The sequence below is a fragment of the Mesorhizobium sp. WSM4989 genome (genome assembly GCF_029625795.1).
Taxonomy (GTDB): Bacteria; Pseudomonadota; Alphaproteobacteria; order Rhizobiales; family Rhizobiaceae; genus Mesorhizobium.
In genome coordinates this window covers 1,706,096-1,762,906 of record NZ_JARTVN010000002.1, presented here as the reverse complement: position 1 = coordinate 1,762,906, position 56,811 = coordinate 1,706,096, and the positions used below count along the sequence as shown (strand labels likewise).

The window sequence follows — 56,811 nt, the reverse complement described above, 5'->3', positions numbered from 1 at the left end:
TCTGGTACGAGCACCGCCTGATCGACGACATGGTCGCCTCCAGCCTGAAATGGTCGGGCGGCTATGTCTGGGCCTGCAAGAATTATGACGGCGACGTGCAATCCGACACCGTGGCGCAGGGCTTCGGCTCGCTCGGCCTGATGACCTCGGTGCTGATGACGCCGGACGGCAAGACCGTGGAAGCGGAAGCCGCCCACGGCACCGTCACCCGCCACTACCGCCAGCATCAGAAGGGCGAGGAAACCTCGACCAACTCGATCGCCTCGATCTTCGCCTGGACGCGTGGCTTGGCCCACCGCGCCAAGCTCGACGGCAATGCCGAGCTCAAGCGCTTTGCCGAGACGCTGGAAAAGGTCTGCATCCAGACCGTCGAGGGCGGCTTCATGACCAAGGACCTGTCGCTGCTGATCGGCCCCGACCAGCCCTGGCTGTCGACCACCGGCTTTCTCGACAAGATCGACGAGAACCTGCAGAAGGCGATGGGGTAAGAAGTGCCGAGCCTTGTTGCCAGCGAAAGGGTCCGCCTTTGCGCTGGCAACAATGCCGACCTCTGCCAGGCTATTTTCAAGGTGCACGGGCTAAGCGGCCGGAGGAGCCGCTCCGTCTGGTCCAGCGATGAGCAAGCACCTCCTTACTACCCCAATGCCGCCACTTTGGATGCCGATGCCATACCGATCCAACTTGCAGAAATAGCCAGACTGACATCTGTTCTTGCCACCAGCTTTTCGGTCAAGGATTGCTTCTGCCGTCTGGATCTCCGACCGCTCGGGTTCAGCCAACTCTTCGAAGCAAGCTGGATCTGGATGGACCTAAGGCGTCCAACGACGACCCCCTCCGGTTGGGAACGTGTTGGGGACGCAGCCAGCTTGGAGATGTGGGAACTTGCCTGGACGGATGGCGCAGGTTCCTCCAGCGGCCGTGTCTTTCCGACCGCAGTTCTGGCCGACCCTGCCATCGCCATCCTTGGCCGACGGACGGCCGACGGCTTCACCGCCGGCTGCATAGCCAATAGATCCGAGCTCGTGATCGGGTTGTCAAATGTCTTTGCCACGGATGGCAATTCGACCTATCGAGATGCTGTGCAAGCCGCAGCCAATACGTTTGCTGAAAGTCGCGCGCTGGTCGGGTATGAACGCGGCGGCGGGCTGGATGACGCACTGGACTGCGGCTTTCAGACCACCGGCACGCTGCGCGTCTGGATACGGGACAGCCAAGCCAAAGAGGAATGAAGTGGCAAAGCCTCTTCTCTACGGCGCCCACTACAGCGTCTATGTCCGCATCGCGCGAATGGCGCTCAATCAAAAGGGCGTCGACTACGAGCTCGTCCCTCTCGACATCTTCACGGCCGAAAGGGCGTCAATTATCGGCTATTTCCTCAAGGTCGCCGAAGGGCGAAAGCTGCTTGCCCGCTTTCCAGACTTGCAGGACCGGTGGGATCGCATCGTCAGGCGGGCAAGCTTCTCCAATGCATGAGCTTTCCGGTCGCGAAGCGCTGACCACAGCCAGGATAGTCCGGGTCAACCACGCAGGCGAGTTTGGAGCGATCAGGATCTATTCAGCGCAAATCTTTGTCGCCCGGCACTTTTGGCGCGATTGCGTGCCGTCTTTGTCGGAGATGCTTGGACACGAGCGCCAGCATTGCGCCTTCTTCCGTGCCGCCATGCCAATGCGAAACTCGCGTCCATGTCGCGTCATGCAGTTCTGGAGCTGGGGCGGCTGGCTGTTGGGCTTTCTCACCGCCCTGCTCGGCCCACAAGGCATCTGGGCATGCACCGCCGCTGTCGAAGCGACCGTGCACCGCCATCTTGACGACCAGCTCTACTATCTAGCCGGGCGCGATCCCGGACTGCACGCCATCATCCTGTCGATCCGCGAGGAAGAGCTGGCCCATCTGCGTCACGCCGAGGAGCATCTGCTGGCACCAGGCCCGCTGCTTCTCCTCCTGCGCGGGGCGATCGCCGTCGCCACGGATTGCCTCATCTGGCTGTCCACCTGGGGCGACTCTGTCAGAATGGCGCGCGCCCTGAAAGCGGCAAAGCCTTCCTGACACAGGGACACTAAGCGGCTTCGAGCGCCGCCTTTACCGCCGCGATGGCGTCGTCCGCCTTGGAGGCGTCGGGGCCGCCGGCTTGCGCCATATCGGGACGCCCGCCGCCGCCCTGCCCGCCAAGCGCGGCGGACGCAACACGGACGAGATCGACAGCGCTGAAGCGGCCGGTCAAGTCGTCGGTGACGCCGACCACCACGCTCGCCTTGTTGTCCTCGCCGGCGCCGATAAAGACGACCACGCCGGAGCCCAGCGTCTTCTTGCCGGCATCCGCAAGCGGCTTCAGGTCCTTCGGCGCGACACCGCTGACCGCTTTGCCGAGGAAGCCGACACCCGCAACCGTCTCGTTGGTGGCCGGAGCATCGGCAACGGCCGCGCCGCCGCCAAGGGCCAGTTTCTTGCGCGCCTCGGTGAGCTCTTTCTCGAGTTTCTTGCGCTCCTCGAGCAAAGTCTCGACACGCGCCGGAACGTCGGCCGGCGAGATCCTCAAGGTCGCCGCGGCTGCCTTCAGGCGCTTGTCCTGCTCGTCGAGATGCTTGCGCGCCGCCTCGCCGGTCAGCGCCTCGATGCGGCGCACGCCGGCGGCGACCGCGCTGTCCGACAGGATGCGCACAAGGCCGATATCGCCGGTCGACCTGACATGCGTGCCGCCGCAGAGCTCGACCGAATAGGGACGGTTGGCCTTGGCGCCGTGCAGGCCGGTGCCCATCGAAACGACGCGCACCTCGTCGCCGTATTTCTCGCCGAACAGCGCCATCGCGCCCTCGGCAATAGCATCGTCCACCGACATCAGCCGCGTCGTCACCGGACTGTTCTGCACAACGATCTCGTTGGCCATGCGCTCGACATCCTCGATCTCCTCGGCCGAGATCGGCTTGTTGTGCGAGATGTCGAAGCGGAGGCGATCAGGCGCGACCAGCGAACCCTTCTGCGCGACATGGGTGCCCAGCACCTCACGCAGCGCCTCGTGGATGAGATGCGTCGCGGAGTGATTGGCGCGCAGCTTCGAACGGCGCGCGTGATCGACCTTTAGCTCCACGGCAGCGCCGGTCTTGATCGTACCGCCCGTCACCTTGCCCAAATGCACGAAGAGCCCGTCGGCCTTCTTTTGCGTGTCGGTGACCTCGATCGAGAAGCCGTCGCCGGACATCATGCCGGTATCGCCCATCTGGCCACCGGATTCGCCATAGAACGGCGTCTGGTTGACGACGACGGCAACCGCGTCGCCCTGCCCGGCGCTGTCGACGATCTTGCCATCCTTGACCAAGGCCTGGATCAGGCCTTCCGCCTCTTCCGTCTCGTAACCGAGGAAATCGGTGGCGCCGGTCTGCTCGCGCACCGGGAACCAGACCGTCTCGGTCGCCGCTTCGCCCGACCCCGCCCAGTGCGCGCGCGCTTCCGCCTTCTGCCGCTCCATCGCAGCGGTGAAGCCGGCAAGATCGACCGAGATGTCGCGTTGGCGCAGCGCATCCTGCGTCAGGTCGAGCGGGAAGCCATAGGTGTCGTAGAGTTTGAAGGCCGTCTCGCCATCCAGCATGTCGCCGGCGTGCAGCTGTTCCGTCGCCTCCGAAAGCAGGCCGAGACCGCGGACCAGCGTCTTGCGGAAGCGCGTCTCCTCGAGCTTCAGCGTCTCTGTGATCAGCGCTTCGCCACGCACCAGTTCCGGATAGGCCTGGCCCATCTCGCGCACCAGCGCGGGCACCAGCTTCCACATCAGCGGCTCCTTGGCGCCGAGCAGCTGCGCGTGGCGCATGGCGCGACGCATGATGCGACGCAGCACATAGCCGCGGCCTTCATTGGAGGGCAGCACGCCGTCGGCCACCAGGAAGGATGACGAGCGCAAATGATCCGCGATCACGCGGAAGGATGCTGCGTTCTCCTGGTTGTGACCGTGCCCTAGCGCCGAGCATGCCGCCTCGATCAAATGCCGGAACAGGTCGGTCTCAAAGACGCTCTCCACTCCCTGAAGGATCGAAGCCATGCGCTCCAGGCCCATGCCGGTGTCGATCGACGGGCGCGGCAGGTCGATGCGCTCGTCTTTCGTCACCTGCTCATATTGCATGAACACCAGGTTCCAGAATTCGAGGAACCGGTCGCCGTCCTCCTCCGGGCTGCCGGGCGGACCGCCCCAGATATGCTCGCCGCGATCGATGAATATCTCCGAGCACGGACCGCAGGGACCGGTGTCGCCCATCGCCCAGAAATTGTCAGAGGTCGGAATGCGGATGATGTGATCGTCTGAGAAGCCGGCGATCTTCTTCCAGTAGCCGGCCGCCTCGTCATCGGTGTGATAGACGGTGACCAGAAGCTTGTCCTTCGGCAGGCCGAATTCCTTGGTGATCAGGTTCCAGGCAAGCTCGATCGCGCGCTCCTTGAAATAATCGCCGAACGAGAAATTGCCGAGCATCTCGAAAAAGGTGAGATGGCGCGCGGTGTAGCCGACATTGTCGAGATCGTTGTGCTTGCCGCCGGCGCGCACGCTCTTCTGCGCGGTCGCGGCGCGCGAATAGGACCGCTTCTCCAGGCCGGTGAACACGTTCTTGAATTGCACCATGCCGGCGTTGGTGAACATCAGCGTCGGATCGTTGCGCGGCACCAGCGGGCTGGAGGCAACGATCTCATGACCCTCCTTGCGGAAGTAGTCGAGGAATGTCGACCGGATCTCGTTCACGCCACTCATGGATACTGCCTTTTCGCGAAAACCGCCGGCCAGGCCGGCGGCAAATGGGCTTTCGTGTGTCAGAAGATAGATTGGCCTTTTAGCCGTAGCTCTTGACCCTGTCCAGAAACACGGAACCAAGGCCAATCCTCCGGCTGGGCGGCCTGTGCCCTCGCCCCCAAACGTAAACCGCCGGCACGAAGGCCGGCGGTTCGAACGCAGCACTAGGGAACTCGATTACATCAGCTTTAGATAATGGATCCGGAATATGGCCGAACTCCGGCAGTGCCTACATCGCGCCAGCCTCGTCCTCGAAGCTGTCGTCACCACCGCCTTCGGAGCCGCCGTTCTCGAGGAATTTTTCGGCGATCAGCCCGGCATTCTGCCTCAGCGCCAGCTCGATCTCGCGCGCCGTGTCCGGATTGTCGCGCAGGAAAAGCTTGGCGTTCTCACGGCCCTGACCGAGACGCTGCGAATTGTAGGAGAACCAGGCGCCCGACTTCTCGACCACGCCGGCCTTGACCCCGAGATCGACGAGCTCGCCGGTCTTCGACACGCCCTCGCCATACATGATGTCGAACTCGACCACCTTGAAGGGCGGAGCCAGCTTGTTCTTCACCACCTTGACGCGGGTCTGGTTGCCGACCACTTCGTCGCGATCCTTGACCGAGCCGATGCGGCGGATGTCGAGGCGCACCGAGGCGTAGAATTTCAGCGCGTTGCCGCCGGTCGTGGTTTCCGGCGAGCCGAACATGACGCCGATCTTCATACGGATCTGGTTGATGAAGATGACCATGGTGTTGGAGCGCGAGATTGACGCGGTCAGCTTGCGCAGCGCCTGGCTCATCAAGCGGGCCTGCAGGCCGGGCAGCGCGTCGCCCATCTCGCCCTCGATTTCGGCGCGCGGCGTCAGCGCCGCCACCGAATCGACCACCAGAACGTCGATTGCGCCGGAGCGCACCAGCGTGTCGCAGATCTCCAGCGCCTGCTCACCCGTGTCGGGCTGCGAGATCAGGAGGTTTTCGAGGTCCACGCCGAGCTTGCGCGCATAGACCGGATCGAGCGCGTGCTCGGCATCGACGAAGGCGCAGATACCGCCCTTCTTCTGGGCTTCCGCAACCGTGTGCAGCGCCAGCGTCGTCTTGCCCGAGCTTTCCGGCCCGTAGATTTCGATGATGCGGCCGCGCGGCAGCCCGCCAACGCCGAGCGCGATGTCCAGCCCGAGCGATCCCGTCGGCACGGTTTCGATCTCGACCACCTGCTCATTGGCGCCGAGCCGCATGATCGAGCCCTTGCCGAAAGCACGCTCGATTTGCGACAGCGCCGCATCCAGAGCCTTTGATTTGTCCACTGCCTTATCCTCTACAAGCCGCAAACTATTCTGAGCCATGATACATCACCCCTTGGTCGTCAATGAAGGCCGGACAATCCGTGATCCCTGCCAGTTTGTACCTTTTTTGTTCTCATCTGGCAAGAGGCAGCAAATGACTGGAAAACAAACAATATCTGGATTTGTTCTATTTTTGTCTCACTAGAGATGGCGTGAACCAGTGCTGCTGATCCAAGCGAGATCTCGTTATCCGGGCGGCCCGAATCGCGACCCGATTGCGGGGCGATGCGCGGAAACCTAGTGTGCGCACGCAAACAATCAACGAGGTCACCTCCGCGGCATGCCGACATCCCCAAACATCCTGGCGCTGGGCGGCGCCCATATCGACCGGCGCGGCCAGGTCTCGGGCCCTTACGTGCCCGCCGCATCCAATCCCGGCATCATGCGCGAGGATGTCGGCGGCGGCGTCTTCAACGCGCTGCGCAGCATTGTGAAGCGCGGCGTCTCGGCCTCGCTGCTTTCGGTGCGCGGCGGCGATGCGGCGGGTGAGACCGTCGCATCGGCGATCGACGAGGCCGGCATCGCCGACCTTTCGGCGGTGTTCCTCGACCGCACGACGCCGAGCTACACTGCGCTGATCGACAGCGAGGGGGAGTTGATCGTCGGCTTTGCCGATATGGGCCTTTACGACCTCGCCTTCCCCAAGCAGATCCGCCGCGCCAAGGCGCGCGAGGCGATCGCCGAGGCAGACGCGATCCTCTGCGACGCGAACCTGCCAACGGCGGCCCTCGAGCGTCTGGTTGCGCAAGCCGGCGACAGGCCGATTTTCGCCATCGCCATCTCGCCGGCCAAGGTGGTGCGGCTGGCGCCGCTGCTCGGCAATCTTTCGCTGCTGTTCATGAACCGCCGAGAGGCGGCGGCGCTGGCTGGTGCGGATATTTCCGGCCGCGATCTTGTCGGGGAACTCAGGCGGCTGAGCTTGACGGCAGGCGTGATCACGGCCGGCAGTGCTCCGGTGCTCGGCTTCGACCAATCGGGCGTCTTCGCCATCGACCCGCCCTCCCCGCGACGAGTTGCCGACGTAACCGGCGCCGGCGACGCCCTGACCGGAGCAACGGTTGCCGCGCTGCTGCGCGGGCTGCCTTTGCGGAGGGCACTGCGCGAAGGTGTTGCCGCGGCGATGCTCGCCATCGAGAGCGCTGAGGCGGTACCGTCTTTCACCGCCGGCAGTTTTGGCCAGGCGCTTGCCCTTGTGCCCGAGGCACGGGTGGTGGCATAGGGCCACAAACTATCTTGCCGGAGTGTTTTCTCCGGAGTGGAGAACGGACATGACGCCCGAAACCGCCCGCTCCTTCATCGACATTCATCCGCCAGTGGCGGAGGCGCTTGCCGCCGGGCGGCCTGTGGTGGCGCTGGAAAGCACCATCATTACCCACGGTATGCCATACCCCGACAATGGCGCGATGGCCGCCAAGGTCGAGCAGATCATCGCCGAGAGCGGCGCCGTGCCGGCGACGATCGCCGTGGTCGATGGACGCATCAAGATTGGCCTTTCCGATGGCGAGCGCGAATCGCTTGCCATGACCGGCGACGCCATGAAGCTGTCGCGTGCCGATATCGGCTTTGCCGTCGCCCAAAAGCGCACCGGCGGCACCACCGTGGCCGCCACCATGATCGCCGCGCACATGGCCGGCATAAAGGTCTTCGCCACCGGCGGCATCGGCGGCGTCCACAAGGGCGCCGAAAAGAGTTTTGACATCTCGGCCGACCTCGACGAGCTGGCGCGCACGCCGGTCGTCGTCGTCTCGGCCGGCGCCAAGGCGATCCTCGACATCGAAAAGACGCTGGAAGTGCTGGAGACGCGCGGCGTGCCAGTCATCGGCCATGGCTGCGAGACCATGCCAGCCTTCTGGTCCAGGCAATCGCCCTTCCGCGCGCCGCTGACGTTGCATGCGCCTGAAGATATCGCGCATTTCTATCATATCCGGCAGGCGCTCGGCCTCGGCGGCGGCATACTGGTCGCCAATCCGGTGCCGCAGAACGACGAGATCCCGGCAGCCGAGATGGACGGCTACATCCAGGCCGCGCAAAAGGCGGCCGAAGCGCAGAACATCACCGGCAAAGCCGTGACGCCGTTCCTCCTGTCGAAGATTTTTGAGCTCACCGGCGGCCGCAGCCTTAAGACCAACATCGCGCTGGTCGAAAACAATGCGCGGCTGGCGGCGGAGATCGCGAAGGCGCTGTAAGCCTTATCTGCCCGCGCGCCGCCCCGCTTCATAAGCGCGCCGCGCCCAGACCGCCATTTCGTCGGGATCGTCGAAGGCGCTGTCGGGAACGCTCCAATAGGGCATCGCCACCTCCTTGCCGTGCCGCGAGCCGGTATAGGTCCATTGGCTACAGCCGGCGGCCTCGAATTCGGGGATCGTCTCCTCGTCGGCCTTCAGCATCAGTTCGCCGCGCACGACCACCGCGACGATGACGCCGTCGCAATAGATGCCCTTGCCGCCGAACAGTTTTCGGATGCTGATCGGCCCCAGGCTCTCGAACAATTCTTCGAGGCGGTCATTGTCCATGCCGCAATCATCTCATCCAGCATGGGCCTTGTCATCGCAGCAACCAACAGCATGCTGACGGGTTGAGACATGAAATGGAGTTTCGCGCCATGCCTGTCCTGCTCAAAGGCTCCTGCCGCTGCGGCGCCGTCCGCTTCGAGGTGGAAAGTCACACGCCCATGCCGTTCATGCTCTGCTACTGCTCGATCTGCCGCAAGCAGCAGGGCGGCGGTGGTTTTGCCATCAATCTCGGCGCCGACAACGGAACGCTCAAGGTCACCGGCAAGCCCAATCTCGGCGTCTACCGCGCTGAGATCGAGGACGACGAGCATCCGCACTGCGAGGTCTCGACCGGCGAGCGCAATTTCTGCAAGAATTGCGGCGCCGCGCTCTGGCTCTACGACCCGACTTGGCCGGACCTCGTCCACCCCTTCGCCTCGGCGATCGACAGCGACCTGCCGAAGCCGCCGGAAAAGGTGCATCTGATGCTGAAATACAAGGCGAGCTGGGTCCAGCCGGCGATCGGCAGGAATGACAAGGTGTTCGAGCTCTATCCCGAAGAATCGATCGCCGACTGGCACAAGCGCACCGGCTTGTGGGTGGACTAAGCCTGCATCTAAGAGCGATGGGTTAGCGCAACCCAGCGCTCGATCTGCCTCACACCCACCCCTTCGCGCTGCGCGGCGACCAAGGGGTGGTCTGCATCATGCAGAAAGACCCTGGGACGGAGATTGCCGGGCTGAAACACAACATTGGCATGCAGGTGCATCGAGCTCGGATATTCAGGAATGTCGTGCATCAAATACCCGAAGCAGAGCTCGTCCTCATATTGGCCGCTATCATACCCGGCTCGATAGACATTCCAGCTTCTTTCCGAGACCGACATCCAAACACCGAAACAGAACTCTTCGGACAACTGAGGTACGGGCAAGGGCAGCAGGCAACGAATGAAGCGGTCTGTTTGCCCCGTGGCGTAGCTCACCACGCAAAAATCGTCGTTCTTGCGGAAGGTCGACCGAGCTACCTCGTCAAGCGCGTCTGGATTCACCGGTGCGCCAAAGGCTATATCGGTGGGAAGTCCGGTGAACTCCTGGTCACAGCAGGCACATCGCCAGCGATATGCCTCGGCGCTCACCTAAGCAGCGCTTGAAGCGCGCGCCTCCGCCAGCGCCTTGAGATCGGCCGGCTTCAGCTCGACGGATTCGCCGCAGCCGCAGGCCGAGCTCTGGTTCGGGTTCCTGAAGGTGAAGCCGGTTCGCAGCGTCGTCTGCTCGAAATCCATCTCGGTTCCGAGCAGGAAAAGCGCCGCTTCCGGCGCGACATAGACGTGCGCGCCGTCGCGCTCGATATGATCGTCCTTGGGGTTCGGCTCGGTGACCAGATCGACCGTGTATTCCATCCCGGCGCAGCCGCCCTTCTTGATGCCAAGACGGATCCCATGCGCGTTGTCGCGCGTAGCGACGATCTCACGCACGCGGTCCGCGGCCTTGTCGGTCATCGTGATGACGGCGAAGCGTCCCATGTCATTCTCCACGTTCGCGCGGGTTCAAGGCCCGCGGAATGAGTCTGCCTTTAAGATGGTGAAGTTTCACCTTTGCTGCAAGCCAGCCAACCTTAGTGGGGACGCTGGCTAGTACCACCCCACCGCGACCTGCGCCTCTTCCGACATCCGGTCGGGTGTCCATGGCGGGTCGAACACCATATTGACCTCGACGCCCGAAACACCCTCCACGGCGCCGACGGCGTTCTCGACCCAGCCCGGCATTTCGCCGGCCACCGGGCAGCCCGGCGCGGTCAGCGTCATGTCGATCTTGACCGTCCGGTCGTCCTCGATGTCGATCCTGTAGACGAGGCCGAGCTCGTAGATGTCGGCCGGGATTTCCGGATCGTAGACCGTCTTCAGCGCCGAGACGATATCGTCGGTCAGCCTCGCCAGCTCATCGGCGGGGATCGCCGAGGCCGAGACGAGGCCGTTACCGGCCGTTTCCGGCGCGGTCTCTGCGGTGGTGGTCACATCGTCCATCATCGTCATCCGAAGAACTTTCGCGCCTTTTCCAGCGCATCGGCCAAAGCGTCGACTTCGGCCTTGGTGTTATACATGCCGAACGATGCCCTGCATGTGGAGGTCACGCCGAAGCGTTTCAACAGCGGCTGGGCGCAATGCGTGCCGGCGCGGACCGCGACGCCTTGCCTGTCGATAAGCATCGACACGTCATGAGCGTGGATGCCCTGCAATTCGAACGAGATGATGGCGCCCTTGCCGGGCGCGTCGCCGAAGATGCGCAGCGAATTGATGGCGCGCAGCCGCTCGTGGGCGTAATTCTTGAGGTCCGCCTCATGCGCCGCGATGCGCTCGCGGCCGACCTTTTCCATATATTCGAGCGCGGCGCCCAGCCCGATCGCCTGCACGATCGGCGGCGTGCCGGCCTCGAAACGGTGCGGCGGCTCGTTGTAGGTGACGATGTCTTCCGTCACCTCCTCGATCATTTCGCCGCCGCCCATGAAGGGCCGCATCTCTTCCAGCATGTGCTTCTTGCCGTAGAGCACGCCGATGCCGGACGGACCGTAGACCTTGTGGCCGGTGAAGACGAAGAAGTCGCAATCCAGCTCCTGCACGTCGATCGGCATATGCACGGCGCTCTGGCTGCCGTCGACGAGCACGGGAATTCCACGCGAATGCGCGATGCGCACGATCTCCTTGATCGGCGTCACCGTGCCCAGCGCGTTCGACATATGGGTGATGGCGACGAGTTTTGTGCTGTTCGTCAGCCGCTTCTCGAATTCCTCGATATGGAAGGCGCCGAGATCGTCGACCGGCACCCAGACCAGCTTCGCACCCTGCCGCTCGCGGATGAAATGCCACGGCACGATGTTGGAGTGGTGTTCCATGATCGAGAGCACGATCTCGTCGCCCTCGCCGATCCTCGGCATGCCGTAGCCATAGGCGACCGTGTTGATCGCCGAGGTGGTGTTGGAGGTGAAGACGATGTTGTCGGTGCTCGGCGCATTGAGGAAGCGGCGTACCGTCTCGCGTGCTTTCTCATAAGCATCGGTCGCGGCATTCGACAGAAAATGCAGGCCGCGATGGACATTGGCGTAGTCCTGGGAATAGGCGTGCTGGATCGTGTCGAGCACCACCTGCGGCTTCTGCGCCGAGGCGCCGTTGTCGAGATAGACCAGCGGCTTGCCGTAGACCTGCCGCGACAGGATCGGGAAGTCGCGGCGGATCGCCTCGACGTCGTAGGGAGCGGTTTCGATCTTCTGGTCCATCACAAGGTCTTTCGAGGCTTCGCCTCACTCCGTCCAGCACCCCTCATCCGTCATGGCGCTCCGCGCCAATCCACCTTCTCCCAAGTAGGAGAAGGGGAAAGCGCTATCCGTGCGTCGAAAACCAGGCGTCGAGCCGCGCTTCGAGCGCATCGACGAGCGCCTCGTCGTCCAGTTCCTCGATCACTTCCGCGGCGAAAGCCTTCACCAGCAGCCCTCGAGCCGCCTTTTCCTCGATGCCGCGCGCCATCAGATAGAACAGATGGTTGTGGTCGATCTCCGTGACCGTCGCGCCGTGACCGCAGACGACGTCGTCGGCGAAGATTTCCAGCTCCGGCTTGGTCGAGAACTCACCCTCGTCCGACAGCAGCAGCGTGTTGCACGCCATCTTGGCGTTGGTCTTCTGCGCGTATTGGTGGACGTTGATGCGACCCTGGAAGACACCCCGCGCCTTGCCGGTCACAACATTGCGGATCACTTCGGTCGAAGCGGTGTGCGGCACGGCATGGTCGAGCACCATGGTGGTGTCGGTATGCGTGTCGCCGGCCAGAAGGTTGATGCCGCGCAGCTTGAAATCGGCGCCCTCGCCAGTCGTCCTGACCACGACTTCCTGGCGCACCAGCTTGCCGCCGGCGTTCATCACGAACAGCGTCAGCTTCGCGTCCTTCCCAATATGCGCCTTGAGCTGAGCAAGGTGCGTCGCCGTGTCCGGCTGCTCCTGCACGATCAGCCAGGTCACCTCGGCACCGTCGCCGACCACAAGCTGGCTGACCGAACTGACGAGCGCGGCTTCGCCGCCCTCGCCCGTCTGGCGCTCGACGATGATTGCCTTGGCGCCGGCACCGACACGTGCCAGGAGCCGCACATGCGTCTGGCCGCCGGCCTGGAGGTTCTGCAGCTCGATCGGCTTTTCCAGCTCGGTGCCGTCGGCGATGTCGACGAAATAGCCGTCGGCGACGAAGGCCGTGTTCAGCGCGCCGATTGCGTCATCGGCGCCATAGCGATCGAGCCCCGGCGCGATACTGCCGTCGGTGAGCTTCTCCGACAGGCGCTGCACCGTGACGCCTTCGATCTCGGGAGCCTTGGCGCTCGAAACGCCGTTCAGCACCGGCAGAACGGCCGAACCGTCGAGGACCGGATCGAGCGCCTTTGCGATGTCCCCGGCCTCGAAGACCGGCACCGAGGTCAGCAGCCGGCGCAGGTCCGTATAGTGCCAGGATTCGACGCGGCGCGTCGGCAGGCCGTGCTTGATCGCCTCGATCGCGTCGTCGCGCTTGACCATCACTGCGCCGTCGCCGGGCAGCAGCGATAGCCGCTCGCCGAAGGCGTCGATCAGCGCCGTTTCGGCCAATGTCCGCTGGGGCTGTGCGTGCATGTTCATTGCTCTTGCCTCACTTGGCCCCATCTCACGCGGCTTGCCCGATCACGCCGGCATAGCCGTTGGTTTCAAGATCGAGCGCCAGCGACTTGTCGCCAGACTTGATGACCTGGCCCTTGTAGAGCACGTGCACGCTGTCCGGCACGATGTGCTCGAGCAGGCGCTGGTAGTGGGTGATGACGACGATCGCGCGCTCCGGCGAGCGCAGCGCGTTGACGCCATCGGCGACGATCTTGAGGGCGTCGATGTCGAGGCCTGAATCGGTCTCGTCGAGCACGCAGAGCTTCGGCTCAAGCAGCTTCATCTGCAGGATCTCGGCGCGCTTCTTTTCGCCGCCGGAGAAGCCGACATTGAGCGGCCGCTTCAGCATGTTCATGTCCATGTTGAGCGAAGCGGCGGCGTCCTTCACGCGCTTCAGGAATTCCGGAACCTTCAGGGGCTCCTCGCCGCGCGCCTTGCGCTGCTCGTTCATCGCGACTTTCAGGAATTCCATGGTTGCGACGCCCGGTATCTCCATCGGATACTGGAAGGCGAGGAAGATGCCGGCGGTGGCACGTTCGGCCGGATCCATTTCGAGGATCGACTGGCCGTTGTAGAGGATGTCGCCTTCGGTGACCTCGTAGTCCTCGCGGCCGGCGAGGATGTAGGACAGCGTCGACTTGCCCGAACCGTTCGGGCCCATGATGGCGGCGACCTCGCCGGCTTTGACCGTCAGGTTCAGGCCACGGATGATCTCCGTGCCGTCCTCGACGATGCGGGCATGCAAATTCTTGATCTCAAGCATATTTTTTTCCTGAATATCTTCTGCGGTCAGCCGACCGAACCCTCGAGGCTGATGCCGATCAGCTTCTGCGCCTCTACAGCGAACTCCATCGGCAGCTGTTGGATGACGTCCTTGACAAAGCCGTTGACGATCAGCGCGATCGCCTCTTCCTCGGGAATCCCGCGCTGCATCACGTAGAACTTCTGGTCCTCGGATATCTTCGACGTCGTCGCCTCGTGCTCGAACTTCGCCGTCGCGTTCTTGGCTTCCATGTAGGGCACGGTGTGCGCGCCGCACTGGTCGCCGATCAGCAGCGAATCGCAGTTGGTGAAGTTGCGGGCGTTGGTCGCCTTGCGGTGCGCCGAGACTTGGCCGCGATAGGTGTTCTGCGAGAAGCCGGCGGCAATACCCTTGGAGATGATGCGGCTCGACGTGTTCTTGCCGAGATGGATCATCTTGGTGCCGCTGTCGACCTGCTGATAGCCGTTCGAAACCGCGATCGAATAGAACTCGCCGCTGGAATCGTCGCCGCGAAGGATGCAGCTCGGATATTTCCAGGTGATCGCCGAGCCGGTCTCGACCTGCGTCCACGAGATCTTCGAACGGTGGCCGCGGCAGTCGCCGCGCTTGGTGACGAAATTATAGATGCCGCCCTTGCCCTCGGCGTCGCCCGGATACCAGTTCTGCACCGTCGAATATTTGATCTCGGCATCGTCGAGCGCAATCAGCTCGACCACCGCGGCATGCAGCTGGTTCTCGTCGCGCTGCGGCGCCGTGCAGCCTTCGAGATAGGACACATAGGCCCCCTCCTCGGCGATGATCAGCGTGCGCTCGAACTGGCCGGTATTCTTCTCGTTGATGCGGAAATAGGTCGACAGCTCCATCGGGCAGCGCACGCCCTTCGGCACGAAGACGAAGGAGCCGTCGGTGAACACGGCCGAGTTCAGCGTGGCGTAGAAATTGTCGGAAGTGGGCACGACCGAGCCCAGATATTTCTGCACCAGTTCAGGGTGCTCGCGGATCGCTTCCGAAATCGAGCAGAAGATGACGCCGGCCTGAGCCAGCTCCTTCTTGAAGGTGGTGACGACCGAGACGGAATCGAACACGGCGTCGACCGCGACGCGGCCGGACTTGTAGACGTTGTCGTTGGCCTCCTCCAGCTCCGAAGCGTCGGTCTTCTGCACGCCGGCGAGGATCTCCTGCTCCTTCAAAGGAATGCCAAGCTTCTCGTAGACCTTGAGCAATTCGGGATCGACCTCGTCCAGCGACTTCGGTCCCGGCGTGCTCTTCGGCGCCGCGTAATAGTGGATGTCCTGGAAGTCGATCTTCGGATAGTGGACGCGCGCCCAGGTCGGCTCTTCCAGCGTCAGCCAGCGCCTATAGGCGCCCAGACGCCATTCCAGCATCCAGTCCGGCTCGCCCTTTTTCTCGGAGATCAAGCGAATGATGTCTTCGCTCAGGCCCTTGGGGGCCTTGTCCATCTCGATCTCTGTCTGGAATCCGTATTTATACTGGTCGACGTCGATCTTTCGGACTCGATCGATCGTCTCCTGCACAGCAGGCATAAGCGTTCTCCATCCACGCCGGGGTCAAGGCCCGGCAGTTTTCAAACTATGGCACCGCACAAACGCGCCCCGGGAGGGACTCGGCTGCGGAGTAAGCTCCATATAGTGCGTTCCGGCCGGAAATTCACCCGTCCAAACGAAACGCACGGCTCTACCAGGCCGGATGGCCTGAATTCGTTTTTCGAGCACCGGATTTCAAGAGCCGCCGGGGATCTCTTGTCCGATGCCTTGCCGCCGTCAGGCAGCCTTTTCTTTTCCAGCCCGACGCGCGGCTATGCCCGCCAGAGCCGCCCGGAACGCCTCGATTTCCTCGGCGCCGGTAGCGCGGCCAATCGAGACGCGCAATGCGCCAAGGCTCTCGCCGTGGCCCATCGCCTTCAGCACATAGCTTGGCCCGACTTTCCCCGACGAGCAGGCGGAACCGGCCGACAGCGCAACACCGGCGAGATCGAAGGCGATCTGCGCCGTCTCGGCCTTGACGCCGGGAATAGCGAAGAATGTCGTATTGGCAAGCCTTGGCGCTGCCGCTCCAAAGATTTCCGTATCAGGGACGAGCTCCCGGACGATGGCTTCGACCTTGTCGCGACGGCGCGCGACCGCTTCCATGTCTTCCAGGCCGGCGAGTGCTGCCCGCGCCGCGGCACCAAAACCGGCAATGCCGGGAAGATTCTCCGTGCCGGCGCGATGGCCCTTTTCCTGGCCGCCGCCATTGATCAGCGGCTTCGGCATCATCAGATCGGCCCGGGCGACGATGGCGCCGACGCCCTTCGGGCCACCGATCTTGTGCGAGGAAAGGATCAGATAATCGGCATAACCGGCTGACATGTCGATCCGAATCCGCCCTGCCGCCTGCACGGCATCGACGACCAGCACGCCGCCCGCTTCCTTGACGATCTCGGCGATGCGTCCGATCGGCTGGATCACCCCCGTCTCGTTGTTGGCGGCATGGATCGCCACCAGCGGCAGGCCGGCAGCCTTGTCATGCGCGGAGAGCGCCGTAGTCAGCGCCTCGAGATCGGCAATGCCGTCTCGATCGACGCCGATCCTCGTCACCTGCGCCGCCGAGAACCGCCCGCCATTCAGAATGCAGGGATGGTCGGCAGCCGAGACATAGAGGTGGCTGATGCGGACAGAGCCGCGCCCCATCTGCCAGCCGGCAGTAAGCATCGTCGATGCGGCCTCCGTCGCGCCGGAGGTGAACACGACGTGCTCGGGCCTGGCATTGACCAGTCTTGCCACGTCACGCCTGGCATCCTCGATCAGCCGCCGCGCCGCGCGGCCCTCGCTGTGAACCGACGACGGATTGGCGGCATCGAGCGCCGCGACCATCGCCGACCGCGCCTCTGCAATGAGAGGTGCGCTGGCGTTGTAGTCGAGATAGGCGCGAGTTGCGGCCATTTTCCTTCAGTCGATCCTGTCAGCAGCCATTCCGCGAGGACAGCGCGTTATTTCCTTGATATTGCAAGGCGAGCCGTCCTATTTACCCGGCTTGCGGCGCGGGCGGCCGAGAAAATGCGTTTTCGGCACCCAGTTTTGAACAATTCTAAACTAGCTTCTAGGAAGACGCTTGCCCGGCGTCAAGGCCACAGAATGGGCCAAAGGAAGAGTCCGGGCCCGCGCCTTCGTATGCCACGTGGAGTATTTTATGCCTGAGGTCATTTTCGCCGGTCCGGCTGGTCGCCTGGAGGGGCGTTACCAGCCTTCCAAGGAAAAGAGCGCGCCGATCGCCATCGTGCTGCATCCGCACCCGCAATTCGGCGGCACGATGAACAACAAGATCGTCTACGACCTCTTCTACATGTTCCAGAAGCGCGATTTCACCACGCTTCGCTTCAATTTCCGCGGCATCGGCCGCAGCCAGGGCGAGTTCGACCACGGTACCGGCGAATTGTCGGACGCGGCCGCTGCGCTCGACTGGGTGCAGTCGCTGCATCCGGATTCCAAGAGCTGCTGGGTCGCGGGCTATTCCTTCGGCTCATGGATCGGCATGCAGTTGCTCATGCGCCGGCCCGAGATCGAGGGCTTCATCTCGGTCGCCCCGCAGCCCAACACCTACGATTTTTCGTTCCTGGCACCCTGCCCGTCGTCCGGCCTCATCATCCATGGCGATGCCGATAAGGTGGCGCCGCCCAAGGACGTCCAGACGCTGGTCGACAAGCTGCACACGCAAAAGGGCATAACCATCACGCAGAAGACTATCTCCGGCGCCAACCATTTCTTCGCCAACCACGCCGAACTGCTGATCGACGAATGCGCCGATTACCTCGACCGGCGTCTGGCCGGCGAGCTCGCCGATCCACGGCCGAAGCGGCTGAGGTAGATTTCGGGCGATCCTTAGACCAAATAGCTCTACGGGCGGTCAGCCGACAATTGCTCGCGGCTCCGCCTCGCCAGCGATGTTTTGCCCTTGGATCCGCTGGAAGACAGCAGCCGGAACGTGCGCTTGGGCACGGGTCTGGTCGACGACGGCCGCCGGAAGATGAAACCGAGCCGCGCGAAGACCAGCCCTGCGGCGATCGCAAAGGCAAGGCCGAGCCCAAAGCCGGCCACTGTGTCGCTCGGATAATGCGCGCCGACGAAGACGCGCGTCGAAGCGATCAAGGCCGTGGCCGCAAGCGCGATGTGCCAGCGCCTTGGAAACAGCAGCAAGAGGACGCCGAACACCGCCCCCATCGTCGTGGCATGGCCGGACGGAAAGCCGGCGAAGCGCGCATCCATGGCGAAGGGATGCAGCGACAGCACCCCGTAATCGTTGAAATAGAGCGGCCGGGCCCGGCCGATGCCGTATTTCAATAAGTTGACGGCCAGCCCGGAAAGACCAACCGCGCAAAGCACCAGGAAAGCGAAGCAGGTCCAATTGTAGACGAGCAGACGCGACGACCTGGAAAGCCGTCGCCAGTCCGTCAGGTTGGCGGCGACGAGGCAGAGAACCGGGGGGATGAGATACCAGCCGCCCAGGCCGAAATCCGTTAAGAAGTCGGTGAAACGGACGAAGCCTGGCGTCCACCCGCCGCGCATCCTGCCGGCGGCGCTGTCCAGGGTGAGGCCAATGGCTATGGCCAGCAGAAGCCATGCAGAGACCCAGACGAGCCAGGGAATCTCGGGATAGCGCGCGGGACGCACTGCAAAACGCCGCTGCACGATGCGCGTCGTGACGAGGAAGTTGCCGAGCGAACGGCGGTAAAAAGAAACGGCGGACATGGCTCTATAGGGAACTTCGAGCTCCGACATTATTCCTCACTGGGCCACTCGATAAAGGGCGAGCGCCAGCTTGTCTCCTGACGAATAGTTGAGCCCGTCGATCTCGGTCAGTCGCTTCGCCGACTTGCCCTGCCCGGCAAGCAGCTCGTTGAGCTTTTGCTCCTCCTTGACCGGCGCCAGTCCCAGCGCACAGGTCGGATCGGCCAGCAGGTGCTTTGCCACGCCATCGACGTCGGTCAGCACGGTCTTGGTCCCGACCAGGAACACCAGGCTCGGCTCGTGATAGGGGGACGAGGCGAGCACCGTGGTGTCGCAAGGACGGTTGGCATCGACGGCTGCCTTGATGGCCGGGCTCAGCCAGATCGGCTTCAGCGACGGCGCAATCACGCCGAACAGCAGGCTGAACGTTACGCCCGCGCCGATCGCGATCGCCGCGATGCGTTCGAGCGGCACCTGCAATTGGCGCGGGAAAGCCAGATAGCCGGTCACGAGCGCGGCGATTGCCGCCGGAATGCTCCACCAGGAAAAGGCTTTTGCGAGATAGAGCGGCGCGCCTATGCATACTGCGGCTAGCCCGATCGACACGACGACGACGCCGAAGGCGGTCGACCACCACAGCCAGTTCTGCCAGCGCTTGAGCGGCGCATTGGCCTTGTCTTCCGGCAAGGTGAGCAGCCAGCCGATCAGCAGCGCCATGCCGGGATAGGCCGGCAGCACATAATGCGGCAGCTTGGTCGGGATCGCCTCGAACACCAGCCAGAAGGGGATATACCAGGCGAGACAGAAGCGCAGGCGGGGGTCGTCCCAGAAGCGGTTGATGGCCTGCAGCCCGGCGCCGACCGCGATCAGGCCGAAAGGCCACATGAACAGCGAATAGGTGAGCATATAGAAGCCCGGCGGCAGGCCATGCGATTCCTCGCCTTGCGCCACCTTGTTCAGCATGTCCTTGCCGACCGCCTCCTGGAAGAAGGCGCCGCCGCTCTTCCAGCTGATGAGGATGATCCAGGGCAGCACGATGACGAGCACGATTGCGACGCCGCGCACCAGCTTCAGCTTCAAAAGCCAGCGCCAGTCGCGTTCGAAGGCGAACAGCGCGCCGGCCGTCAGCAGCGACAACAGCGGAGCGACCGGACCCTTGATCAGAATTCCCAGTCCCTGCGCGATCCAGAAGATCCATGGGAGGTGGCCGGCAATCGGCTCCTTGCGGCGGGCGGCCAGATAGACCTGCGCCAACGCGCCTTGCGCGGCCACGCAGCAGGCGAGCAACATGGCGTCGGTCTTGGCGTCGCGGCCTTCGAAGGCGGTGGCGAAGATGGCGGCTATCATCAGGCCGGCGGCAAGGCCGGCATTGGCGCCGAAGAGTTTTGTGCCCGTCCAGCCGATGCCCACGACGGCGAGCGCAATGCCGAGCATCGAAACCAGCCGATAGACCCAGATCGGCGCTTCGGCCCCCTCACCGCTCAATACGACGGCCGCCGATTGCAGCCAATAGATGCCGATCGGTTTCTTGTAGCGCGTCACATCCTGCAGGCGGATGTCGATGTAGTCGCCGGTCTCGACCATCTGCTTGGTCGACTGGACGAAGCGGGATTCGTCGCGGTCGATCGGCGGCAGGCTTGCCAGCCCGCTGACGGTCATCAGGATGCTGAACAGAAAGAGGAGGAGATAGTTCCTGTTCATCGCGGGAGCTTGTCCGATCTGATCTGCGGGATAGCCCCGTCGCGGCGCGTCGGGGCGTGCTGCCCTTGCGCGGGCGCCTCATTACGCCAGCAAAAGAGGCGAAGCAAGGATGCGGCGATAGCACGCAAAGCCCCAAGCCACTTTTGCTGATCGCCCATTTGCCCGTTGAAGCGCGATCCCACGCAAACCGGAAACCACTTTTGCTGATCACCTGTTTGCCTCTTGAAGCGCGATCCTACGCAAAACCGGAAACCACTTTTGCTGATCGCGCTTGGATGCTAAACGCGCCCCTTCACGTCAAGCTCGGCCAAATGCCGTGCGATCTCCGGGAAGAAAAGATGTCCGCCTTCAAGTCCGATTTCCTGCGCATCATGAGCGAGCGCGGCTTCATCCACCAGATTTCGGATGAAACCGGCCTCGACCAGCTTTTCGCCAAGGAAACGGTGAGCGCTTATATCGGCTTCGATGCGACGGCGAAGAGCCTGCATGCCGGATCGCTGATCCAGATCATGATGCTTCACTGGCTGCAGCAGACCGGCCACCGGCCGATCGCGCTGATGGGCGGCGGCACCTCGATGATCGGCGATCCTTCCTTCAAGGACGAGGCGCGCAAGCTGCTGACGCCTGGGGACATTGAAAGCAATCTCGTCGGCATCCGCCGCAATTTCGCGCCATACCTCAAATTCGGCAGCGGCGACGGCGACGCGGTGATGGTCAACAACGCCGACTGGCTGATGGAGATCAACTACGTCAATTTCCTGCGCGATGTCGGCCGGCATTTCTCCGTAAACCGCATGCTGGCCTTCGATTCCGTAAAGCTCAGGCTCGACCGCGAGCAGTCGCTGTCGTTCCTCGAATTCAACTACATGATCCTGCAGGCTTACGACTTCGTCGAGCTCTACAAGCGCGTCGGCTGCCGGCTGCAGATGGGCGGCTCCGACCAGTGGGGCAACATCGTCAACGGCATCGATCTCGGTCATCGCATGGAAGGCGTGCAGCTGTTTGCGATGACAACGCCGCTGCTCACCACCTCGTCGGGCGCCAAGATGGGCAAGTCGGCCTCCGGCGCTGTCTGGCTCGACGGCGATATGCTGTCGCCTTACGAGTTCTGGCAGTACTGGCGCAACACCGAGGATGCGGATGTCGGGCGCTTCCTGAAGCTCTACACGACACTGCCGCTCGCCGAGGTCGCGCGCCTCGAAAAGCTCGGCGGCTCGGAGATCAACGAGGCGAAGAAGATTCTCGCCACCGAGATCACCGCCATGCTGCATGGCCGCGAGGCGGCCGAAACGGCTGCAGAGACCGCGCGCAAGACTTTCGAGGAAGGCGCGCTCGCCGACACGCTGCCCAGCATCGACGTCGCCAAGGCTGATCTCGAGGCCGGCATCGGAATCCTGTCGCTGTTCGTCACCGCCGGACTCGCCGGCTCCAATGGCGAAGCGCGCCGGCACGTCCAGGGCGGCGCCGTGCGCCTCAACGACCAGGCGGTCACGGATGACCGGCGCGTAGTGACGCTCCAGGACCTGGGCGCGGAAGGTGTAGTGAAGCTCTCGTTCGGCAGGAAGAAGCACGTTCTGGTGCGGCCGATCTAGTCGGCCTCATCACCGATATTCGAAGATTGAGCGAAAAATTCCCGGCGCCACCACCGACAGCGGATTGATGTTGAGCGTCGGCTTGTTGGCGTTGCCGCGCAGCCGGTAGGTGACGCCGATCAGGCCGCGGTCGCGGCCGTTGCCGAGCAGCGGGCCGAACAGCGGCAGTTCGCCGAAGATGCGATTCAGCCCATAGACCGGCATGAAGGTGCCGGTCATGTCCATATTGTTGTCCTGGTCGTAGAGCGTGCCCTGGAAGGTGGTGCCGATGCGCGGACCGCGCAACAGACCGTTTGCCAGTCTGAGATAGCCGGAGCCTTTGTCGATCTCGGCATAGCCGCGCTCGAACTGCACCCTTGAGGTGTCGATGTTGGCCTTGACCGCCTGGTTGAGGCTGCGCGTATCGCCGGCCGGCCTGGTCGACACGATCGACGCAAGCTTCGGCTCGTTGACGACATAGAAATTGCTGGCGTCGACCTGGCCCTTCATTGGCCCGTCGGCGTCGCCCGCCAGCGACAGCCTGATAGCCCCGCCCTCCATATGCTCGTAAATGTTGAGGAAGCGCAGGATAGCGCCGGCATCGGCCGATTTCATCCTGAGGGACCGGCCGCCGTCGCCGGTGGTGTTTCGGACGGCAATGGCGGCACCCGAACTCGCCGTCGCGCTGACATCGAGACCATTCACCCGGGAGCCGGCAGCGCTGTAATTCAGCTTGAGGTTCGACAGCACCTCGTCGTGAAAGCCGGTCAGCGACTTCACGTCGGCGCTGACCGAGATCGCGTCGGCGCCGGCGCCTTTTGTGGCTGTATCGACGTCTGTGGTGAACTGTTTGATCAGCGAGCGGGCGTCGAGAGAGTCGCCGCTGACGTTGACCGCATAGCTTTTGCCCGACCGTTTGACCGAGACCGCGACGTCGTCTCCTCTGTTGAGCGCGACCTTGCTGAACCGGGCCGAGGACAGCGCCCCGTTGACCAGTGTCACATCGCCGTCGATCGAAAAGCTCTTCCCATCGAGATCGAAGTCGGACAGCGTGGTCGTGCTGCCGGACTTTGCCATCGTGAAGGTGACCTTGGCCGGAATGCCGGCACCCTTGCTCCATCCTGCCCAGGGGATGTCGAGCCTTGCGTTGGTCAGGTCGGCCGACACGTTCTGGACGCCCTCGCCGCTCTTGTCGATCGCCACCTTGATGGTTCCGGAAAGCAGCGGCGACAGGCCGGGCATTGCTGCAGCGCGCGTCTTGTCGTCGATCACCAGCGCGACCTTACGGCTGCGCGGCGGGCCGCTGTCCTCGAGCGGCTCGACCAGGTCGAGCTCGGCTGGAATGCCGTTCAGCTTCGCCTTCGCCGATATCACCGCACGGTCGGGGCTCACGGTGATCGACCCGTCGGCCTCGGTCACCATCTGGTCCTCGAACGGCTTGGCTAAGGAAAGATCCTGGTAGTCCAGCGCCACCAGCCAGTCGAGCCTCGAGGTATCGACGCCGGAAGTCAGCGGAATGTCGGCCCGCACATGCCCGGTGACGGTGCCGCTCAAATCCTCAGGCGCAAGCCCGACATGGCGCATGGCGTTGATCGGCTCAAAGGAGGCGAGTTCGGCGATCGCCGGGGCTTCGCCGGCGACATCGATGTCGAGAGAGCCGATCACGGGCGAAACATTCGCCTGCTTGATCGTCAGTGTGCCCCCGCTTGCCGCCACGGTGCGGCCGCTCGGCATAAAAACGCTGCCCGAGGACAGCGTGATATCGACATCGTTGCCGTGGAAGGCAACGACACCGACCGCATCGCGGATCGGCGGAATGCGCCCCGCAGTATCGAAGCGCGAGCCCTCGACCTGGAAGCGGCCGAACACCTCGTCGCCGGAAAGCGGAACGCCGTTGCCGAGCCGCCCAGGAACGACCTGGAACTGCAGGTTGGCGTCGACCACACGGCCGCCGAACAGGTTGTCCAGCACCCAAAGCCGCGCGTTGCGGGCAGAGAACCAGGGCCACAACTGCTTCACATGCGAAACCGGCATGTCGTGTACATTGAGCGACAGCGACACACCCGGCGGGCCATTGTCGATGAAGGCGAGCGACGCCGTGCCCAGCACGTCGCTCGAACCCCCTGAGCGGACGCCGATCTGCTCGGCGACGAGCTTGCGGCTCTTGGTCTGGTAGACGCCGGCGACCCGGGCAAGAAACTGAAGCGCCGGCTCCGGCGATTCCGAAGGCGCGAGCGTCGAGCCGTCGCTGACAAGGTCATAGCGGTAGGACGGCTCCTCGCCCGCGGCTGCCGGTTTCGGCCCGATCGAGCCTGAGAAATCGAATGTCGAGCGGCCGGTCCTGATCAGAAATTTGTCGACCGAGACCTTGTTTGATCCCGCGACCAATGTGGCCCTGGCATCGACGTCGGCCGGCAGCAGCCCGCGCGAGCCGAGATCGAGCACCGAGCCGCCGAGCGACAGCGACGCCGTCAGCCGCGACGGCATGTCGCCGGACGCCTCGACGCCCGAAAGCTTCAGCGCAACAGAACCAAGCTTGCCGCCCTGGGCGGCGAAGTTCCCGCCGCTGGAGCTTCCCTGAGCGGGCGTTACGCCGACGTCCGCTATCGCGACGGCGGCGTCCAGCGATGCGATCCGCCTGGCGCTCGGATCGCGCGCCGCGGAGGCGCTCAGGCTTACATGTCGGCCGTCGACATCGGCTTTTGAAGACAGTTCCATGCTGCCTGTGCCCGTCTGCCCAACCGTGGCCTCGGCGACGGTCAGACGCCTGACCGATCCGCCCGGCGGCAATTCGAACTCGACGTTGCGGAGGTCGATCTGGCGCATCGATTCCGCGCGCACCGCATCCAGCGCCGCGTTGACGCCGCCAAACACCGCCGCCGATACTTTCTCCGGATCGACCAGGCCATCCTCGTTGCGCAAAGCCGCAGTCCAATCACCGCTCCCGGACGGCATGGCGGCGACCATGATGCGAGCATCGGAGAACCGGGCGCTGGTGAGCTTGACCTCGCCGGATAGCAGCGGCAGCAGGCGCATGCCGAAGCGGACGCGCCCGACATCGGCCATCGGCTTGCCGTCGGCCGTCTTCAAGCTGACGTCGCTGACCTGCAGAGCGACGAAGCTCGACCCATCGAGCGTCAACCGCGCCGGCCCAACGGTGACGTTGAGATCGACGCCAGCGAGCTTCTCGATGGCCGTCTCGGCTTCGGCGCGAAGTCGTTCCGTGCCGATGCCTGACGTGCCAAGCACATAGACGCCAATTGCCGCCAGAAGCACCAGCGCGCAGAGCCCGGCGAACACCCGACCGAGGATGCGGAAGCGCCGGCGCACCGAAGCACGGCCGAGCGGCGGCACGCTGCACGCGGACGGAAAGGCCGCCAGGTCGGTGATCTCGTCACGCCTGAACCTGATCTTCTCGTGCTGCGGTCGCTCCTGATCCAAGCAATATTCCGTTGTAAACGCACTCGTCGTGGACGAATCCCCGCCTCACGTTATATCGATGCTCGATCCGCGCGTAACCGCAAACAAGGGCATCGACATGGCTGAACTCGACGTGGGCGACGTTGCGCCGCAATTCGATCTTCCGCGCGACGGCGGCGGCTCCCTCAGCCTCGCCGCGATCCGGGGAAAACCTGTCGTACTCTACTTTTATCCGCAGGACGACACCACAAGCTGCACCAACGAGGCGATCGGCTTCTCGCAGCTGAAGCCGGAATTCGAGAAGGCCGGCGCCGTGGTCATCGGGCTGTCCCCCGATAGCGTCAAGAAACACGACAAATTCAAGGCGAAATACGACCTCACCCTCGATCTCGTCGCAGACGAGGAGCGCAAGGCGATCGAGGCCTATCATCTGTGGGTCGAGAAGACGATGTACGGCCGCAAGTACATGGGAGTCGAGCGCGCCACCTTCCTGATCGGCAAGGACGGACGCATCGCCCGCATTTGGCGGCAGGTGCGCGTCAAGGGCCATGCCGAAGAGGTGCTGGAGGCGGTGCGCGCGCTGTGAAGCGGGGCCGACCCAAAAGCTTTCCGCGATTTGCTGGCCTCCCTCCCTGCAACCTGCCACCCGCGCTGCGGGAATTGGTTAAGCCGACATCGCGGCCAGCAAAGCTTTGTTAACCCTAATAATGTGTAATCGAGCTGTCGTTGGAGTCGTAACGAAAGCTTGGTCCCGTGAATTCAAACGGTCAGTCAGCGGTCTTCGGCAGGCGCAAGGAGCCCCATACGGTCATTATCGCGCGGGGGAACGAGATCCGGCATTTCACCATCCGTCCGTGGCTTGCCGCCTTCGTCGGGTCGGCGCTGGCGGCGATCGCCATCGGCTATCTGCTCGCCACCTCCTACCTGGTGCTGCGCGATGACCTGATCGGCGCCACCACGGCCAGGCAGGCGCGCATGCAGCAGGCCTATGAGGATCGCATCTCCGCGCTTCGCGCCCAGGTCGATCGCATCACCAGCCGCCAGCTTCTCGACCAGCAGCTCATGGAGACCAAGGTCGGCGAGTTGCTGGCCAGGCAGACCCAGCTCAGCCAGCGCCACGGCCGGCTCGGGCCGATCCTCGAACGCGCCGAGAGCGAGGTCGGCGATGTGCCCGCCGCAGCCAATGCCGCAGCGACGAAACCCGACGAGCACGCCGAGATCACCGGCGGCCTTTCGCAGGTCCCGACCTACTCCGTCGCGTCGTTGGGCGCCGGCGACACGAGGCCATTCTCCCTGTGGTCGACACGCTCGGACCCGCTCGACAACGAAACGTCAGCGGATCGCGCCGACAAGCTCTTCGTGTCGATCAACGCTTCGCTCAAGGCCATCGAGAACCAGCAGCTCACCCGCATCACCACGCTTGCGGACAACGCTTATCGCAACGCGGACGCGATCTCGCAGGCACTGCAAGCCGCCGGGCTGCCGGTCGACACGGAGCTCGACAAGAACGATGTCGGCGGGCCGCTGGTGCCGCTCGATTCCTCAATGATCTTCGACAGCAAAGTCAAAGAGCTGGATGAAGCGCTTGATGCGCTGGATCAAGTCAAGAAAGAGGCGCGCAAGCTGCCGCTCAGCAATCCCGCGCCGGGTCATACTGTGACCAGCCCGTTCGGAGTGCGCACCGACCCGATCCTCGGCACGGCCGCCCTGCATACGGGAATGGATTTCAGGGCGCCGATCGGCATGCCGGCGAAGGTCACCGCTGCCGGCGTCGTCACCAAGGCCGGCTGGAACGGCGGCTACGGCCGCATGGTCGAGGTCGACCACGGCAACGGCTTTGCGACGCGCTATGGCCACCTCAGCGAGATCGACGTGAATGTCGGCCAGAAGCTCGCCGCCGGCGACGTGATCGGCAAGACCGGCAGCAGCGGCCGCTCGACCGGTCCGCATCTCCACTACGAGGTGCGCCACAACGGCGAGGCGGTCGACCCGCTGCGCTTCCTCGCCGTCGGCAAGAAGGTCGCGCAGTACCTTTAGCGCACGCCTCGCGGCCGACCCGAGGTCCCTCCAGATTATCCACCGTTTTGCCTGGGCAGCGCCTCGCTTCGGATTGACTCAATCCAAGTTGTAGGATGATATACATCACCCTATCGCCTCACCGATTGCGCCGCTGATGACCGTTCGCAGCCTCTCACCGGATATCCTCAGCGTCCTCGAAGACGCAGTGGGGCCGAGCGGTCTCACTGCCGACACTGCTGGAATGGCGAAGTATCTCGGCGATTGGGCCGGCGACTATCGAGGCAGCGCGCTGGCCGTACTGCGCCCCGCGTCGGTTGCGGAGGTGCAGGTGCTGATGCGTCTGTGCAGCGAGTTGGGACTCGGCGTCATTCCACAGGGCGGCAACACCGGCTTGGTTTCGGGCGCCATCGATGGCACCACCACCGGCGGTGTAGTCGTCAGCCTGGAGCGGCTGAACGCCATCCGCCGGATCGATCGCGCGAACTTCACACTTCAGGCGGACGCAGGCTGCGTGCTGCAGACGATCAAAGAGGCAAGCGAGGCCGAAGATTGCCTGTTCCCACTGGCGCTCGGCGCACAAGGCAGTTGCCAGATCGGCGGCAATGCCGCGACCAATGCCGGCGGCGTCAACGTGCTGCGCTACGGCATGGCGCGCGACCTGATCCTGGGGCTGGAGGTTGTTCTGGCCGATGGCGAGCTGTGGAACGGCTTTTCCGGGCTGCGCAAGAACAACAGCGGTTATGACCTGAAGCAGCTGTTCATCGGCTCCGAGGGCACGCTCGGCATCATTACCGGTGTGGAGGTCAAGCTGTTCCCGAAGCCTGCCCGTGTCGAGACCGCCTATCTCGGCCTCATCTCGTTCGAAGCGGCCATCGACCTCTTCAACCGAGCGCGACGCGCCTGCTCCGATCTGATTTCCGCCTTCGAGATCATCGGCTCGGAATGCATCGATTTGGCCCGGCTGGTCGATCCTGGAATGACGGCGCCTGTCGCAGCACCCGTCCATGCGCTGATCGAATTGTCCTCCGGACCGACCATCGACCTCAACGGCGTGCTCGCCAGTTTTCTAACCGATGCGCTCGAAGGCGGCCTGGTAGCCGACGCAGTCCTCGCGACCAGCAACGCGCAGGCTAAGGCCTTCTGGGCGATCCGCGAGGGACTGGTCGAGGGCCAGGCGAAGCGCGGCTACCACGTGCGCACCGATCTCTCGGTGCGCATTTCCGATATCCCTGCCCTTGTCGAGCGCGCCCGCCGCTTCGTCGCCACCGAACATCCGGGCTGGATTGCACTGGCCTATGGCCATGCCGGCGACGGCAACATCCATTTCAATGTGCTGCCGCCGCTCGATCTCGCTGATGGCGAAGCCCGGGCGCGCGGCGAGGAAATCACGGCGGGACTCTACGACATCGCCGTCAGGCTCGGCGGCTCGATCAGCGCCGAGCACGGCATCGGCCGCAGCCGTGCCCGAGAATTCTGGGCCGGGCTTTCGCCGGCGCATCGCCGCATGGCTGCCGCGCTGAAGACTGCGCTCGACCCTAAAGGGGTGATGAACCCCGGCTGCCTGCTGCCCTCGACGGAGCGTTTTTTATGAAGCAGAGACTGGCCGCCATCGGCACCGTCGAGACCCTGCCGCACCGGGTCGCGGCCTTCCTCAGCCGCGAGATCGAATCCGGCGAGTTGAATCCCGGCGCGCGGCTGCCGACCGAGCAGGAGCTTTCCGAGAAGTTCGGCGTCAGCCGCAATGTGGTGCGCGAGGCGATTGCCCAGTTGAGGGCGGACGGCATGATCGAGGCGCGGCAAGGCATCGGCGCCTTCGTGCTGGCGCCCCAGCAAAGGGCGGCGATCCGCATCGACCGCGAGGCGCTCAAGGACACCCACAATATGGAGCGGCTGTTCGAGCTGCGTTGCATCCTCGAGGCCGAGTCGGCGGCGCTCGCCGCGGCGCGGCGCGGGCAGGAGCATCTCGATTCGATCAAGGCGGCGCTCGACCGCATGGGCGGCGAGGAGCGCTGGGAAGAAGGCAGCATCGACGCCGACCTGCTATTCCACCGCGAGATCGCGCGGGCGACCGGCAACAGCTACATCCACACCTTCATCTCTTTTGTCTGCGAGCAGATCCGCCAGTCGATCCACTATGCCCGCTTAACCAACCCGCTGCACGATCTCGTCGAGATCAATGTCGGCGAACATGTGCGCATCTATGAGGCGCTAGTGGCGGGCGATCCGGCGGCGGCAGAAGCAGCAATGCGTACGCACATCATCGGCGCTGCGAACCGCGTCGGCGTGAAGCTGCCACTCTCCAAGACCGGCGGGACGAAATAATCATGCCGGCCAACCTCACCCGCATCTCCGACGTCTGCCTGCTGGTGGAAAATATCGAGCGTACGGTCGACTTCTATGTCGGGAAACTCGGCTTCCGGCTGCGTCGGCGTGCCGAAGGGTTTGCCGATTTCCATGGCGAGGGCGTGACGCTCGCCGCCTGGGAGCTCGACCACATCAACCGACACACCGGCGTCTCGAACCAGAGATCGCCGCGCCAAGCGCACAAGGTTTGCGTCGCCGTCCAGCTCGGATCGCCGGCCGAGATCGACCGGCTGCACGGCGAATTGAGCGCCAAGGGCGTGCCCTTCTATGGACCGCCCGAAAACTACGTCTGGAATGCGCGCTGCGCCTATTTCACCGATCCGGACGACACGCTTTGGGAGCTTTACGCCTGGCTCGACGGCGGCCCTGGCGACTACCACGACCAACAGCCGTAGCGACGCCGCGCCGAGGGAGCGGCGCTTGGAAAGAAGAGACAAGAAGTCTGCAACAGGAGCGAAAAATGAGTGGGAACCAAGACTACGAATTGAACCGCCGCGCTTTCGTGAAGGGCGGCCTCGCAGCGGTCGCAGCCGCGTCAGCCGGTATGCAATTGGTGTTGACGCCGGGCGCCAGGGCCGCCGGCAAGGTCGTCATCCAGTATGACTGGCTGATGTCCAATGGCCAGATCGGTGACATCGCGGCCGTCGCCAACGGCTATTTCAAGGATGCCGGGCTCGAGGTGGAGTTCAGCCCTGGCGGCCCCAATGCCTCGACCGTGCCGCCGGTGATCTCCGGCGCCGCGCAGCTCGGCCAGTTCTCGGAAACGCCGCAGCTTTATGCGGCGCGCGCCAGCGGCGTGCCGATCAGAATCATCGCCTGCGGCTTCCGCACCGGCCCCTATGCGCTGACCTCGAAACCGGGAAAGCCAATCCGCAATGTTGCCGACCTCAAGGGCAAGAAGATCGGCATCCAGCCGACCGCGCGCTTCGTCATCGATGAGATCCTGGCCAAGAACGGTATCGACCCCTCGGAAGTCACCATCGTCAATGTCGGCTTCGACAAGGCGCCTCTGGTGCGCGGCGACGTCGACGCCATCGGCGGCTGGATCACCAACACCCAGGCGCTGAGCGCGGTCGGCGAGGACCGCATCGATCTCCTGGTGCGCGACCTCGGCCTCGCTTCCTACGCCGACGTCTATTTCGCGACCGACGCGGCGATCGAGAAGGACCCCGACACACTGGCGAAGTTCGTCGGCGCGGTCGGCAAGGGCTGGGGCTGGGTTCACGCCAACCCCCAGGAAGCGGTGAAGAAGATGGTCGCCGCGTATCCGGAGATGGATCTCGGCTGGGAAGAGAAGACCGTCAACCTAGTGCTGAAACTCTCCTTCGACGGCGCGACCGCCAAAGATGGCTGGGGCACGTTCGACCCTGCCTCCATCGAGGAGCAATTGACGCTGCTCGACAAGGTCGGCCAGTACCCGAACGGACGCCCGGCCGCCAAAGATGTCTACACCACGAAGATCCTGGAGCTTTCGGCCGCGGACCGGCCCAAGCTCGACGCGCCCGCGGCCTGATGCCGAACGCCATCGAAGCGCAGAAGCTCGATGTCGGCTATGGCGGCCGGCAGAAGGTCGTCAAGGTGCTGTCCGGCCTCGACCTCACGGTCGCGGCCGGCTCCTTCCTGTCGATCCTCGGCCCGTCGGGCTGCGGCAAGTCGACCTTACTTCGCGTGGTGGCGGACCTGCTCGACCCGCTGGACGGCACGATCAGCGTGCTTGGGGCCACACCGCACGCGGTGCGCTCGCGCCGCGACGTCGGCTTCGTCTTCCAGGATTCCACCCTGCTGCCCTGGCGCACGGTGCGCGACAATGTGCGCCTGCCGCTCGGCGTCGGCCAGCGCAGCCTCACACGCAAGATCGATGACCGCAGCAGCGAACTGCTGGAGCTGATGGGGCTTGGCGGACTCGGTGAACGCCTGCCGCATCAGCTTTCGGGGGGCCAGCGCCAGCGCGTCGCCATCGCGCGCGCCCTGCTTAGCGAGCCCAGGCTGCTTCTGATGGACGAGCCGTTCGGCGCGCTGGACGAGATCACGCGCGATCGCCTCAACGACGAATTGCTGACGCTCTGGCGGCGCACCGGCACAACGATCCTTTTCGTCACCCATTCGATCGCCGAAGCCGCCTATCTCGGCGAGCGCGTCATTGTGCTGGCTGCCAATCCGGGACGGGTGGTGAAGGACCTCGACCTGCGGCCCTTCAAGCAGGAAGGCAACCGCTGCAAGCGCGAGGATGCGGCGATCGTCGGCGCCATGGCCGAGTTGCGTGCAGCGCTGGAGCGCGCATCGTGAGACCGGCGCCGCTTGCCCCGCAAATGGCGATTGCACTTCCGGTTCTGGGCGCGGCGTCGATCCTGATTGCCTGGCAGTATCTCCTGCCGCTGCTCGGCGTGCCGGCCTATATCGTGCCGACGCCGACGGCGATCTTCGGCGTCTTCCAGAAGAATTTCGCCCTGCTCATCGACAATCTCAGACCGACGCTGATCGAGGCGCTGGCGGGCTTCGTCATCGGCAATCTCGCCGCCGTGCTGCTTGCCGTGGTCTTCGTGCACAGCCGCATCCTGCAGGCCGCCTATTTCCCGATCGTGCTGTTCTTCAACACCATTCCGATCCTGGCGCTGTCGCCGATCATCATCCTGATCTTCGGCCTCGGCATGACGCCAAAGATCGTCATCGCCGCCGTGATCTGTTTCTTCCCGACCCTGGTGAACATGATCCGAGGCCTGGATTCGGCAAGCGACAACGAGCACGAACTGTTCCGCGTGCTGTCGGCGACACGCTCGGAGATCTTCTGGGCTCTGCGCCTGCCCCGCGCCCTGCCGATGCTGTTCTCCTCGCTGCGCATCGCCTCGGCCACTGCGGTAATCGGCGCCATCGTCGGCGAATGGATCGGCTCGGACAAAGGCCTCGGCGCGCTGATCATCCAGGCAACGTTCAACTATCAATCCGACCGGCTCTACGCCGCGATCGTGCTGTCCTCGTCGCTGTCGATCGCCCTTTTCTGCATCGTCGTGCTGATCGAGCGTCGCGTCATCAGATACTAGCTTGCCGCACATTGCCCGGGTCGCAAGCGCCGGGGCCGCAGGGAAACTTGCTCTCCTCGAGAGCCGGGCAAATTATTTTTGAATTCCATTTGACTGAATAAATCTTCTCTGCGAACCTTGTGTCCGTCAGGAGCGCAAGCCATGGCGTTGCGGGGAACCAATCAGGAGTTCGGGCGGCCATACAACCGGCGCATCGTGCTCGAATCCATCCGCCGCTTCGGTCCGATCGCCCGCGGCGACATCGCGCAGCACGTCGGGCTCACCGTTCAGACGGTCTCGACTATCGTGCGCGAGTTGGAGGAACAGGGTTACATACTGTCGGTCCGCGAGGAACCGAAGGGCCGCGGCCAACCGCCGGCCACGCTGCGCATCAACCCGGAAGGCGGCTATGCCGTCGGCATCCACCTCACCCCGCTGGGGATAGACGCCGCACTCATCAACCTGAGCGGCGACGTGATCGAGAGCGTCCATCGCGAAGCGCCGAGCCCGACGCCCGATCTCGCCTTCGAGGCGATCGGCGCCATGGTTGCCGATCTGACCGGGCGCCGGGCCGGAGGACGGGTCATCGGCGTCGGCATGGCGCTTCCCGGCCCGTTCGGCGTCGAGTCCATGAGCTTCGTCGGACCGACCACAATGGCCGGCTGGAAAGGCGTGCCGTTGCGCGAGCGCCTTGCCGCCGCGACGGGCCTGCCCGCCTTCTTCGAGACCGATATGGCGGCGGCGGCCATGGGGGAACGCCTCTACGGCCTCGGCCTCCAGCGTTCCGACTACTACTATCTCTACTTCAGCGTCGGGCTTGGCGGCGCCATGGTGCATGACGGCGGCGTGCTGCGCGGGGCCTGGGGCAATGCCGGCGAGATCGGACACATCCCCGTCGTTCCGGAAGGCGAGCTTTGCCCCTGCGGCAACCGGGGCTGCCTCGAACGCTATCTGTCGCTCGAGGCGCGCGGCCGCTGGAACGGCAACGACGCCGGATGGGTGGCCGAAGTCGCTCCGATCTTCCGCAATGCCATCGCCGTGATTGAAAATCTTTTCGATCCCGAGACGATCGTGCTTGGGGGCCTCGCCTCGCCTCAGTTGCTCGAACGCCTGGCTGCATTGGCGGAGCCGCTGCACAATTCGGTTTCGGCTCGCAAGGATCGCGCCGCGCCGCGCATCCTCGTGGCGCAGGGCGGGCAGCATGCCGTGTTGCGCGGCGCCGCGGCACTTGCCGTTTCCGGCGTGCTTTCGCCACGCTTCGGCCAGATCTTCACCGCCAAGCGGCAGCGCGAAGGCGACCTTCTGAACGGCGGAGACATCGCGGCATGAGCGAACCCCTGCTGGTCCTCGACAACGTCACCAAGAATTACGGCGCCATCCGGGCGCTGAGGGGCATCAGCTTCTCGATCGCGCGTGGCGAGGTGGTGGCGCTGCTCGGCGACAACGGCGCCGGCAAGTCGACGCTGGTCAAGATCATCGCCGGCGGACTCGAGCCGACCTCGGGTCGCATGCTGTTCGAAGGCAAGGAGTTCCTCGCCAAAACCCCCGCCGAGGCCAAGGCCGCCGGCATCGAGACCGTCTACCAGGACCTCTCGCTCTGCACCAATGTCGACGTGGTGGCCAACTTCTTCATGGGCCGCGAGATCACCCGCAGGGTGCTGGGCGTTCCGGTGCTCGACGAGCGCGCGATGGAGTCAGTAGTGGCGAAGGCGCTGGCCAATGCCGGCACTCGCATTCCCTCGCTGCGCACCAAGGTCGAGCATCTCTCGGGCGGCCAGCGGCAGGCGATCGAGCTCAACCGTTTCGTTCATTGGGGCGGCAAGCTGGTGCTGCTCGACGAGCCCTTCGCCGCGCTCGGCGTCGAGCAGACGCGCCGCGGCCTCGACATGATCCGCAAGGTGGCGAGCCAAGGCATCGGCGTCGTCATCATCACCCACATCATGCAGCAGGCTTTCCAGGTCGCCGACCGGATCGTGGTGATCCGCCAGGGCGTCGTGGCGGGCGACGTTGCCCGCAACAAGACAAGTCCCGATGCGGTGATCAACATGATCACCGGGGAAACGCTTGCCGGTGCCGGACCGGCGGGCTGAGGGACAAATGAGGGGTCCGGCGAAAAGAGGAGCGAACGACATGAAGCGAATGCTACTTTCTGTCTTCGGTATCCTGGCCCTGGCCATTGCCACGCTCACGCCGGCATTCGCCCAGTCCAAGGGTACCGTCTACTACCTGGTGCCGACCTTGCTCGACGAATTCCAGACCGGCTCGGTGAGCGCGCTGGAACTGTTTCTGAAACAGGTCGGCTACGAGATGAAGACGCTGAACGCCGACAACAAAACCGACGCTCAGCAATCGCAGATGAACGACGTGATTGCGCTTAAGCCGAAGGCGATCATCCTCGCCGCGGTCGATTTCAATGCGTTGAAGCCATCCGTTGAAGCCGCCCGCGCGGCCGGCATCCCTGTGGTCGAGTTCGACCGCCAAATCACCGCCACGCCGTCCGACTTCACATCGGTCGCCGGCACGGTCGAGATCGGCCACATTGCGGCGGAGCAGGCCGAAGCGCTGCTGAAGGCCAAGCATGGCTCGGTCAAGGGCAAGATCCTGCAGGTGCTCGGCGATCCCGGCGATCCCTACACGCTCGACATCCAGAAGGGTTTCGAGGAGAAGATGAAGGCGTTTCCGGACGTCAAGATCATCTCGCTGCCCGCCATGCAGTGGGAGGCGAGCAACGCCGGCACCATCGTCGCCGACCAGATCTTGGCCAATCCCGACATCGACCTGATCTTCAGCCACGCTGCGCATCTTTCGGTCGCGGGCGTTGCCTCGCTGGAGGCCGCCGGTAAGAAGCCGGGCGATGTGATGATGATGAGCTCGAACGGCGCGCCGGTCGGCCTCGACCTGATCCGCAAGGGTTGGCTCAACGTCGAAGTCGAACAGCCGCTCTACGCCCAGGCCGCGGCCGTCGCCATGTTCATGGACAAGGTCGTCAACAAGCAGGAGATCAAGCCCGGCGAATATGACGTGCTCGGCCTGAAGTCGGTGGTGACCAAGGAAGCCTGGGGCCCGAACATCAAGATCCCAGGCGCGGCGATAACCAAGGAGAATGTCGACAACCCCGCTTTCTGGGGCAACCTGAAGCCGCCGACGGATACCGTTAAGCCCGTCGAGTAGGCCTTTTCCATCGAGCTCCGGGCCTCCCGGCCCGGAGCCTCGCGGGCCCGCCCCGCGGCAGCCGCATATTCAAATTCGACGCTAACCGGATCGGCCGATGAGCCCACGCACCCGCCACAGTCTCGAGCTTGTGCTCGACAATCTCGTCTGGTTCATGCTGGTCTTCGTGCTGGCCGTGTTCTCGACCCTCATTCCGAACTTCTTCCAGCTCGGCATCTTCGCCAACATCGTCGAGGCTTCGAGCGTGCTGGGCGTCATGTCGATCGGCCTGGCGCTGGTCATCATTGCCGGTCACATGGACCTGTCGGTTGAATCGGTCGCGGCGCTCAGCGCCATGGCGGTCGGCATCATGTTCTGCTCGTCAGGCATCGGCCTCGGCCTGCAGTTGCATCCGGACTGGCTGATGGTGCCGGTCTCGCTCGCCGTAGCCCTGGCGGTGGGAGCCCTTATCGGCGTCATCAACGGTTTCCTCATCGTCAGACTGCGGATGAGCGCCTTCATCATCACGCTTGCCTCCTATATCTGGGTGCGCGGCCTCGTGCTTGTCGTTTCCGGCGGACGCTCGGCGCAGGATTTGGCGCCGGCCATCCGCTGGTTCGGTATCCAGCGGCTCGCCGGCCTGCCGCTCACCGCCTGGATCGCTGTCGGCTGCTTCGTCGTCTTCTCGCTGATTCTCGCCAAGACGCCGTTCGGCCGGCATCTGGTGATGATCGGTGGCAACGAGACCGCGACCTTCCGTGCCGGCATCCGCGTCAACCGCAACCTGATCATCGCCTTCGTCCTTGCCGGCGCCATCGCCGGCCTCGCCGGCTGGCTGCTCGCCATCCGCACCTCCGGCGCCACCGCCAATCTCGGCGTCGGCCTGCTCTTCAACGCCTTCGCCGCTGTGGTCATTGGCGGCGTCAGCCTGAAAGGCGGCGTCGGCACCCTGCCCGGCGTCTATGCCGGCGTGCTGCTCCTCTCGGCCATCAACACCGCCATCAACCTCATGGCCCTGCCGGCCAACTTCACCCAGGTCATCCACGGCTTGCTGGTGCTGGCGGCCGTGCTTCTCGACGCCTTCAAGCAAACCATTCGCCAAAGGCTCGCATGACAGGACGGCTCGCATGACCGGACGCATCGAAGGCAAGGTGGCGGTGATCGTCGGGGCCGCGCGTGGCATCGGCAGGGGCATAGCCCAGCGGTTCGCCGAGGAGGGCGCCAGCCTTGTGCTGGCCGACAGTGAAGCCGAAGCCGGGAAGGCGAGCGCCGACGAACTGGGTGCGTCCTTCATCAGCACCGACATTTCGAAGACGGCTGACGCCGAAGCGGTGGTGGCATTGGCGCTGCAGCGTCACGGCCGGCTCGACATCATCGTCCAGAACGCCGGCATCTATCCCTGGCAACTGATCGAGAACACCAGCCCGGAGGACTGGGACCGGGTCATGGCGGTCAATCTGCGCGGCAGCTTCAACGCCGCCCGGGCAGCGCTTCCACCGATGAAGGCTCAGGGCAGCGGTCGCATGCTCTTCACCTCTTCCATCACCGGCCCGCAGGTGAGCAGCCCCGGCCACGGCCATTATTCGGCAAGCAAGGCCGGCATCAACGGCTTCATCCGCGCGGCGGCGCTGGAGTTTTCCGGCTATGGCATCACCGTCAACGGCGTCGAGCCTGGCAACATCCTGACCGAAGGCATGAAGCTTCACCGCGATGCCGCCTTCATCAAGAGCATGGAGGACGCCGTGCCGCTCGGACGTCTCGGCACGCCGCGCGACGTCGCCAACGCCTTCCTGTTCCTGGCCTCCGACGACGCCAGCTACATCACCGGCACGACGATCGTCGTCGATGGCGGCCAGCTCCTGCCCGAAGGCCAGGATTTCCGCCTGACGCCGCGGTGAGTCTTGATTGTGCCGGGAAACTGGTGGGCGATGACGGGCTCGAACCGCCGACATCTTCGGTGTAAACGAAGCGCTCTACCAACTGAGCTAATCGCCCGCTCCGGGCCGGACCTTTAAGCAGTTACAGCTCTATTCGCAAGGCCCAATGAACAGCCGGCGCACCCGCTATCAGACGGATTTTGCCAATGCCGGCGCACTTGTCAAAAAACCTTCTGCTGATTGCTGTTATGCTCACGTGCGGCGCTTGACACCCGCAAACGAACCCCTTATCCAGCGCCCCAACGACGAACACGCCTGACACGTGCTCGTCAGTGCGCGGGTGTAGCTCAGTCGGTTAGAGTGCCGGCCTGTCACGCCGGAGGTCGCGGGTTCGAGCCCCGTCACTCGCGCCAGTCTTTTCAAGGGTTTAGGCCCTGCTCTTCAAAAGCTTGAACTTTCATTTTCCGGAGAGTTTCAACTTTTTGTATTCGCTGCGGCCAACATTCGCGATCCACCGCGTCTGAATTGGCGACTACGGGAGCCGCTCGTCAGGCGCCTGTGCTCCACCTTCCCCAGAACTGCCTCAAGAAAGGTTGGCTGCCGGTGGGCCATAGCTGACGCAGCGTTTTCAGGATTCTCCCCTTGCCTACTTTCCCGTTCTCCGAAGCAGATCCGATTCAATTTCCCGGCCCCCTACCTAAAAGCGCTGACGTGGTGATTATCGGTGGCGGCGTTATCGGCGTCACGACAGCGCTTTTTCTTGCGCGGCGCAACATCTCGGTGACGCTGTTGGAAAAGGGACGCATCGCTGCCGAACAGTCCTCCCGCAATTGGGGATGGATCCGCAAACAGGGACGCGATGCGGACGAACTGCCGATCGTGATCGAGGCGTCGCGTCATTGGCGGCAGCTGGCCGAGGAATGCGGCGAAGACATCGGCTTGAAGCAGACCGGCGTGACTTACCTGGCAAGCTCCGACCGCGAAATGGCCCGCTTCGAAAAATTCATGACGATCGCTGCCGTCCATGAAATCGACACGCGCCTGCTGAACGCACGCGAAACCACCGGTCTCATCAAAGGCATGTCGCGCAGTTTCAAGGGCGCGATGACAACGCCTTCCGACATGCGAGCGGAGCCTTGGCTGGCCGTGCCGGCACTCGCCCGGCTTGCCGCCCGCAAGGGGATCAAGCTTGTGGAGAATTGCGCGGCGCGAGCCCTGGAAATCTCGGCCGGGAGGATCAGGGGAGTGTGGACAGAGGCGGGTCACATCGAGACGTCGAGCGTTCTGCTCGCCGGCGGTGCGTGGTCTTCCCTGTTCCTGAGAAGACATGGCGTTTCCATTCCCCAGCTCAGTGTAAGGTCGACCGTCGCGGCAACCGAGGCGATGCCTGAAGTCTATGCAGGAGCCGCGGCAGGAGAGCATATCGCTTTCAGACGCCGACAGGATGGCGGATACACGCTCGCTGCCGGAGGCAGTCATTTGCTTCACCTTGGCCCGGACGCATTCCGGCATGCGAAGAAATACCTTCCCGCGCTTATGGCCAATCCTTTCGGCTCACGCTATTCGCCGGCCGCGCCGGCGGGCTACCCGGATGGCTGGTCGACGCCGCGTCACTGGGCGCCGGATTCGCAAAGTCCTTTCGAAAGAATGCGGGTGCTAAATCCGGCTCCCGAACGTTCTGGTCTGCGTTCCATCGAGCGCAATTTCAGGCGCCTGTTCCCACAGCTCGACGCGGTGCGCCTAAAGGCAAGCTGGGCTGGCATGATCGACGCGATGCCGGACGTCGTTCCCATTGTGGACAAAGTGCAGGCGATCGTTGGCCTCGTTGTCGCGACGGGCATGAGCGGCCACGGCTTCGGTATCGGACCGGGAATCGGCCGGGTCGTCGCCGACATGATCCAGGGAAACCAGATCGGGCACGATCTCACCCGCTTTCGCCTGTCGCGCTTTTCTGACGGAAGCGCCATTCGGCCGGGCCCGGCCCTCTAGAGCAGTCACCGACCGGCCAGCCTGCAGTGAGCAGCAAAATTCTTCAGCTGCGCTTCGGCGCCCCTGTTCACTCGCCCAATATCACACCGGAGGCGACAATCTGCGCGGTTCGGGCGGTGAGCTTCTCGCGCTTTACAAGCGTGGGCTTTTTATAGGGGTTTTTCATCTCACCGTTCCGGGAAACCAGGCTGCCTGTGCTGGTCAAGACGGTGAACGCGCTGGCACTGCTTGCGTTCCGCAGGCGCGTTTGGCGGGTTGAGCCAGCCTTGGCCGGCCCCGGTCATCAAGCCATGGCACGTAATCGCAACGGCTTTACGTTTCCGAAAACCCAGGTCTTGAAAGCCTTGTCGGCTCGAACTGCTGCCCGGTCGCGCAGTTCCACGAGAAGGGCGGGACGGTTTGGTCGTCGCCAAGGGTTTACGGTCTGCACTCGCTCGGGAGGGTGAGCCCTCTAGTGTGGACGCGCTCGCTGCACCGGTGGCGCCGCATTTGCCGATATAAAGTCAGCTCCAGTGCCTTGCGATCCCCGCTTGTAGATGAGCCGCATGACCAGTCCGGCATATCCAATCTGGAGAATGATCATTGCAAGCATAGCGCAGCCGAGCGCCTTCCAGGCGGAGCCGGTTTGCAACCCGACCCAGATTGCGACGGTGAACGACGTCGCGAACATGCCCACCAGAAATTGCGGAAAATACATCGCCATTACCCTCGACCCTTAAAGCGCCGCCGCTCCATCGCGGAGCGGCGGGCCCCCCAAAATAGCCCCCCGGCTACCGAGGCACGGTCCACCCCGGCATTGCTGACAGTGCAATTGCGATGCCAGACACGGTGGCCCATTACGGGACACCTATGCCGTTGATGCAAGGCGTTGGCGCCGATTAATATTAACCGTGGCTAATATGCAACCCTGGGGGCCGTGAGAGACCAACTTCTGTGAGTTGTGGTCAAGCCGATGGCCGGCTAGCGCCGCTGAAACGCCACGCGAGATTTGGCGGCTTCAACCGCGCGCCAGCAGCGCCTCGACTTCCTGGAGCGTCGGCATCGAAGGCGCGGTACCCGGCCGGGTCACCGAAATGCCTGCGACGGCACAGGCGAAGCGCACCGCCTCCAGCGGCTCGACGCCCTTGGCAAGCGCTGCCGCCAGTCCGCCATTGAAGGCGTCGCCCGCCCCCGTGGTTTCGATTACAGGGCCGGCAGTGACGGCGCCGACGTGATCGGATCGCTCCCTGGTGTGCAGCAGCGCGCCCTTCTCGCCAAGCGTCACGATAACGGCGCCGACGCCCTTTGCCAGCAGGCTGTCGGCGGCGCGGCGGGCATCGTCGACCGAAGAGACGGCGATGCCGGTCAGCCCCTCGGCCTCGGACTCGTTGGGTGTGACGTAGTCGCAAAGCGCGTAGATGCTGTCCGGCAGGGTGGCGGCCGGCGCCGGGTTAAGAATGGTAGTCACCCCTGCCCCGCGCGCGATTTGCAAAGCTTTCAGCGCCGCGTCAATCGGCTGCTCGAGCTGGGTGACAAAGACGCCCGCCGAGCGGATCAGGTCAGCATGCGCCTCGATGTCAGCGGACGAGATCAGCATCGCAGCACCCGGGCTGACGATGATGGCGTTGTTGCCGCTGCCCTCCTCGACAAAGATATAAGCCGCCCCGGTGTAGCTGTCCGGCGTGTCGATGACCGCGCTCTTGACGCCCGCATCCTTCCACGTCTGCTTGGCCATGTCGGCGAAGGCATCGATGCCGAGCCGGGTCAGGAAGGTGATGTCGGCGCCGAGTTTGCCGGCTGCGACCGCCTGGTTCGAGCCCTTGCCGCCGGGTCCGAGCTTGAACGAATTGCCGAGGATCGTCTCGCCCATGCGCGGCTGGCGGTCGGCGCGATAGGCGGTGTCGGCGACGAAGACACCCAGGATGACGACTGGCTTGCTGGCGGACATCTCCTTACTCCGCATCCGGCGGAATGACGCCCTTGCGGAAGGCAAAGCAGCCATAGAAGCGGCGCTCACCGGTCTGGATGACGCAATACGCCTTCTTCGCCCGCTCGTAGAAGGCGTAGCGCTCGATCGAGATCATCGGCCAGGGTTTGCCCTCGGCCGCGTCGATTTCCTGCTGCACCTCCTTCTGCACCGGCGGGATCTCGTTCGGCTTGCCGACGATCTCCATGCGCGCGGCCGCGTCGTTGACGAAGCTGTCCAGCGGATAGAGCGACAGCACCGCCTTCACCACTTCGGCCGCCGGCGCATCGATGCGCAGCAGCTTGCCGAGCACCGTCTGCTTGGCGACGGAGTCGGATGGGAAATTGGTGTCGGCGATGATCAGGTCGTCGCCGTGCCCCATCGCCCGCAGGGCCTGGAGCACGTCGGCGTTGAGCAGCGGATTGATCCCTTTGAGCATGGTTTCCTCGATGTGTGTTTGCGGTCAGAGACGCTTGCCGGTCCCTGCGTCGAAGAGATGGACATGGTCGAGCCGCGGCCTGAGCTTCAGCGTATCGCCAGGCTTGAAGTCGTGACGCTCGCGGAACAGCGCCACCATCTCGCCCTCGCCGAAGCGCACGAACACCAGCGTTTCCGAGCCGGTCGGCTCGACCACCGAAATCGTGGACGCCACACCGTCGGGATGGATCTCCAGATGCTCGGGACGGACGCCATAGACGACGGCCTGGCCGTCCGCCGCGGCGATGCTGGCAGGCATCGGAAAGGCCGAGCCTGCTATGTCGACCTCGGACCTTTCACCCTTCTTCACCGTGCCCTTGAGCAGGTTCATCGCCGGCGAGCCGATGAAGCCCGCGACGAACAGGTTGGCCGGCCGGTCGAACAGTTGCAGCGGCGCGCCGATCTGCTCGATGCGGCCGTCGCGCATCACCACGATCTTGTCGGCCATGGTCATGGCCTCGATCTGGTCGTGTGTGACGTAGATGGTGGTGGTCTTCAGCCGCTGATGCAGTTCCTTGATCTCGGTGCGCATCTGCACGCGCAGCTTGGCATCGAGGTTTGAGAGCGGCTCGTCGAACAGAAACACCTGCGGGTTGCGCACGATCGCGCGGCCCATGGCGACGCGCTGGCGCTGGCCGCCGGAAAGCTGGCGCGGATAGCGCTTGAGATAGGGATTGAGGTCGAGGATGTCGGCCGCACGCTTCACCCGCTCGGCGACGATGGCCGGATCGGTGCCGCGCAGCTTCAGCGCGAAAGCCATGTTCTGCTCCACCGTCTTGTGCGGATAGAGCGCGTAGTTCTGGAACACCATGGCGATGTCGCGCTTGGCCGGCGGCAGGTTGTTGACGATGCGGTCGCCGATCGAAATCGTTCCGCCGGAAACCGTTTCCAGCCCCGCCACCATCCGCAGCAGCGTGGACTTGCCGCAGCCCGAAGGGCCGACCAGGACGACGAATTGACCGTCGGCGATATCGACGCTGACCTCATGTAGAACCTTGACGGTTCCGAAAGCCTTGGCCACATTGGCGATCGCGACTTGAGCCATTGTCTCCCCTATCTTTTTCGGTGAAGCTAGCCATTGCCAACGGCAAGGGCAAGTCGGTATCTTATAGATAAAAAGCCAATCTTGTTGACAAGGTAATCGATTACGCGAATAGTGACGAGTGCCAATCCGAATGCCGGTCCTTGTCCCGAAAATCGGATCTCCAGGCGACGCAGGGTGGGGTCCCACGCTGCCCTATGGTATAGGAGAACCGCAGACGTTTCGACGTCGAGAGATTGGCAGAATCAATTCACGACTGAAGTTCTGGGAGGAACCTTGAGATGAGAGTCGATCTTTACGAAAAACTGGTGCGTGCCGGGGCGACCCGCCGCGATTTGCTGAAGGGCGCGGCCAGCATGGCGGCGCTCGCAGCGGCGTCCGGCACGGGGCTTGGCGCGCTGACCAGGCCGGCGGCTGCCGCCGACGACCTGCGCGCGAAAATCCTGCAGATACCCGGCGTCGGCAAAGGCCAGCCGACGGACGCCGACTTCCAGAAAGTCGGTGAGCTCTGCCTGGAAGCGACCAAGGCCAACGTCAAGCAAGGCGAGTTCGCCGGTGTCGAGCTCACCTTCATGGGCCTCAACAACCAGAACCTGCACAACGTGCTGTTCCGCGGCTTCCTGAAGCCGTGGGAGGCCTATACCGGCGCCAAGATCAGCTGGATCGACCTCGCCCAGGCCGACTACAACGCCCGTCTGCAACAGTCGATCGCGACCAAAACCGTCGACTTCGACATCATCGAGATGGGTGCGCCCTTCGAGGGCGACGTCTGCGGCAAGGGCCTCACCTCGGAGATGCCCGACTGGGTCAAGAAGCAGATCGACATGGACGATCTCGTCAACTACCTCAAGCCGCCGGTCGGCACCTGGGACGGCAAGCAGTATCGCGTGACCATCGACGGCGATACGCACAACTTCAACTACCGCACCGACGTATTCTCCGATCCCGACCTCGCGAAGGCCTGGAAGGAGAGCGGCGCGACGACCGAATGGGGCGTGCCCAAGACTTGGCAGGAAGTGCAGGCCGTCACCAAGTTCCTCAAGGGCAAGCAGTTCAAGGGCCAGGACGTCTATGGCTATCTCGACGCGCCCAAGCCCTGGGGCGGCTTCGGTTTCTACTTCCTCGGCAGCCGCGCCTCTGCCTATGCCAAGCACCCCGACGACAAGGCCTGGCTGTTCGATCCGGATACGATGAAGCCGCGCATCAACAACCCGGCTTGGGTGCGGGCCATCCAGGACGTCATCGACGCCCTGCCCTCGGAGCCGCCGGATCAGATCAACGCCGATCCGAACACCACCGGCTTCCAGCAGTTCCTGGCCGGCACTGGCTCGATGATCCCGTGGTGGGGCGATATCGGCTCCAACGTCAAGACCAACGACTCCTCGGTCATCGGCGACGTCACCGGCTTCTCGATCCTGCCGGGCTCGGACGACGTCTACAATTCGAAGACCGGCAAGTGGGACAAGCTGGCCAGCGGCCCGAACTATGCGCCGAACTGCGCCTATCTCGGCTGGGGCGTCTATGTCATGGCCCGCGTCGACAGCGACGAGAAGAAGAAGAAGGCGGCGTGGTCGGCGGCGGCCCATCTCGGCGGCAAGGATCTGTCGCTGTGGTGCGCGGCCTATCCTTCCGGCTTCCAGCCCTACCGCAACTCCCATTTCAACATTCCGGAATGGGTGGCGGCCGGCTATGACGAGGCCTTCATCACCTCCTATCTTAAGTCGGAGGGCGACTCCTACAACCATCCGAACGCCGCGATCGAGCCGCGCATCCCCGGCATCTTCCAGTATTACAGCGCCGCCGAGGACATCCTGGCCAACACCTTCGCCGGCAAGATGAAGGCGCAGGAAGGTGCGGATGCCATTGCCGCCGCCTGGGAGAAGCTGACCGACCAGATCGGCCGCGAGAACCAAATCAAGCTCTACAAAGCCTCGCTCGGCATGTAGGCTGTCCCATGAGAAGTCGCGGCCCGGCGACCTCGTCGCCGGGCCGCATGTTGACCGGCAATGGCCGGTCATTTGGACTTCCAGCAATTGCAGGAAAAGCGTGAAACGGTTTTCCTCCGGAATTGCATCAGAACAAAAGGTAGAGGCGAGAGGCGTGGCTGAGCAGACTTCGACCGCCAATGCATGGCCGGCTAACTCCGCGGCGGCCGATCTGATCCCGCCCGGCCGCAAGCGCCTCGGCTGGGCCCTGATGATCGCCGCGACGCTCGTGCTGCTGGCGACGATCGTCATGCAGATCCTTTACAAGACTGAGGTCGACACGATCGGCTTCTATACCTGGCGTCCGGTGGTCTACGCCTATATGCTGTGGGGCGTGGCGCTCGGCGCCTGGCAAGTGCTGACGCGCGGCGAGGACGGCCAGCGCGCGCTGTTCCTGCTGCCGGCGCTGCTCTTCACCGTCGCCATGGTGATCTTCCCGACGCTGTTCGGCTTCTATATCGCGCTGACCGACTGGAATCTCAGCTCCTTCGCTGGCCGCAGGTTCAACGGTCTCGACAATTTCTGGCAGATGCTGGCCGACCCCTACTACCGCAACGCGCTCTTCAACATGGTCCTCTATGTGCTGGCGGTGCTGGTCGAATATGTCATCGCCTTCGGACTGGCGCTGCTGCTCAACGCGCAGATCCGCGCCAGAAAATTCTTCCGTGTGGTCTTCCTGCTGCCGCTCATGCTGTCGCCGGTGGCGGTCTCCTGGATGGTTGGCAAGTCGCTGATGGAATACCGGTTCGGACCGGCATCGACGCTGGCGCGCCATCTCGGCTGGGACAATCCCGCCTTCTTCTCCGACCCGATCATTGCGCGCATCTCGATCATGGTGCTCGACGCCTGGACCTTCATTCCGTTCATGATGATCATGCTGCTCGCCGGCCTGCAGGCAATGTCGCGCGAGGTGATCGAGGCGGCGCGCGTCGACGGCGCGACGACATGGCAGACCTTCTGGCAGGTTACCTTCCCGCTGATGCTGCCCGTGTCCGTGACGGCGGTGATCCTGCGCATCATCTTCAAGCTGAAGCTCGCCGACATCATCATTACGGTGACGTCCGGCGGGCCCGGCGGCGCCACCGATTCCGTTTCGAGCTTCATCTACCGCGAATATCGCGACCGTTCGAATGTCGGCTACGGCACCATGCTCGCCATGGTCTATCTGATCATCATCGTCGTGTTTGTCACCTGGCTGCTGAAGCTCGCCAGTCGCTTCGTGCGCAACGTCAACTGAGCGTCCATATGAGCGTCCAGACCACCGAATATACCGTTTCCGAAATCCGCTCCCCGGCGGCCTTCCTCGCCAGCCGCGTCTTCATCTATGGCGCCCTGGTGTTCTGGTCCTTCGTCTGCCTGTTCCCGATCTATTGGACGATCACCACTTCGTTCAAGTCGGCGGTCGATGTCACGCAGGGGCACCTCATCCCCTTCGTCGACTTCCAGCCAGACTGGAAGGGCTGGCGCTCACTCGGCCTGTCGCCGGATTCGATCGTCCAGACCTCGACGGTGCGCGACGAGTTCCTGAAACGCTTCATGAACTCGGTCATTACCTCTGTCGGCGCGTCGAGCCTCGCCATCATTATCGGCAGCCTGGCCGCCTATGGCCTGACGCGTTACCGCTACAAGTTCGCCTGGTTCAAGAACGAGGACATCTCCTTCTTCTTCCTCTCGCAGCTGATCCTGCCGCCCGTGGTGCTGGCGCTGCCCTTCCTGGTGCTTTACCGCGAAGTGGCCCTGCTCGACACCCGCATCGGCCTTGTGCTCCTCTACACGCTGATGGTGCTGCCGATCGTCATCTGGATCATGCGCGACCAGTTCAACTCCATTCCCGTCGAGCTCGAGGAGGCGGCACTCGTCGACGGCCTGTCGATCTGGGGCGCCTTCTTCCGCATTGTCATGCCGATCGCGCTCCCCGGCATGGTCGCCGCCTTCATCCTGGCGATGGTGCTCTGCTGGAACGAATATTTCTTCGCCGCCCTTCTGACGTCGACGGATGCCAAGACCATCCCCGTGATGGTGGCGAGCCAGACCGGCTCGCAAGGTATCAACTGGTGGTCGATGGCAGCCCTGGCGACGGCAGCCATCACGCCGCTGGCGATCATCGGCATCGCGCTCGAACGCTATCTGATCATGGGCATGACGGCCGGTTCGGTGAAGTAGGCGCCGTGCCCTTCCCCCTTCTTGTGGGGAGAAGTTGAGCTAGACCCGCAATATCGCCCGCAAATGCTCGAGGATCATCGCCACACCCTTCCGGCCCAGCTCGGCCGACGCATCCGATGCGCCTTTTGTGTACCAGCCGGTATTATCCGCGAAATGACCGGCATCCACCGCTTCGGGACATAGCGCCTGCATCAGCGATGTCTCGCCGATGCCGGCATGGTCGAACGGATATTTGCCGGTCATTGTGGCCGGCATCAGCGGGTGCACCTGCACCCAGTTGAAGACGTTCTCGCCCTGGGCATGGCCGGCATAGTAATCGACCATCGTGTCCGAGCCCCACCAGCCCTCGCCGCGTTCCTTCTCCAGGAAGCGGAAAATCGCCTGCCGGCCGGCGGTCTTGAAGGCGAGATCGGTCGGCATGCCGGCAACGAAATTCTCGGTCTGGTGATGGATGATGGCGTGGATGTTGCGGAAGCCGATGCGCAGCAGGCCGTAGAACAATTCCTCCGCAAAGGGCGCCAGCACCGGACCGCCGACCTGCACCGAGCCGCTGCCTTCCGGCGGCGCCACGGCATAACTCGCCGCGCCATAATAGAAGGGCGGCAGGATGACGATGTCCCGCTCCTTCTCGATAAGCTCGAGCGTCTTGATGACGGCCAGCGTGTCCATGCCGACCGCCATGTGCTCGCCATGGTATTCGAGCACGCCGAGCGGCAGCGCGACCGGCCAGTTCTCCTCGATCGCCTTGCGGATCTGGTGCGGCAGCATCAGTTCGTAGCGCATGCCCCTACTCCATGTTGGTGTGCCGGGCGCGCATCGTCTCCGGCGTTGCGCCGGTGAGCGCCTCGAGTTTCAGCACCATCACCTCGAACAACAGGAAAAGCGCTGCCTCGAACAGCGAGCCCATCGGCAGCACCGAGCTTCTGGCGGCGCCTTGGTCGCTCGCCATGGTCTGGGCCGGAACGAGCAGCGTGAAGTCCGAAAGCTTTGCCGCGCTGCCCGCCGGTTCGGCCGTGAGCAACACCACCTTGGTGCCGGCCGCCCTGGCCACGCGCATCAAGGTGAGAACGGTGGCGGTCTCGCCCGGTCCGGAACTCGCCAGGAATACATCGCCCTGGCCGAGTGGCGGCGTGGTCATATCGCCGACCACCGAAACCGGCAGGCCGAGATGGAAGAGCCGCATTGCGAAACCCTTGACCTGCAGCGCTTCGCGGCCGCAGCCATAGACGACGATCTTGCCAGCGCCGGCGAGCATTGCGCAGGCGGCGTCAACCCGACCGTCATCGATGCGCCCCAACACGGCGCCGAGTTCGCCCAGCGCTGTCGCAAACAACTCCGATCCGGCTTGCGTCATGGCTGCCTAATCCTGTCTGCCGATGTCTTGATAGGCATGCGGCTTTGCGGTCGCGTTCGGCGCGAAACGCTTGTTTTCGTTCATGCTATCACCGCGAAAATTCGTGTCCAACGAGCCTCGGCGCTTTTGCTGTGCCACCGGCGTGATAGTGTCATGTCAGAAAAATCAATCCAGGACATCGTGCGGATATGAAGACACGGCATTTCGACCGCATCGGCAATGGCGGCATCACCTTCACCGAGCTTGGTTTCGGCACCGCGCCGCTCGGCAATCTCTACCGCGCCGTCTCGGACGAGGATGCCAATGCCGCGCTGGAGGCGGCATGGAAAACCGGCTGCCGCTATTTCGACACCGCTCCGCTCTATGGCCTTGGCCTTTCCGAAACCCGGCTCAACCCCTTTCTGCGCGGCAAGAAACGCGACGACTATGTGCTGTCGAGCAAGGTCGGCCGCCTCATGCGCGTCTCTGCGCCCGACCAGCGAACCGGCATCGGCAAGTTCTTCGAGACGCCCTCGCGCCGGGAAGTTTACGATTACAGTTACGACGGCGTGATGCGTTCCTTCGAGGCCTCGCTGGAGCGTCTCGGCGTCGACCGCATCGACATCCTTTATGTGCACGATGTCGACATCTTCACCCATGGCAGCAAGGAGGCTTCCGACCGGCGCATCGAGGAGTTCATGTCTTCGGGCTATTACGCGCTGCTCGCGCTGCGTGACCAGGGCGTGATCAAGGCCTTCGGAGGCGGTATCAACGAGTGGCAGGTTTGCCAGACGCTCGCCGAGCGCGGCGATTTCGACCTCTTTCTGCTCGCCGGCCGCTACACGCTGCTCGAGCAGGATGCGCTTGCGAGCTTTCTGCCGCTCTGCGAGAAGCGCGGCATCGGCATCGTTCTTGGCGGGCCCTACAATTCCGGCATCCTGGCGACAGGGCCGAAGCCCGGCGCCTTCTACAACTACACAGAGGCGCCAAAAGACGTGCTCGATCGCGTGGCACGCATCGAGGCGGTCTGCAAGCGCCATGGCGTGCGTCTGATCGAGGCGGCGTTGCAGTTCCCGCTGCGGCACCCTTCCGTCATGTCGGTAATACCCGGCGGCCAACGGCCGGCCGAAGTCGAAAGCAACCGTGCGCTGCTCGACGTCAAGATCCCGGCAGCCTTGTGGGCGGATCTCAAGCAAGAAGGCCTGATGCGCGCCGACGCGCCTACCGGCTGATGCCGCACATGTGCCCCTGCCGCGGGTCACAAAAAGGAAGAGCCGGGCAAGCCCGGCTCATCTGATCTTAAAAAGAAAAGGTCTTAGTTGACCGCGTCCTTGAGGCCCTTGCCGGCCGAGAACTTCGGCACGGTGCGCGCCGGAATCTTCACTTCCGCGCCGGTCTGCGGGTTGCGGCCGGTCGAAGCAGCACGTTTTGACACGGTGAAATTTCCGAAGCCGACAAGCCGGACATCGCCGCCCTTCTTCAGTTCGCCAGTGATCACAGAGAACACCGCATCGACGGCGGACTGCGCATCAGCCTTCGAAATGCTTGCGGAGTCGGCGACGGCGGACACCAGTTCGTTCTTGTTCATAAAAATTCCCTTCCATGAGAAAACCGGAACTACGACTCATCCGGCAGGAAACGGACTTTAGAAAGAAGCGTTCCGGAACCCAAGCCGAAAACCGCAGAATTCCGGGCTTTTTTCCACTTTTTCGGAGATTTTTCACATGAAAAAGCCGGGCTGAAAGCCCGGCTCTCTCTTTGTGCATTGCAACCTTAGAAGAAACTAATGCGCAAGCGACTTGCCGGCGTCGTCGCCGGCGTCCGCGCCGGCCGGCGGATTGACCGGCTCGACCCATTCGATCGGCTCCGGCATCCTGACCAGCGCGTGCCTCAGCACCTCGCCGACCCGCGACACCGGAATGATCTCCATGTTGTTCTTCACGTTGTCCGGGATCTCCGCCAGGTCCTTGGCATTGTCTTCCGGGATCAGCACCTTCTTGATGCCGCCGCGCAGCGCGGCAAGCAGCTTCTCCTTCAGGCCGCCGATTGGCAGCACCCTGCCCCGCAGCGTCACCTCGCCGGTCATTGCCACATCGGCGCGGACCGGAATACCCGTGAGCACGGACACGATCGCCGTCACCATCGCCACACCCGCCGACGGGCCGTCCTTGGGGGTCGCGCCCTCCGGCACGTGGACGTGGATGTCGCGCTTGTCGAACAGCGGCGGCTCGATGCCGAAATCGATGGCCCGCGAGCGGACGTAAGAGGCCGCCGCAGAGATCGATTCCTTCATCACGTCGCGCAGGTTGCCGGTCACCGTCATGCGTCCCTTGCCGGGCATCATGACGCCCTCGACGGTGAGCAGCTCGCCGCCGACTTCCGTCCAGGCAAGACCCGTGACGACGCCGACCTGATCGTCGGCCTCGACCTGACCGAAGCGGAAGCGCGGCACGCCGAGATAATCGGCGAGGTTGTCGGCCGTGATCTTCACCGTCTTCTTCTTCGTCTTCAGGATCTCGGTCACCGCCTTGCGCCCGAGCTTCATCAGCTCGCGCTCGAGGCTTCTGACGCCCGCTTCACGGGTGTAGGTCTGGATGATGCCGCGGATCGCGTCCTCGCCGACCGAGAACTCGTTCGGCTGCAGCGCGTGATCGCGGATCACCTTCGGCATCAGGTGCCGCTTGGCGATCTCGATCTTCTCGTCCTCGGTGTAGCCGGCGATGCGGATGATCTCCATGCGGTCCATCAGGGGCGCAGGGATGTTCAGCGTGTTCGCCGTCGTCACGAACATTACGCTCGACAGGTCGTATTCGACTTCGAGGTAATGGTCCATGAACGTCGAGTTCTGCTCCGGATCGAGCACCTCGAGCAGGGCCGACGACGGATCGCCGCGGAAGTCCTGGCCCATCTTGTCGATTTCGTCGAGCAGGAAGAGGGGGTTGGACTTCTTGGCCTTTTTCATCGACTGGATGACCTTGCCGGGCATCGAGCCGATATAGGTCCGCCTGTGACCGCGGATCTCGGCCTCGTCGCGCACGCCGCCGAGCGCCATTCGGATGAACTCACGCCCCGTGGCCTTGGCAATCGACTTGCCGAGCGAGGTTTTGCCGACGCCGGGCGGGCCGACGAGGCACAGGATCGGACCCTTGATCTTCTTCTGACGGCTCTGCACGGCGAGATACTCGACGATGCGCTCCTTGACCTTGTCGAGGCCGAAGTGATCGGCGTCGAGCACGTCCTGGGCGTAGCCGAGATCCTGCTTGACCTTGGAGTTCTTGCCCCACGGGATCGACAGCAGCCAGTCGAGATAGTTGCGCACGACCGTCGATTCAGCCGACATCGGCGACATCGACCGCAGCTTCTTCAATTCGGCTTCCGCCTTCTCGCGGGCTTCCTTGGAAAGCTTGGTCTTCTTGATGCGCGCCTCGATCTCGGCAGCCTCGTCGCGGCCGTCCTCGCCCTCCCCGAGCTCCTTCTGGATCGCCTTCATCTGCTCGTTGAGGTAGTACTCGCGCTGCGTCTTCTCCATCTGGCGCTTGACTCTGCTGCGGATGCGCTTCTCCACCTGGAGCACGGAGATCTCGGCTTCCATGAAGCCCATCGCCTTCTCGAGACGCTCCTTGACGGAGAGCGTGGCGAGCATCTCCTGCTTCTCGGGGATCTTGATGGCCAGGTGCGAGGCAACGGTGTCGGCGAGCTTGGAATAGTCGTCGATCTGACTGGCGGCACCTACCACTTCGGGCGAAATCTTCTTGTTCAGCTTGACGTAGTTTTCGAAGTCGGTGACGACCGAGCGGGCCAGCGCCTCGATTTCGACCTCTTCCTCCTCCGGCTCGACCAACGCGGTCGCGCGGGCCTCGTGGAAGTCGGCACGTTCGGTGAACGAGACGATCTTGGCGCGCGAGGCGCCCTCGACCAGCACCTTCACAGTGCCATCGGGAAGCTTCAGGAGCTGCAGCACATTGGCGAGCGTGCCGATGTCGAAAATCGCATCGGGTTCAGGATCATCGTCGGCTGCGTTCATCTGGGTGGCAAGCAGGATCTGCTTTTCCTGACCCATCACTTCTTCCAGCGCCTTGATCGACTTTTCACGCCCGACAAAGAGCGGGACGATCATGTGCGGGAACACGACGATGTCGCGCAGTGGGAGGACTGCAAACACGCCGTCGCCGGAAGCCCTGGATATTTTGGCCATTGTCCAACCTTTCATGTCGCGGCCGCTAATTGAGCCAACCGCGAATCTTATATTAACGACCGAGCGTCGTTCCGCCTACCACCGTTTGTGACGGGAATTTTACAGCGCAGAATTCAGGCCCTCGGCCTTCCGCTGTTAGGTGGATGCGGGCGGTGCAAAGATCAAGGGTTAGCATGCTTTGATCAGCCACTCCATCACCTACAGGTAAGCCCCTCACAGCAAAACGGCGCCACACGGGCGCCGTTCCATGAAAATTTGCCGGATCAGTGCCATTTCAGGCGCTGACATTGCCCTTCTTTTCCTTCTGCTCGGAATAGATGTAAAGCGGCCGGGCGTTACCCGAGACCACCTCTTCCGAGATCACCACCTCGCGCACGCCTTCCAGCGCCGGGAGCTCGAACATCGTATCGAGCAGGATCGCTTCCATGATGGAACGCAGGCCGCGCGCGCCGGTCTTGCGCTCGATGGCGCGCTTGGCGATCGCCGACAGCGCGTTCTCGTGGAAGGTGAGATCCACATTCTCCATCTCGAACAGCCGCTGATACTGCTTGACCAGCGCGTTTTTCGGCTCCGTCAGGATCTGGATCAGCGCCGGCTCGTCGAGGTCCTCGAGCGTCGCCAGAACCGGCAGACGGCCGACGAATTCCGGGATCAGGCCGAATTTCAAAAGATCCTCCGGCTCGACCTGGCGGAACAGGTCGCCCGTGCGGCGATCCTCGGGCGACGCCACGGTTGCGCCGAAGCCGATCGAGGTCTTGCGGCCGCGATCCGAGATGATCTTGTCCAGTCCGGCAAAGGCGCCGCCGCAGATGAACAGGATGTTGGCGGTGTCGACCTGCAGGAATTCCTGCTGCGGGTGCTTGCGGCCGCCCTGCGGCGGCACGGAGGCCACCGTGCCTTCCATGATCTTCAACAGCGCCTGCTGCACGCCCTCGCCCGAGACGTCGCGGGTGATCGACGGGTTGTCCGACTTGCGCGAGATCTTGTCGATCTCATCGATATAGACGATGCCGCGCTGCGCACGTTCGACATTGTAGTCGGCCGACTGCAAGAGCTTCAGGATGATGTTCTCGACGTCCTCGCCGACGTAACCGGCTTCGGTCAGCGTCGTGGCGTCGGCCATGGTGAAAGGCACGTCGATGATGCGGGCGAGCGTCTGGGCGAGCAGCGTCTTGCCGCAGCCGGTCGGCCCGATCAGCAGGATGTTCGACTTTGCCAATTCGACGTCGTTGTTCTTGCCGGCATGCGCGAGGCGCTTGTAGTGGTTGTGGACCGCCACCGACAGCACCCGCTTGGCGTAGGGCTGGCCGATGACATAGTCGTCGAGAACCTTGAGGATCTCTTGCGGGGTCGGCACGCCCTCGCGCGACTTCACCATCGAGGTCTTGTTCTCCTCGCGGATGATGTCCATGCAGAGTTCGACGCACTCGTCGCAGATGAAGACGGTCGGACCGGCGATCAGCTTGCGCACTTCGTGCTGGCTTTTGCCGCAAAACGAGCAATAGAGCGTGTTCTTTGAATCGCCGCCATTGTTGCTAACTTTGCTCATTTTTCTGTCCTTTCACCGCCCTGCCAGCCGATGGTCTGGTCGCATTGGCGTCTCACCAATCTATCGCAGGAATCCGCCGGCGCCAGTGCCCCGGCTCACACAGCGCATTCCGTCCGAAACACAATCAGAAAACGCGACAATGATTCGCAGCAACCCCATGCAAAGCTAAGCCGTCGAAAATCAACATAGCCTTAACGTAGGCAATCCCGAACCTTGAGGGAACAGGCAATTGTGGCCGAAATGCCGCAAGCCGCGCCAAAAGCGCGTTATCCCGCCATTCAGCCCCCAATCAGAGCCTATGCGGCGGGGGTTTCGCCAAGTTCGCGCGTCGTGATGACCTTGTCGATCAGACCAAACTCCTTGGCCTCGTCGGCGGTCATGAAATGGTCGCGGTCGAGCGTCCGCTCGATCTCGTCATAGCTCTTGCCGGTGTGCTTGACATAGACCTCGTTCAAGCGGCGCTTCAGCTTGATGATGTCCTGCGCATGACGTTCGATGTCCGACGCCTGGCCCTGGAAGCCACCGGACGGCTGATGGACCATGACACGGGCGTTCGGCGTGGCAAACCGCATATCCTTGTGGCCGGCGCAAAGCAGCAACGAGCCCATCGAGGCTGCCTGGCCGATGCAGAGCGTCGATACCGCCGGCTTGATGAACTGCATGGTGTCGTAGATCGCCATGCCCGATGTCACCACACCGCCCGGCGAGTTGATGTACAGGTTGATTTCCTTCTTGGGGTTCTCCGCCTCGAGGAACAAAAGCTGTGCACAAACCAGCGTCGCCATCCCGTCCTCGACCGGGCCGGTGATGAAGATGATGCGTTCCTTCAACAGGCGGGAGAAGATGTCGTAGGCACGCTCGCCGCGATTGGTCTGCTCGACCACCATCGGAACGAGGTTCATGTAGGTTTCGACGGGGTTCTTCATGGACTACCCTTGTTGGATGGATTCCGGCGCCGTAGACCTGAGCAATCGGGCGGAATCGGTTCTGGATCGTTGAATCCTAAATAGGATGCCGGCTCACCCTAGCGCAAGGCCGCCCCTCCTAGCCATCTGGTTAAGTCGAAGCAAGCGGCTCGGCCCAAGGAAATGCTGCGGGTTGCGCCGGAGATGGCCCTTTGCCCGAAATGCGAGGGCGCTACCCGGCCGCCACGGTAGCAGTTTCTTAACCGCGCTGCTTAACGACAAGCCGTGAAATCCCCGTCCATGGCGGACCTTCCGATACGCTCCCGCGTTGAACCGGCGTCCTTTTTTCAACGGGGGAACGTCATGTTCAGCCAGAGTTCCTTTTGCACGAGTTCCTTTTGCAAGAGCTCCCTTCGCAAGGGTGCCGCATCGCTCGCCTCGACCAGCCTCGCAATGCTTGCCGCCGTGTCGCAGGCCGCGGCCGGCGGCCGCACGTTCGAATGCTACGAGCCGGTGCATCGGCCGGCGATCTACGACACGGTCTATGAAGACGTGATGGTGAGCCCCGGCGGCCAGCTCGTCCACTATGACCCGCCGATCTACGGCACGACCGAGAGCATCGAACAGATCGCCACGCCTCGCATCAGCTATGAAGTCGTGCCGGCCGTGACGCGCACCGTCTATCACACGGTCAAGGTGGATGACGGCGGCTATGCCTGGGAATGGCGGGTCATCCACGGCCGCAAGGTGCTATGCAAGGTGTGGCGTAAGGCGCGCTACGCGCGGGTTGCCAAAACGGTCATCGTCGAGCCGGAGCGCGTCCGGCGCGTCGTCCTTCCGGCCGAATACGAAGGCGTCGCCCGCGAAGTGTTGCTGCGGCCAGGAGAGCGGCGCATCACCGAAATCGCGCCCTCATACCGGAGGGTTGCGCGGCGGGTGGTGGTGCGGGAAGGCTCGACCGACTGGCGGCGGGTGCATATCCCGCGGCACTGCGTGGACTAGCCGGAAAATCACGCAGGGGTGTTTCCGACCGGGGCGGCATGGCGAGCCCGGCCGGAAAGCCGGCTTAGGCCAGGTCGACGTCGAGGATCGCCATCGAGAAATTATAGTCGCCGTCGTCCTCGTCCTTGAAGACGATGCCGAGGAATTCGTCGCCGACATAGACCTCGGCAGAGTCTTCCTTGCGCGGGCGCGCCTTCACCTGAAGCTTGGGATTCTGGAAGACGCGCTTGAAGTAGGCGTCCAGCTTTCTGATTTCGTCTGGCTTCAAAGGTCTTCTCCGAATGCGGCTGTTCGTTGGAACGCGCTTCTGACACGCCGACGATGGCGATGTAAAGGCAAGCCGGCAGCATAACAACCGACGCCTGG

Annotated in this window: 52 protein-coding genes, 2 tRNA genes and 1 pseudogene (1 of these 55 running past the window's edge); 29 read left to right on the top strand and 26 right to left on the bottom strand. The window is 63.4% G+C overall.

What is annotated here, in order from left to right:
* The 4 genes and pseudogenes from P9217_RS21215 to P9217_RS21200 all read left to right on the top strand — a co-directional run.
* Window positions 1-488: the 3' end of an NADP-dependent isocitrate dehydrogenase gene (locus tag P9217_RS21215; protein WP_067328302.1), read on the top strand. The gene continues 724 nt to the left of window position 1, outside the view; the window shows 488 of its 1,212 coding nt (coding positions 725-1,212); its start codon lies beyond the left edge, outside the window; the stop codon is at window positions 486-488.
* Window positions 489-491: 3 nt separating this feature from the next.
* The gene (locus P9217_RS21210; RefSeq protein ID WP_067328299.1) at window positions 492-1,229 is read left to right on the top strand and encodes a hypothetical protein; all 738 of its coding nucleotides are present in this window, start codon (window positions 492-494) and stop codon (window positions 1,227-1,229) included.
* A 1-nt stretch (window position 1,230) separates the two neighbouring features.
* Window positions 1,231-1,347, top strand: a pseudogene (locus P9217_RS30450) (glutathione S-transferase N-terminal domain-containing protein); the annotation flags it as partial.
* Between the two features lie 118 nt (window positions 1,348-1,465).
* The gene (locus P9217_RS21200; RefSeq protein WP_127240419.1) at window positions 1,466-2,047 is read left to right on the top strand and encodes a demethoxyubiquinone hydroxylase family protein; all 582 of its coding nucleotides are present in this window, start codon (window positions 1,466-1,468) and stop codon (window positions 2,045-2,047) included.
* Window positions 2,048-2,057: 10 nt separating this feature from the next.
* On the opposite strand, the gene alaS is transcribed toward P9217_RS21200, so the two are convergent.
* A complete protein-coding gene (alaS, locus tag P9217_RS21195; protein WP_278087459.1) occupies window positions 2,058-4,727 on the bottom strand; it encodes an alanine--tRNA ligase in 2,670 nt (889 codons plus the stop codon).
* A 268-nt stretch (window positions 4,728-4,995) separates the two neighbouring features.
* On the bottom strand, window positions 4,996-6,096 hold the full coding sequence (gene recA, locus P9217_RS21190; RefSeq protein WP_067328293.1) for a recombinase RecA: 1,101 nt from the start codon (window positions 6,094-6,096) through the stop codon (window positions 4,996-4,998).
* A 280-nt stretch (window positions 6,097-6,376) separates the two neighbouring features.
* On the opposite strand from recA, the gene P9217_RS21185 reads away from it, so the two are divergent.
* Window positions 6,377-7,315, top strand: coding sequence for a carbohydrate kinase family protein (locus P9217_RS21185; protein WP_278053990.1), 939 nt, complete (start codon window positions 6,377-6,379; stop codon window positions 7,313-7,315).
* Between the two features lie 49 nt (window positions 7,316-7,364).
* Window positions 7,365-8,282: a pseudouridine-5'-phosphate glycosidase gene (locus P9217_RS21180; RefSeq protein ID WP_278087458.1), complete on the top strand. Its 918-nt coding sequence runs from the start codon at window positions 7,365-7,367 to the stop codon at window positions 8,280-8,282.
* Window positions 8,283-8,285: 3 nt separating this feature from the next.
* Here the strand turns inward: P9217_RS21180 and P9217_RS21175 are convergent, their stop codons facing one another.
* Window positions 8,286-8,609, bottom strand: a complete 324-nt coding sequence (locus P9217_RS21175) for a TfoX/Sxy family protein (protein ID WP_066995104.1) — start codon at window positions 8,607-8,609, stop codon at window positions 8,286-8,288.
* An 89-nt stretch (window positions 8,610-8,698) separates the two neighbouring features.
* Between P9217_RS21175 and P9217_RS21170 the strand changes: the two genes are divergently transcribed.
* Window positions 8,699-9,196 (top strand): GFA family protein, encoded by a 498-nt coding sequence (locus tag P9217_RS21170; protein WP_278087457.1) that lies wholly within the window; start codon window positions 8,699-8,701, stop codon window positions 9,194-9,196.
* 8 nt (window positions 9,197-9,204) lie between these two features.
* Here P9217_RS21170 and P9217_RS21165 read toward each other — a convergent pair whose 3' ends face one another.
* The 8 genes from P9217_RS21165 to P9217_RS21130 form a co-directional block, all read right to left on the bottom strand.
* Complete coding sequence (locus P9217_RS21165; protein WP_127325245.1) at window positions 9,205-9,723, bottom strand: DUF2199 domain-containing protein; 519 nt, start codon at window positions 9,721-9,723, stop codon at window positions 9,205-9,207.
* Entirely contained in the window at window positions 9,724-10,110 is a 387-nt protein-coding gene (gene sufA, locus P9217_RS21160; protein WP_066995098.1) for a Fe-S cluster assembly scaffold SufA, read from the bottom strand. It lies immediately after the preceding gene.
* A 108-nt stretch (window positions 10,111-10,218) separates the two neighbouring features.
* The gene (locus tag P9217_RS21155; RefSeq protein WP_095779637.1) at window positions 10,219-10,611 is read right to left on the bottom strand and encodes an SUF system Fe-S cluster assembly protein; all 393 of its coding nucleotides are present in this window, start codon (window positions 10,609-10,611) and stop codon (window positions 10,219-10,221) included.
* 5 nt (window positions 10,612-10,616) lie between these two features.
* Window positions 10,617-11,858, bottom strand: coding sequence for a cysteine desulfurase (locus P9217_RS21150; RefSeq protein ID WP_278054216.1), 1,242 nt, complete (start codon window positions 11,856-11,858; stop codon window positions 10,617-10,619).
* Between the two features lie 103 nt (window positions 11,859-11,961).
* Window positions 11,962-13,236, bottom strand: coding sequence for a Fe-S cluster assembly protein SufD (gene sufD, locus P9217_RS21145; RefSeq protein ID WP_278087456.1), 1,275 nt, complete (start codon window positions 13,234-13,236; stop codon window positions 11,962-11,964).
* Between the two features lie 25 nt (window positions 13,237-13,261).
* Complete coding sequence (gene sufC, locus P9217_RS21140; protein WP_066995090.1) at window positions 13,262-14,017, bottom strand: Fe-S cluster assembly ATPase SufC; 756 nt, start codon at window positions 14,015-14,017, stop codon at window positions 13,262-13,264.
* A 26-nt stretch (window positions 14,018-14,043) separates the two neighbouring features.
* On the bottom strand, window positions 14,044-15,561 hold the full coding sequence (gene sufB / locus P9217_RS21135) for a Fe-S cluster assembly protein SufB (protein ID WP_067328280.1): 1,518 nt from the start codon (window positions 15,559-15,561) through the stop codon (window positions 14,044-14,046).
* 237 nt (window positions 15,562-15,798) lie between these two features.
* Entirely contained in the window at window positions 15,799-16,959 is a 1,161-nt protein-coding gene (locus P9217_RS21130; protein ID WP_278087455.1) for a cysteine desulfurase family protein, read from the bottom strand.
* 247 nt (window positions 16,960-17,206) lie between these two features.
* On the opposite strand from P9217_RS21130, the gene P9217_RS21125 reads away from it, so the two are divergent.
* Window positions 17,207-17,881 (top strand): alpha/beta hydrolase, encoded by a 675-nt coding sequence (locus P9217_RS21125; RefSeq protein ID WP_066995082.1) that lies wholly within the window; start codon window positions 17,207-17,209, stop codon window positions 17,879-17,881.
* A gap of 29 nt (window positions 17,882-17,910) precedes the next feature.
* Here the strand turns inward: P9217_RS21125 and P9217_RS21120 are convergent, their stop codons facing one another.
* Window positions 17,911-18,792 (bottom strand): phosphatase PAP2 family protein, encoded by an 882-nt coding sequence (locus tag P9217_RS21120; RefSeq protein ID WP_278088307.1) that lies wholly within the window; start codon window positions 18,790-18,792, stop codon window positions 17,911-17,913.
* Window positions 18,793-18,798: 6 nt separating this feature from the next.
* Window positions 18,799-20,442, bottom strand: a complete 1,644-nt coding sequence (locus P9217_RS21115) for a glycosyltransferase family 39 protein (protein ID WP_278087453.1) — start codon at window positions 20,440-20,442, stop codon at window positions 18,799-18,801.
* 338 nt (window positions 20,443-20,780) lie between these two features.
* Between P9217_RS21115 and tyrS the strand changes: the two genes are divergently transcribed.
* The gene (gene tyrS, locus P9217_RS21110; protein WP_278087452.1) at window positions 20,781-22,034 is read left to right on the top strand and encodes a tyrosine--tRNA ligase; all 1,254 of its coding nucleotides are present in this window, start codon (window positions 20,781-20,783) and stop codon (window positions 22,032-22,034) included.
* A gap of 9 nt (window positions 22,035-22,043) precedes the next feature.
* Here tyrS and P9217_RS21105 read toward each other — a convergent pair whose 3' ends face one another.
* Entirely contained in the window at window positions 22,044-25,454 is a 3,411-nt protein-coding gene (locus P9217_RS21105) for a DUF3971 domain-containing protein (protein WP_278087451.1), read from the bottom strand.
* Between the two features lie 97 nt (window positions 25,455-25,551).
* On the opposite strand from P9217_RS21105, the gene P9217_RS21100 reads away from it, so the two are divergent.
* The 13 genes from P9217_RS21100 (at window position 25,552) to P9217_RS21040 (ending at window position 37,881) form a co-directional block, all read left to right on the top strand.
* A complete protein-coding gene (locus tag P9217_RS21100) occupies window positions 25,552-26,019 on the top strand; it encodes a peroxiredoxin (protein WP_095800896.1) in 468 nt (155 codons plus the stop codon).
* A 167-nt stretch (window positions 26,020-26,186) separates the two neighbouring features.
* Window positions 26,187-27,470 carry a M23 family metallopeptidase gene (locus P9217_RS21095; protein ID WP_278087450.1) on the top strand — a complete coding sequence of 428 codons (1,284 nt, stop codon included), beginning with the start codon at window positions 26,187-26,189 and terminating at the stop codon, window positions 27,468-27,470.
* Between the two features lie 136 nt (window positions 27,471-27,606).
* Window positions 27,607-29,043, top strand: a complete 1,437-nt coding sequence (locus P9217_RS21090; RefSeq protein WP_278087449.1) for an FAD-binding oxidoreductase — start codon at window positions 27,607-27,609, stop codon at window positions 29,041-29,043.
* Complete coding sequence (locus P9217_RS21085; protein WP_067328267.1) at window positions 29,040-29,774, top strand: FadR/GntR family transcriptional regulator; 735 nt, start codon at window positions 29,040-29,042, stop codon at window positions 29,772-29,774. Before P9217_RS21090 ends, P9217_RS21085 begins: the two co-directional genes overlap by 4 nt.
* 2 nt (window positions 29,775-29,776) lie before the next feature.
* Window positions 29,777-30,211: a VOC family protein gene (locus P9217_RS21080; RefSeq protein ID WP_067328264.1), complete on the top strand. Its 435-nt coding sequence runs from the start codon at window positions 29,777-29,779 to the stop codon at window positions 30,209-30,211.
* Between the two features lie 65 nt (window positions 30,212-30,276).
* The gene (locus P9217_RS21075; protein ID WP_176477644.1) at window positions 30,277-31,329 is read left to right on the top strand and encodes an ABC transporter substrate-binding protein; all 1,053 of its coding nucleotides are present in this window, start codon (window positions 30,277-30,279) and stop codon (window positions 31,327-31,329) included.
* The gene (locus P9217_RS21070; RefSeq protein WP_278054203.1) at window positions 31,329-32,102 is read left to right on the top strand and encodes an ATP-binding cassette domain-containing protein; all 774 of its coding nucleotides are present in this window, start codon (window positions 31,329-31,331) and stop codon (window positions 32,100-32,102) included. The genes P9217_RS21075 and P9217_RS21070 overlap by 1 nt, the downstream gene beginning before the upstream one ends.
* A complete protein-coding gene (locus P9217_RS21065; protein WP_067328257.1) occupies window positions 32,099-32,854 on the top strand; it encodes an ABC transporter permease in 756 nt (251 codons plus the stop codon). Before P9217_RS21070 ends, P9217_RS21065 begins: the two co-directional genes overlap by 4 nt.
* 141 nt (window positions 32,855-32,995) lie before the next feature.
* Entirely contained in the window at window positions 32,996-34,162 is a 1,167-nt protein-coding gene (locus P9217_RS21060) for an ROK family transcriptional regulator (RefSeq protein WP_127241070.1), read from the top strand.
* A complete protein-coding gene (locus P9217_RS21055) occupies window positions 34,159-34,923 on the top strand; it encodes an ATP-binding cassette domain-containing protein (RefSeq protein ID WP_067328253.1) in 765 nt (254 codons plus the stop codon). The genes P9217_RS21060 and P9217_RS21055 overlap by 4 nt, the downstream gene beginning before the upstream one ends.
* 40 nt (window positions 34,924-34,963) lie before the next feature.
* Window positions 34,964-36,004 carry a sugar ABC transporter substrate-binding protein gene (locus P9217_RS21050; protein WP_066995049.1) on the top strand — a complete coding sequence of 347 codons (1,041 nt, stop codon included), beginning with the start codon at window positions 34,964-34,966 and terminating at the stop codon, window positions 36,002-36,004.
* A gap of 97 nt (window positions 36,005-36,101) precedes the next feature.
* Window positions 36,102-37,097, top strand: a complete 996-nt coding sequence (locus tag P9217_RS21045; protein WP_066995046.1) for an ABC transporter permease — start codon at window positions 36,102-36,104, stop codon at window positions 37,095-37,097.
* Between the two features lie 13 nt (window positions 37,098-37,110).
* Entirely contained in the window at window positions 37,111-37,881 is a 771-nt protein-coding gene (locus tag P9217_RS21040) for an SDR family oxidoreductase (RefSeq protein WP_095825241.1), read from the top strand.
* A gap of 21 nt (window positions 37,882-37,902) precedes the next feature.
* Here the strand turns inward: P9217_RS21040 and P9217_RS21035 are convergent.
* A tRNA-Val gene (locus P9217_RS21035) sits at window positions 37,903-37,978 on the bottom strand.
* Window positions 37,979-38,196: 218 nt separating this feature from the next.
* On the opposite strand from P9217_RS21035, the gene P9217_RS21030 reads away from it, so the two are divergent.
* A tRNA-Asp gene (locus tag P9217_RS21030) sits at window positions 38,197-38,273 on the top strand.
* 229 nt (window positions 38,274-38,502) lie between these two features.
* A complete protein-coding gene (locus tag P9217_RS21025; RefSeq protein ID WP_278087448.1) occupies window positions 38,503-39,849 on the top strand; it encodes an FAD-binding oxidoreductase in 1,347 nt (448 codons plus the stop codon).
* Between the two features lie 451 nt (window positions 39,850-40,300).
* Here P9217_RS21025 and P9217_RS21020 read toward each other — a convergent pair whose 3' ends face one another.
* The 4 genes from P9217_RS21020 to ugpC form a co-directional block, all read right to left on the bottom strand.
* Window positions 40,301-40,552, bottom strand: coding sequence for a hypothetical protein (locus P9217_RS21020; protein ID WP_245322422.1), 252 nt, complete (start codon window positions 40,550-40,552; stop codon window positions 40,301-40,303).
* Between the two features lie 294 nt (window positions 40,553-40,846).
* Window positions 40,847-41,776 (bottom strand): ribokinase, encoded by a 930-nt coding sequence (gene rbsK, locus P9217_RS21015; RefSeq protein ID WP_067328238.1) that lies wholly within the window; start codon window positions 41,774-41,776, stop codon window positions 40,847-40,849.
* 4 nt (window positions 41,777-41,780) lie between these two features.
* Window positions 41,781-42,233: an RbsD/FucU family protein gene (locus tag P9217_RS21010; protein ID WP_066998829.1), complete on the bottom strand. Its 453-nt coding sequence runs from the start codon at window positions 42,231-42,233 to the stop codon at window positions 41,781-41,783.
* A 24-nt stretch (window positions 42,234-42,257) separates the two neighbouring features.
* Window positions 42,258-43,316, bottom strand: coding sequence for a sn-glycerol-3-phosphate ABC transporter ATP-binding protein UgpC (gene ugpC / locus P9217_RS21005; protein WP_067328236.1), 1,059 nt, complete (start codon window positions 43,314-43,316; stop codon window positions 42,258-42,260).
* 278 nt (window positions 43,317-43,594) lie between these two features.
* Between ugpC and P9217_RS21000 the strand changes: the two genes are divergently transcribed.
* The 3 genes from P9217_RS21000 (at window position 43,595) to P9217_RS20990 (ending at window position 47,461) form a co-directional block, all read left to right on the top strand.
* Entirely contained in the window at window positions 43,595-45,259 is a 1,665-nt protein-coding gene (locus tag P9217_RS21000) for a sugar ABC transporter substrate-binding protein (RefSeq protein ID WP_067328234.1), read from the top strand.
* Between the two features lie 154 nt (window positions 45,260-45,413).
* Entirely contained in the window at window positions 45,414-46,535 is a 1,122-nt protein-coding gene (locus tag P9217_RS20995; RefSeq protein ID WP_278087447.1) for a sugar ABC transporter permease, read from the top strand.
* Between the two features lie 8 nt (window positions 46,536-46,543).
* The gene (locus P9217_RS20990; protein ID WP_067328232.1) at window positions 46,544-47,461 is read left to right on the top strand and encodes a carbohydrate ABC transporter permease; all 918 of its coding nucleotides are present in this window, start codon (window positions 46,544-46,546) and stop codon (window positions 47,459-47,461) included.
* Between the two features lie 39 nt (window positions 47,462-47,500).
* Here P9217_RS20990 and P9217_RS20985 read toward each other — a convergent pair whose 3' ends face one another.
* Window positions 47,501-48,244, bottom strand: a complete 744-nt coding sequence (locus P9217_RS20985) for a creatininase family protein (protein ID WP_067328230.1) — start codon at window positions 48,242-48,244, stop codon at window positions 47,501-47,503.
* A gap of 4 nt (window positions 48,245-48,248) precedes the next feature.
* Window positions 48,249-48,815, bottom strand: a complete 567-nt coding sequence (locus tag P9217_RS20980) for an SIS domain-containing protein (protein WP_067328228.1) — start codon at window positions 48,813-48,815, stop codon at window positions 48,249-48,251.
* 188 nt (window positions 48,816-49,003) lie between these two features.
* Here P9217_RS20980 and P9217_RS20975 point away from each other — a divergent pair, with 188 nt between their 5' ends.
* Window positions 49,004-50,026 carry an aldo/keto reductase gene (locus P9217_RS20975; RefSeq protein WP_127241427.1) on the top strand — a complete coding sequence of 341 codons (1,023 nt, stop codon included), beginning with the start codon at window positions 49,004-49,006 and terminating at the stop codon, window positions 50,024-50,026.
* 83 nt (window positions 50,027-50,109) lie between these two features.
* Here the strand turns inward: P9217_RS20975 and hupB are convergent, their stop codons facing one another.
* The 4 genes from hupB to clpP form a co-directional block, all read right to left on the bottom strand.
* A complete protein-coding gene (gene hupB / locus P9217_RS20970) occupies window positions 50,110-50,382 on the bottom strand; it encodes a DNA-binding protein HupB (protein WP_027166452.1) in 273 nt (90 codons plus the stop codon).
* Between the two features lie 195 nt (window positions 50,383-50,577).
* Window positions 50,578-52,989, bottom strand: coding sequence for an endopeptidase La (gene lon, locus P9217_RS20965; protein ID WP_067328448.1), 2,412 nt, complete (start codon window positions 52,987-52,989; stop codon window positions 50,578-50,580).
* A gap of 274 nt (window positions 52,990-53,263) precedes the next feature.
* Entirely contained in the window at window positions 53,264-54,538 is a 1,275-nt protein-coding gene (gene clpX, locus P9217_RS20960; protein ID WP_059185169.1) for an ATP-dependent Clp protease ATP-binding subunit ClpX, read from the bottom strand.
* Window positions 54,539-54,834: 296 nt separating this feature from the next.
* A complete protein-coding gene (gene clpP / locus P9217_RS20955; RefSeq protein WP_066998854.1) occupies window positions 54,835-55,464 on the bottom strand; it encodes an ATP-dependent Clp endopeptidase proteolytic subunit ClpP in 630 nt (209 codons plus the stop codon).
* A 432-nt stretch (window positions 55,465-55,896) separates the two neighbouring features.
* On the opposite strand from clpP, the gene P9217_RS20950 reads away from it, so the two are divergent.
* Complete coding sequence (locus P9217_RS20950; RefSeq protein WP_278087612.1) at window positions 55,897-56,445, top strand: hypothetical protein; 549 nt, start codon at window positions 55,897-55,899, stop codon at window positions 56,443-56,445.
* A gap of 64 nt (window positions 56,446-56,509) precedes the next feature.
* Here P9217_RS20950 and P9217_RS20945 read toward each other — a convergent pair whose 3' ends face one another.
* Window positions 56,510-56,713: a DUF3126 family protein gene (locus P9217_RS20945; protein WP_040969488.1), complete on the bottom strand. Its 204-nt coding sequence runs from the start codon at window positions 56,711-56,713 to the stop codon at window positions 56,510-56,512.
* Window positions 56,714-56,811: the final 98 nt, after the last annotated feature.

What these genes read in the sequence shown, in the direction of transcription:
- P9217_RS21200 (WP_127240419.1), top strand. Translation starts at nt 1,466, where the DNA reads ATGCATGAGCTTTCCGGTCGCGAAGCGCTGACCACAGCCAGGATAGTC.
- alaS (WP_278087459.1), bottom strand. Translation starts at nt 4,727, where the DNA reads ATGAGTGGCGTGAACGAGATCCGGTCGACATTCCTCGACTACTTCCGC.
- recA (WP_067328293.1), bottom strand. Translation starts at nt 6,096, where the DNA reads ATGGCTCAGAATAGTTTGCGGCTTGTAGAGGATAAGGCAGTGGACAAA.
- P9217_RS21185 (WP_278053990.1), top strand. Translation starts at nt 6,377, where the DNA reads ATGCCGACATCCCCAAACATCCTGGCGCTGGGCGGCGCCCATATCGAC.
- P9217_RS21180 (WP_278087458.1), top strand. Translation starts at nt 7,365, where the DNA reads ATGACGCCCGAAACCGCCCGCTCCTTCATCGACATTCATCCGCCAGTG.
- P9217_RS21175 (WP_066995104.1), bottom strand. Translation starts at nt 8,609, where the DNA reads ATGGACAATGACCGCCTCGAAGAATTGTTCGAGAGCCTGGGGCCGATC.
- P9217_RS21170 (WP_278087457.1), top strand. Translation starts at nt 8,699, where the DNA reads ATGCCTGTCCTGCTCAAAGGCTCCTGCCGCTGCGGCGCCGTCCGCTTC.
- sufA (WP_066995098.1), bottom strand. Translation starts at nt 10,110, where the DNA reads ATGGGACGCTTCGCCGTCATCACGATGACCGACAAGGCCGCGGACCGC.
- P9217_RS21155 (WP_095779637.1), bottom strand. Translation starts at nt 10,611, where the DNA reads ATGGACGATGTGACCACCACCGCAGAGACCGCGCCGGAAACGGCCGGT.
- P9217_RS21150 (WP_278054216.1), bottom strand. Translation starts at nt 11,858, where the DNA reads ATGGACCAGAAGATCGAAACCGCTCCCTACGACGTCGAGGCGATCCGC.
- sufD (WP_278087456.1), bottom strand. Translation starts at nt 13,236, where the DNA reads ATGAACATGCACGCACAGCCCCAGCGGACATTGGCCGAAACGGCGCTG.
- sufC (WP_066995090.1), bottom strand. Translation starts at nt 14,017, where the DNA reads ATGCTTGAGATCAAGAATTTGCATGCCCGCATCGTCGAGGACGGCACG.
- sufB (WP_067328280.1), bottom strand. Translation starts at nt 15,561, where the DNA reads ATGCCTGCTGTGCAGGAGACGATCGATCGAGTCCGAAAGATCGACGTC.
- P9217_RS21130 (WP_278087455.1), bottom strand. Translation starts at nt 16,959, where the DNA reads ATGGCCGCAACTCGCGCCTATCTCGACTACAACGCCAGCGCACCTCTC.
- P9217_RS21125 (WP_066995082.1), top strand. Translation starts at nt 17,207, where the DNA reads ATGCCTGAGGTCATTTTCGCCGGTCCGGCTGGTCGCCTGGAGGGGCGT.
- P9217_RS21120 (WP_278088307.1), bottom strand. Translation starts at nt 18,792, where the DNA reads ATGTCGGAGCTCGAAGTTCCCTATAGAGCCATGTCCGCCGTTTCTTTT.
- P9217_RS21115 (WP_278087453.1), bottom strand. Translation starts at nt 20,442, where the DNA reads ATGAACAGGAACTATCTCCTCCTCTTTCTGTTCAGCATCCTGATGACC.
- tyrS (WP_278087452.1), top strand. Translation starts at nt 20,781, where the DNA reads ATGTCCGCCTTCAAGTCCGATTTCCTGCGCATCATGAGCGAGCGCGGC.
- P9217_RS21100 (WP_095800896.1), top strand. Translation starts at nt 25,552, where the DNA reads ATGGCTGAACTCGACGTGGGCGACGTTGCGCCGCAATTCGATCTTCCG.
- P9217_RS21090 (WP_278087449.1), top strand. Translation starts at nt 27,607, where the DNA reads ATGACCGTTCGCAGCCTCTCACCGGATATCCTCAGCGTCCTCGAAGAC.
- P9217_RS21085 (WP_067328267.1), top strand. Translation starts at nt 29,040, where the DNA reads ATGAAGCAGAGACTGGCCGCCATCGGCACCGTCGAGACCCTGCCGCAC.
- P9217_RS21080 (WP_067328264.1), top strand. Translation starts at nt 29,777, where the DNA reads ATGCCGGCCAACCTCACCCGCATCTCCGACGTCTGCCTGCTGGTGGAA.
- P9217_RS21075 (WP_176477644.1), top strand. Translation starts at nt 30,277, where the DNA reads ATGAGTGGGAACCAAGACTACGAATTGAACCGCCGCGCTTTCGTGAAG.
- P9217_RS21070 (WP_278054203.1), top strand. Translation starts at nt 31,329, where the DNA reads ATGCCGAACGCCATCGAAGCGCAGAAGCTCGATGTCGGCTATGGCGGC.
- P9217_RS21060 (WP_127241070.1), top strand. Translation starts at nt 32,996, where the DNA reads ATGGCGTTGCGGGGAACCAATCAGGAGTTCGGGCGGCCATACAACCGG.
- P9217_RS21055 (WP_067328253.1), top strand. Translation starts at nt 34,159, where the DNA reads ATGAGCGAACCCCTGCTGGTCCTCGACAACGTCACCAAGAATTACGGC.
- P9217_RS21050 (WP_066995049.1), top strand. Translation starts at nt 34,964, where the DNA reads ATGAAGCGAATGCTACTTTCTGTCTTCGGTATCCTGGCCCTGGCCATT.
- P9217_RS21045 (WP_066995046.1), top strand. Translation starts at nt 36,102, where the DNA reads ATGAGCCCACGCACCCGCCACAGTCTCGAGCTTGTGCTCGACAATCTC.
- P9217_RS21040 (WP_095825241.1), top strand. Translation starts at nt 37,111, where the DNA reads ATGACCGGACGCATCGAAGGCAAGGTGGCGGTGATCGTCGGGGCCGCG.
- P9217_RS21020 (WP_245322422.1), bottom strand. Translation starts at nt 40,552, where the DNA reads ATGGCGATGTATTTTCCGCAATTTCTGGTGGGCATGTTCGCGACGTCG.
- rbsK (WP_067328238.1), bottom strand. Translation starts at nt 41,776, where the DNA reads ATGTCCGCCAGCAAGCCAGTCGTCATCCTGGGTGTCTTCGTCGCCGAC.
- P9217_RS21010 (WP_066998829.1), bottom strand. Translation starts at nt 42,233, where the DNA reads ATGCTCAAAGGGATCAATCCGCTGCTCAACGCCGACGTGCTCCAGGCC.
- ugpC (WP_067328236.1), bottom strand. Translation starts at nt 43,316, where the DNA reads ATGGCTCAAGTCGCGATCGCCAATGTGGCCAAGGCTTTCGGAACCGTC.
- P9217_RS21000 (WP_067328234.1), top strand. Translation starts at nt 43,595, where the DNA reads ATGAGAGTCGATCTTTACGAAAAACTGGTGCGTGCCGGGGCGACCCGC.
- P9217_RS20990 (WP_067328232.1), top strand. Translation starts at nt 46,544, where the DNA reads ATGAGCGTCCAGACCACCGAATATACCGTTTCCGAAATCCGCTCCCCG.
- P9217_RS20985 (WP_067328230.1), bottom strand. Translation starts at nt 48,244, where the DNA reads ATGCGCTACGAACTGATGCTGCCGCACCAGATCCGCAAGGCGATCGAG.
- P9217_RS20980 (WP_067328228.1), bottom strand. Translation starts at nt 48,815, where the DNA reads ATGACGCAAGCCGGATCGGAGTTGTTTGCGACAGCGCTGGGCGAACTC.
- P9217_RS20975 (WP_127241427.1), top strand. Translation starts at nt 49,004, where the DNA reads ATGAAGACACGGCATTTCGACCGCATCGGCAATGGCGGCATCACCTTC.
- hupB (WP_027166452.1), bottom strand. Translation starts at nt 50,382, where the DNA reads ATGAACAAGAACGAACTGGTGTCCGCCGTCGCCGACTCCGCAAGCATT.
- lon (WP_067328448.1), bottom strand. Translation starts at nt 52,989, where the DNA reads ATGGCCAAAATATCCAGGGCTTCCGGCGACGGCGTGTTTGCAGTCCTC.
- clpX (WP_059185169.1), bottom strand. Translation starts at nt 54,538, where the DNA reads ATGAGCAAAGTTAGCAACAATGGCGGCGATTCAAAGAACACGCTCTAT.
- clpP (WP_066998854.1), bottom strand. Translation starts at nt 55,464, where the DNA reads ATGAAGAACCCCGTCGAAACCTACATGAACCTCGTTCCGATGGTGGTC.
- P9217_RS20950 (WP_278087612.1), top strand. Translation starts at nt 55,897, where the DNA reads ATGCTTGCCGCCGTGTCGCAGGCCGCGGCCGGCGGCCGCACGTTCGAA.